This window comes from Burkholderia aenigmatica (assembly GCF_902499175.1).
GTDB lineage: Bacteria > Pseudomonadota > Gammaproteobacteria > Burkholderiales > Burkholderiaceae > Burkholderia > Burkholderia aenigmatica.
The window spans coordinates 1-57,671 of sequence record NZ_CABVQC010000047.1; the positions used below are offsets into that span (position 1 = coordinate 1).

Genomic DNA, 57,671 nt, shown 5'->3' on the forward strand with positions numbered 1-57,671 from the left:
ACCTCGCATCGGCCTGCTCTTCCTTGATCTCGGGAACCTACATCGTGCAGGACCGACCGAGGTATTTCAACGACCTGCTAGACACCACCCCACTATAGGTCGGATGAATGGGTCCGTCGAGGCGGCATGTTCCTATCGACGACCGTCGCCGAGACGGGACATCGCGTCGCGGACAGGCAGTCAAAGAAACGTTCCCGGTCACATGAGCACGCAACTCACCGCAGCACCTGCAACCGTCACTCCAATGATGCAGCAGTACCTGCGCCTTATCTGACAAGTCATAACTCACAAAGCTACGCTAAAACCTACGCCAAGACTTACGCCGATGCTTTTCGAAATTGATAGACTCCAGCGCGAAGCGGTCCAAGCTCAACCGCAATGAAAGTGATAAGCGCAATGCTTATCCAGTAAGGCTCTGACTCCTTGCTGTAGCAAATTTGTAGCACATAATAAAGCCCGCTCGCTGCGGGCTTTATTGCTTCTGAGCATCAGTCCCGGCTATTCGCAGTGCCCGATCAAGCGGTAGGATACGTCGTTCGAAGATCATTACGTCGCTACTCCTCTGCTAACCCGCTCAAATCTACAGGTTTGGGATTTACCTGCGCGCTCACAGCACGCTGTAATGTCCCCGGTTTTCTACGCAGCGCGTATGCCCGCATTACGGACAATGGCGCAAATTCAAGCCCCTCGATGCTGGTATGCCCCACGATTACTGGGCTATTGAAGTTTATATTCTTCTCATCATCAAGTGGCAACGCCCACTTCCCACCGTAGCATTCTCTAACGATCTCCCCAAGGTAGCGAGCAAACGTAACCACAAGTCCCGATACGTAGTCTTTCTCCTTTCCATCAGACAGGAGATCAAACAGTTTTTCCAAATTCGGCAAATCATCCAACCCGACCTTCAATTCTATTCCGCGCCTCTTCGCCTCATCAGACAACCAATCCAACTGTTCGTCCATTACCATCAAGAAATCGTCAAACTTCTCTTCGGCCGCGTTTCTATCAAATGTCATTTCGCATTCCTTTTACGGAATTTTTGGACCAATATGGGCATCCACACCAGCCTTCTCCAAAGCGTCAAGATAGGGCTTTGATGCACCTTGCTCCAAAATATGTTCGACCTGCCAACCTTGCTTGACCAGTTCACCGTCTTTTTGAATTGCCAGGATGTTTTCCTTCGTCAAGCTTACAGGACCTGTTTTGAGCTGTCCTGCATACATTTCGTCCGCCTTCAGGATATCAATCTGGCGATTTGTGAGAGGTGTCTTGAGCGTCCCCTCCGAAGCACCCATGGCATCACGATATGCAGCTTCACGTTCAGCGCCAAACTGGTAGTTGCGCATATTTGTATCGTACTGTTTGCTCCATGCCTCGTAATCTTTCTTTCCCCCTCTCGCTTTGTATCTCTCCCACCTTGCCGCTTTATGCTCGAGTGAACCGGGTTTTGGCTTGCCAGAAATCTTTAGTCCGTCTCCTGCCGGCCCCGCTTCGACTGGCTTAGCCACCTTCGATACGTCAGCGGCCCCTTCAGCCCCCTTGGCCGTCGCGGCCCCCGCCTCCCCGGTCTTTCCTACCGCACTCGATACGTCCGCCACTTCTCCAGCCTTGCCAGCTACATTTGTCGCTTCACCCATCTTACCGGCAACGTTCGCCGCCTCGCCAATCTTCCCCGCCACATTCCCCACTTCGCCGGCTTTGCCCGCCGCACCGACGCCACCAGCGAACAGACCTCCAATGTCGACCATGCCACGCCCAAGCGCCTCGCCGTAGTTGCCTTGACTCCACGCTTCCATGTACGGCTTGGTGATGCCATCGACAATCGCCCCCGGATGGTCGTAGATCGCTTGGGCGGTCTTTCCGGCTGAGTCCAGCGTCTGCGAGTACCCGTGATAGTCGTATAACCCTGTCAGATCAGACAGGCCCTCAGCAGCCTGCGACACTGGCGATAACTTGGCTGCCCCGACTCCTAACCCGACCAAGCCCTTACCCATATCCCACACCGCACCGCCGGCCCCCTTGAAGAACCCGCCGACCTGATGCATGACGCCCTTCTCGGGTGGCGGATTAGCATCTCCCGCGACGTTCCCGCTCGCATCCACCGAGCTTCCCGGCGCGGGAGCGGTTACATAGGTACCCGTACAGTTGCCGGAATTCATCGTGCACGGATCACCGTCACGAATAACCGGATGACCGCCCGCGCGAACCGTCGTGCTTCCTTTCGTCGGCTTGGTCTCGCCTCCCACCGTACCGGAACCCACTCCATCGGCCGAGCCCGCCTCGTCGCCTGTACAGGTCGGGACCACACTCTGATCGAGCACGTATGCCGGCTTTCCGTTGAATCGCACGCTCGGCACGATGCCCGATGACCCGCTCAGATCCGACACAACCTGATAGGGCACGGGCGGCGTCGAACTGCCCATCGGCGTCTTGCAGACATCAGGCGTGCTACTGACGGCCTTGAAGCTACCGTCCTGTCTCGATGCAATCCGATTGCCCTTGGAGAAGTGATCGGACGGTTGCGCCTTATCCTGCGGCTTATAGACGCCTGTTTCAAAGCGCCTTTGAACTGACTTCCCCGCCTCGTCAAATATATCCCGCAGGTCGGGACGGTCGCTCCACGGATTCGGTGTGTTCCATAGAGCATCCAGATTTTTCACCGCGTCACGGGCCTGCTCGACACTCTGGATGTTGAAGTGCTCGCGGAAAACATCGCCCGCGTCACCGGTAACAGTAATCTCCAACGGTTCAGCCATGTTGCGCTCCGGTCGATACGATCGAAGTTACCGGCGAACCTGCAGCAAGTCGTTCCAAGTCGGCATGATTCACAAACCTTGCCTCGAAGCGCTGCGCACGCATGGACTTCATCAGCGTCGCGCGCCACACCAACGTCACCATAGGCTTCGCAGCGTCCGACACATCGACAGACAACGTATCGAGCAGCAGCGGCGCGAACTTGAGCGACTGGTCGGTGTAGACCCATCCCATCGGTAGATGTCCTGGCAATACGATGCGCAGGATCGTATTGCCACGCTCGTCGACGGCCGATCCGGGCGTGCCGGCAGGAACAAGATTCGTCAGCGCGATCGTCTCGTTACCCTTCAGGTGCGGCAGCTGCATCTGCGGATGCGCGCCGTTCCAGTACCTGAACTGAAAATCGTCTGGTAAGCCCGGATGGCGCTCGGCGAGCCACTGGTCATCGTAGGTGCCAGCAAGCTCACGCCTCGATCGCCACGCTTTCCCGACGATACCAAGGCCAGCCGGATGCAGCGACGGATGCGCCTGCCCATTCGAAGCTGCTAGCCACGCTTGTATCGAGATGGGTTCACTGCTGGCTTCGACCTGCGGAGCAGCGACCTTCTGCTGCTTCGTCGCGGTAAGGAACCAACGCTCGGCAAACCCGAGACCGATCGGATTGTCTTCGCAGGCCGTATGCGCCACCGGAACGTTATCTTGATCGGGATGTGCAGCCTGCTGTTTGTCATCAAGCCGAGATGGCTTCGGCACACGTTTCGCGCCGGGGTCATGTGCGTTGACGCGACACTGACCACCCCATGCGTATTCGTAACGCATAGGCAGCGCTGTGATTGACTCGGGCGGCGTCAGCCACCAGTCGAGGGGACGCACGATGCCGAGCGAGGCGATCTTCACGAGTCGATTCATGCTTCGACCAAACATCGAACGCCGAGCAAAGTACCTTTGACCTGTCACGGACAGCCTGCGATCCAGTAGGACTTTCGTCGTCGGCACACCCGCGTCGTCGTCGGATCCCATGAGCGCCGACACAATTCGAACGCCCGCCGCGAAGCGCGGCAACGATCGCCCCTGCGGCGCGTAGGCCGTCCCGTTGATCAGTACATCGCAAAGCGGTTTATATGGCGCGAGATCGCTTTCCTCTGCCACGCTGGACTGATTCGGCTCGCCGTGGAAGCGATCTGATGTCGCGAGCGGCGTCTGCTCCTGTGCCAGCACCAGCGAGCCATTGCGCAGTTCGAAAGTCTGCCGCAATACAACGGTATGGAACGATGCGCCGTTCGGCGCAAACGATTCGAACGCTAGCGCAGGGAAAGGCGTGTGATTGGAGAATTCCATCGCTGCCCCTGTCAGTTGACGTCAACGTCCTTGCCGTTGATCTGCACTGGCCCGGAGCCCTCAATCAGCAACTGCGTTCCGCGCAACGTGATGTGCCCATTGCTCTCCATAACGAGAACTGCGCTCCCAGTCTTGAGCTCAATTCGGTCGCCGGCCGTGATCGTGTAGGTTTTCCCGACCATGGTGGTCTTGGAAAGACCGACTTCCTCGGCACTTGCCAAGCCGGCCGACGTATTGACAGCCCCAGCCACCGTCACCTGATAGCCACCACCCACTGTCAGCGCCTTTGCGAGCCCCACCGTCTCCGTCGACGTCAATGCGATCAAGAGGTTTTCCATCCCCTCGATCGTTTCGTTTCGGTTGCCGCCGACCGTCAGCGTTTCGTTATTACCTACGGTTTCCGTCCGATCCACGCCGATGTGAAGGGTCTCGTTGTTGTCGACCGTCTCGGTTCGATCGTGCTTCACATGCACCGTTTCGTCATGGTCGATGTTCTTCGTGCGATCGTTGCCGACCCAGTGTGACTCGTCGTGCTCGACCTCGAGACGCTGATCCTTCTCAGCATGCAGCCAGACCTCTTCCGCCCCCTTTTTGTCCTCGAAGCGAATCGCGTTGGCCGTGTTGACGTTACCGGTCTTGGTCGAGCGAGTGAGAATCCCGCTCTGCGTCGCATTCGCGGGCAGCCCCCATGGCGGCATGTTCCCCGAGTTGTACACGCTCGAGATAATCAGGGGCCTATCTGGATTTCCATCCAGAAAAATGACGACCACCTCATCCCCGATTCGCGGAATCTGAATCATCCCGAATCCGCGCCCGGCCCACGGCTGCCCGACACGCACCCAGCACGAGCTGCCCTGATTGCGCTTGCCGAGACGATCCCAATGAAACTGCACCTTCACACGACCGAGATTATCCGTGTAGATCTCTTCACCCTGCGGGCCCACGACGATCGCAGTTTGCGGTCCGATGATAGACGGCCGCTCAATCGTAAAGGCAGGACGATATGGAATCTTCTTGCGGATACAGGTGAAACTGCACTGGTAGCTCCCCGCGCCCTCGCCTGCCTGATAGTTGTTCGTGCCGCTGTGCGTCACCGACGTAATCAGAAACTGACGATCCTCCGGTTTTGCATCGCCGTGGTCGTAGTGATCGTCCAACTCGAAATACCGGCACGGCGACAATCGCCGACTGGTGCTCGTCCCGACGAAGACCTTGCTGTTGGCTGCAAGCGCCTGCGTCCTGAAGCGCGTCAACTCCTCTCCTCGGTCACTATCGGCAAAACCGTGTTCCCCTAGGTAGTCGTACACCTCGTACGACGGCACTTCGCCCTGATTTACCTCGGTACCTCCCGATACAAACCGGCGCGCATGCGGAACCTTGTAGTCGAATGTCTTCAGGCCGACGCTATTGGATTCCAGTTGCCGACTTGCCTGGAAGGACGTCACTACCGCCAGATTGTCGAGCGCCTCGTCCTTCGTATACTGCAGTACCGGGCTGCGGCCGTCGATCTGCTTCGCTGCGATCGAGTTATCCGTGATGATCAGCTTGTGACCATCCTTCGCATGCTCGAAGAAAAAGAACAGGCCATCTTCCTGCATCAGCCGTTCGACGAATTCGAGATCGGTTTCACGATACTGCGTGCAGTAACTGCGGTTCTTCGTACCTTTCGACAGTCGGAACTCGAACGACGCGATCTTCCCGTACTCTTGAAATACCTTCGAAAGAATGTCCTCGGTGTTTTCCTCTTGGAAAACGCGAATGTCGCGACGGCGAGACAGCATCCAGAGCCACGGCACGATGACCGCGCTATAGACCGTGAAACCGCCATCGTTGTCCAGGTGAGTGAAGCTGGCAACGTAACCGTGAAAGTACCGCTCCTCCGAACTCGCCAGCGCATCGGTCAGCTGTAACGTAATCGTCACAGATTGACCGATCATCTTTTTCAGTTCGATATTCGGATCTTGCGATGCGAGACGGACGTGAATCTCGAAATTTTGAGATAAGCCTTCAGCGCACTGAAAATCGACAAGCACCAGATCGGACCGCCCTTTCATTGGCGTCTGAATGGTGAAAAGCCGGTTGGCTTGAAGACCAAAAAAACTCGCAATATCTGACATTTGCATGGCAGCCTCGGAACCCCGTAGTGAACGGGCAGGATATTATTCGTCGGTGGATTTTAAACTGCTTGTCCCTGGCTGACTCAAGTTTTACGATTCTTGTGCCTTTGCTATTGGGGACGGAGTTGTATGGAAGGTGAATGGAAACACTGCTGCCCCACTACGAATACGAGGTCGGCCTGCTGTTGCGCGGTCTGACGGAGTTTGCCCAGCGTTACCCGAAGATCGGAGCGCGGCTCGGGATCGGGAATGGTCACGGTGATCTGCACGTCGACCGGATGATTCAGACGTTCGCGCTACTAGGAGCGCGGATCGACGCGAAGCTCGAGGACAGCTATCCTGAATTCACCGAAGCGTTGCTCGAAACACTGTATCCGCAGTACTTGCGCACGGTACCCGCTTGCGCGATCGCGCAATTCGACCCCAGCGCCCTGTTCAATCAACTGACGACGCCACTCACGGTCACGCGCGGCACATCGCTCGACGCCAATGCTGCTGCGTTCCGGTTTCGAACGGTCTATGACGTAATACTGTCGCCGCTACGCATTCATTCGGCACGATATGCACCTGCTACACTGGCCCCTTCAACGGTTCGCTTGCCAGCAGACATCACCGGCATCATCTCGATCACGTTCGCCAGCGCAACGCCGTCTGAAACCTTCGATTCCGCGATCCCGTCCGACTTCGTTCGCACACACCTGTCCGGCGATAGACCGCTGGTCGCGACGCTGACCGACTCTTTGCTGCAGCACGCCTGCGCTGCATTCGTTGAGGTCGACCAGAGCGGACGGTGGAGCGCATTGTCGAAAGTTCCAATCGAGATGGTGGGCTTCGACGAGAACGAACAGCTATTACCGAAGGAGCCCGTCAACACTTCCGCCGCGCTCCAATACTTGATCGAATCTTTCGCGTTCCCGGAGAAATTCGATTTCATCGACGTCGATCTGGAACGAATGCGACGCGCCGCACGCGCACCTGAAGCACGGCTGCTAACGCTGCATGTCGCGATTCGCGGCCTAGCCGAGAAATCAAGCGCAGGCCAAGCAATAAATGGCCTGGACGCTACCGCTTTCCAGCTGTTCTGCACCCCGGTCGTCAATCTGTTCAAGCGAGATGCAACGCCAATCCAGTTGACGAGCGCCGACATGGCGTACCCCGTGACGCCCGTCCCGCTACAGACAGGCGTTCCGCTCGACGTGTATTCGATCGACGCCGTCTATCTCGGTGATCGAACACAATCCGATCAGGACAAGATTGCAGTGACTCGTCAGACCACGCGCACCACAGTCCTGCCGTATCATGCGTTTAGTCACAGTCGGCCCGCCGATCCAGCGGTTGCCTACTGGACAGCATTTCGAGATCCTCACACGGCAGCCGGTGCATCTCGTTCGCCGCTCCTGCTATCACTGGTCAGTTTCGCGGGAAACGCCACCCATCCGAAGCGCCAACAAGTCGACGTAGAAGTCACGGCAACCAACGGCGATTTGCCCTCTCGCTTGCCGATCGGCGCGCCTGACAGCGACCTGCTGCATGATGGTGCCGCGCTGGCATGTCCGATCCGACTTCTCGCACGACCGACCTTGCCAAGCAAGCTGCCTCGCGGACATAACTCTTTGTGGCGGGTTCTGGCCGGCATGTCACTCCATCCGTTTGACCTGACTCAAATAGGATTGAAAACCTTCAAGGATTTTCTCCGACTGCACGCACCGCGTGCGAACGTCATCGCACAGCGCAGCATCGATGCAATCACCGGACTTGACTACCAACCCGCTATCAAATGGATGTCGCTAGCCAGCCAATTTCCGTCGTTCGTACGCGGAGTGGAAATCATCGTGTCTCTGGACGAAGATGCGCTACGCGATGTCACGCTGAGCCTGTTCGCAAGGGTGCTTGATCGATTCTTCGCACCCTACGCGCCGACAAACAGCTACGTCCAATTGATCCTCCGATCGGCAAAAAATGGGACGGAGTTGCTGCGCCGCTCCACTCAACCGGGGATACGCCCCGTACTCTAGCCAATCGGCAACGACGAGGCCTGTCGAGCTGCGTCAACCAATCCGTTTTTCGTTGATGATCAGTTCACGCCCGGCAATTCGCTGATCGGCCCCTGCTTTGGAATGGGTTCCTTGCCTTGATACGTCATTTGGCCAAACATGAGTCCACCGCCGAAGGAATCAGTCCACCCCTCCATTCGACCGCGCGTTCTGATAAAAATCGGAGCCGACATGATTACCTGTCGCATGAATACCGCCCCGGCCAAGGGAACCATGGCAAGCTTCATTAGATTCGGATTGATTCCGGCAAGCATAAACGTGCCGCTCCAACCAGCGAGGTACCCGAATGACAAATCGACATAGAGTACGCCGCCCTCAAAATTCTTGAGCTGCAATTCCTGGCCACGAAATGCTTCTGTCATGTATACCATGCCCGTGCTGTCAAAGCCTTTTGTCGCGCCGCTCCCACCTACACTACGCCCATGGATATTGAGTTTCGGCAGCTCAAGCTTACCTAGCTTGAGCCATTTGAGAATGGGAAATGACAATCCCGCCCCTACACTCGCGTATGTGAACTGCTCGGGTTGCCCCGATGGTGGATCAAACACCATGACGCCACCCGAAGCAAGAAGCAGGTCAAGGCCAACGCCACCGCCCGCCCCAGTGTCGTAAGCCCACTTGCTTTCTCTCAGTGTCTTTATCCACATGACTTATCCATATTTCGGTCGGAATGACTGGCCTGTCAACCCGCCATACAGTAACGCGACCGTAAACGCGGCTAATATAAGAGTCTCAAGCCACATGTTGGTAAACGTGTCAATTTCTGCTGTTTCCCGTGGCTTGGTCGGAACATAACGGACCGGAACAGAATCCCCGACTTCCACCGAGACAAAGCTCCCGGGAAACGATACGTGTTCGCCACCTTGTGTCACAAAGGAAATCTCCGGGTGACGCTCGCCGTGGTTTAGCCGAATGACCGTACCTTGCGTCGCGACCGAAGATTTGATGAAGGCCAACCGATCGCTGAGCGAAATCAGCGTACCGATGGCTACGCACAGACCGAGCAACAGCGCGAAGTAATTGAACTTGTGTACTTTACTGGCCACTGTTTTTCCTGATGTTGAAAGTTGCGTTCAAACTTCCTGACATGCTTCACGAGATCTTGCACAGTTCGCAACAGTCAAGAAGCGTTGCGCGCAAGCTTATCAAAACAGACAGGGAGTTCCATCCCCGTTTATGCAGGATGACCGCGACAATGCTTTCCATCCGACGCATGTATCTTGCGATTTGCCCAAAGTGACGTCAACTCTAAGCCTGTCCCAACCTGCCCTTGCTGCTTACCGGAAGATGGCGACGTTTACGAATCGTCTTCGGGTTCGTCGTCATCTCCAGATAGGCGCATAGTCGACACCAGTGCCCGTTTCGGATCGCATTCGGCGGTGCAGACCAGCGATGCCCGATACGGCACTCCCATTCGAGCTTCGTGCCGGCATTCACATACTCCGTCGAAATGCATCGACCATCCCGTTCAGCAGCAATCGTCCGCATCAGTTCGATACCCAACTTCAAAAACTCGCGACCGCAAATGCGACACCACCGTCCCGAGATAATGGACTCGGGCCTTGCTTGCCAGCGGTGACCACGAGCACACAGCCATTCCAGTTTCGTCACAGCGTTCTGGTAGGCCCGAGACAAGCATCGGCCGCCCCGCGCCTTCGCCAGCCGACGCATATCGGCAATGCCATAGACGTTGCCCTTGTTCTGGCATCTTGGGCACCACGATCCTCGAAAGATCTTTGCACCCTGCGTTTCCCATTCGTGACCGTGCTCGCAACGGAAGCGGTAATAGGCATCGTTCCCAACATATTCGGTAGCGAGACACACCCCCCGCGTTTCAATGCCTGGACCTGCATCACCTGCAAGCCATCAGCACGGCGATACGCCCCCGACTTCTGCTTGTTCGCACATTGTCGACACCATGCGCCTCGTAGCACCTCGAGACCAACGGTCTCCCATTCGTGCCCTTCCGCACACCGAAAGCGATAGCGATCTGCAAGCTTTGTGTAGGCCGTCGACAAGCATTCCCCCCCGCGATCCCGTGCGGCTGCGCGCAGGCGTTTCATCCCATCCGGATCGGACATCCGCTTTGAATGCTCCGCGCGAGCACAAAACACGCACCACGATCCTTTCTGCAAGTTGCTGGCGGTCTTCTCGAAGACGTGCCCTTGACGGCAGTAAACTGATAGCGCGCCTTACGGCCAGCATACTGCGCGGACAAACAACGCCCGCCTGCTTGCCGCGCTAGTTGATCAAGATGCCGCAGTGATTCCCGATCACGACAAGTCGGGCACGCAACGAGGCGGTAGTAGAGATGGAAATCAGATGGCAGGGCCCGCGAGCGCGGAACCGGATGTCGAACGGAATCGGTACTCGGTCATTGTCGCATGCCCCGATGACAATTCCGCCTATTCGTCGCCCGACAACCCGTTGCCCTCTTCGAAACGCGTCACCCCCTTCAGCGCGCGCAGCTTGTCGCAGATCGCCTGGTATTCGAGCTCCGACACCCGCGCGAGTGCGATGCGCACCTCGTCGTGCTCGCCCGTGTCGTCGGCGCGCTGCACGATGAACTGCTTCACGCGCGCGCTGTCCGCGCCGAGCGCCGCGTGCAGCGAATCGAAGTTCAGCGTGCCGCTCACGACCGTCAGCGCGAGCTGGCGCCGCTGGCGCACCGTGAAGTAGCGCCGCTCCAGCGGCTTGATGCCGGCCAGGATGATCAGGATGATGATCGTCGCCGAAATCGACGCGACGTAGAGCCCGCCGCCCACCGCGAGGCCGATCGCCGCGACCGACCACAGGCTCGCGGCGGTCGTCAGCCCGCGCACGATCTCCCCGCGCAGCAGGATCGACCCCGCGCCGAGGAAGCCGATGCCCGACACGACCTGCGCGGCGATCCGCGACGGATCGAGCACGATGTGCTCACTGCTGCCGAGTACGTCGGCGAAGCCGAACGCCGACACGATCATGATCAGCGTCGAGCCGACGCATACAAGCATGTGCGTGCGCAGGCCGGCCGCCCACGACAGGCGCTCGCGCTCGAAGCCGATGACGCTGCCCAGCGCCGCCGCGAGAACGAGCCGCATCACGAGTTCCAGGTTGCTCAGCATGCGATTTATCTCCTTTTTTGGTGCCGGCCGTGCGGAATGTTTTATCCTTGGCCCCGGCCGCGCCGATCTTCCGGGCCGCGCCGACACGTTTCGAACCCAGCGCTCAACCCCGTCATGTCCGTTTCCGACTCCGCTTCCGCCCAGGCCGCCCAGCTGCGCCACCATTTCGCGCACGTCGTCTTGCCGATCTGGCGAGGTTCAGGGTTCGACCAGACATTACAGTTGCCGTTCGAAGCCGTCGATCCGGCCACCCACGCGCCGCTGCCCGTGACCCGTTATCGCGCAATGGCCTGCGCGCGGCAACTGTTCGTGTTCGCGCAGGCCGGCGACACCGCGCACGCGGCCACGCTGTTCGACGCACTGGGCCGGCGCTTTCGCGACCCGCGCCACGGCGGCTGGGTCTACAGCGTCGACGCGCAGGGCGCGCCGCTCGACACGACCAAGGATCTCTACACGCATGCATTCATCGTGTTCGCGTGCGCCGCGTGGTATGCGGCGTCGGGCGACGCCGCCGCCCGCCAGGCGGCCGAGGAGACCGCCGCGCTGATCCAGGACCGCTTCGCGCCGCGCCCCGGCGACGCGCGGCTCGATGCGGCGCGCCACGCCGATTTCTCGTCATCCGGCAGCGGTGCGCTGCAGAATCCGCTGATGCACCTGACCGAAGCGTGGCTCGCGGCTGCCGATGCTTTCGGCGACGCGGCGTTCGACGACGCGCTCGCGCGCACCGCGCAGGCCATCGAGCACACGTTCGTCGACCCGGCGACCGGCTGCGTGGCCGAGCTGCCGCTCGGCTCCGCCGACAACCGTTTCGAGCCCGGCCATCAGTTCGAATGGTTCTACCTGGTCGATGCGGCCGGTGCGCGGTTCGCGCAGACCGAGCTCCCCGGCGCGCTGGCGCGCGCGTTTGCGTTCGCGGAGCAATACGGCGTCGATCCGCAGACGGGCGGCGTCTGCGCGGCACTCGACGCGCAAGGCGCGTGCGTCGACGGCACGCAGCGGATCTGGGCGCAAACCGAGTACCTGCGTGCGCTCGCGACGCACGGCGGCACGCCGGCCTCCGCGCCGCTCGCGCGGCAGATCGAGCACTTCGCCGCGCGCTTCCTGCATCCGCGCGGCTGGTTCGAGTGCAAGACGGCGGACGGGCAGGTGTCGCGCGCCGACATGCCGTCGACGACGCCCTACCACCTCGCGACCGCCTACGCGGCGCTGCCCACCGGCGCGTAGTCCGTCTCGGCGAACGACGGCGCCGCGCGCTCGCCGCGTGCGGCGCGTCCATCGCCGAGTTCGAACACCGACACCGCCTGCATCAGGTGCGCGGTCTGGTCGTTCAGCGACGCGGCCGCCGCCGCGACCTCCTCCACCAGCGCCGCGTTCTGCTGCGTGAGCTGATCCATCTGCGTGACGGCCTGGTTCACCTGCTCGATCCCGACACTCTGCTCGACCGACGCCGATGTGATCTCGGACATCGTCTGCACGACGCGCGTGATCGACGTCGACACCGTCCGCATCGCGTCGCCGGCGCGCTCGACGAGCTCCGCGCCGCCGTTGATCTGCGCGACCGAATCCTCGATCAGCGCTTTGATCTCCTTCGCCGATTGCGCGCTGCGCTGCGCGAGCGAGCGCACTTCGCCCGCGACGACCGCGAAGCCGCGCCCCTGTTCGCCGGCCCGCGCGGCCTCCACCGCCGCGTTCAGCGCCAGGATGTTGGTCTGGAACGCGATGCCGTCGATCACCGAGATGATCTCCGCGATCCGGCCCGAGCTCTGCGCGATGCCGCGCATCCGGTCGATCACGCTGTCGACCACGCCGCCGCCGTGGCTCGTCGCCTCGAGCGCCGCATCAGCCAGCGCGCTCGCCGCGCGTGCGCTGTCGGTGTTCTGCCGGACGGTCGCCGTCAGTTCCTCCATGCTCGCGGCCGTTTCCTCCAGCGACGCGGCTTGCGTACCGGTGCGCGCCGACAGGTCGGCGTTGCCGCCCGCGATTTCGCCCGCGCCGAGGTGGATCGCGTCGGACGCGTGGCGCACCGTGCGCACGGTGCCCGCGATGCTCGTCTGCATCGCGGCGAGGCCGCGCAGCATCCGGTCGATCTCGAACACGCCGCCCGCCCGCACGACTTCATCGAGCCGGCCCTGCGCGATCCGCTCGAAATGGCGGCCGGCTTCCTCCAGCGGCGCGACGACCGCGCGCCGCGCGGCCGCGTAGATCGCCGCACTCGCGACGAGCATCGCCACCAGCAGCACGATGCCGACCGACTTGAACCAGAGCATGCCGCCGTCGATCGTGTCGAGCGCCGTGCGGCTCGATGCGCCGCCATAGTCGGTGAAGCGGTGCAGCTCGGCGATATAGGCGTCCTGGATGCTCTGCGTCGGCTGGTCGAGGAAGGCCTGGATGTTGTCGGCATCGAGGAACTGTACGAGTTCGCCCAGCGCACCGCGCAGCGCGCGATAGCGCTCGGCGAGCGCCGCGACGCGCGCACGGTTGGTATCGTCGACCGGCTGCGCGGCCGTCAGCGCGGCGAACGCCTTGTCCGCCTCCGCGAGCGAAGCGCCGGCATGGCGGATGATGTCTTCCGGCTTCGGGCCGCCGCGCACCATCCGCGTGCCGGCGCGCGACAGGTTGATACGCGCGTCGAGCAGCTGCTGGGTCGCCTGGCTGGCCGCGTCGACCTGCGCGATCGCGACGTTCGACAGATCGTCGACCCCGCTGCGCGTCGACTTGAGCGCCCAAAAGCCGAGCGCCTCGATCGCGAACAGGAAGAGGCAGAACACGGTCAACACGCCGAGCAGACCCGACGCGAGCTTGATTTTTCCGAACATGGGGGAATTCCTGAAAGCGGACGATGAGGCAATGCCCCGGCATTAGCGGCATTTCTTCGTCGGACTTTAGGAACGGACAGTGACGAAGTGCGCGTTGCCCGCGCATTCCCGCCGAATGTCCCGCAAACGGGGAAATCTACGGCATTCGACGCAATAATCGCGTCGCATCGCACCAGAATTCGCACGAAACGCGGACGAATTTCCTTGCTTATCCGCTGCCCCCTTCCTAGAGTTCAGCGCAAGCGGGCACTCATTTCGAGGAAAGTCGATGACCGACATCACGGATCACGCGCGCGGCGCATTGCGTGCGCAACCGTTCAGCATGCTGCTGGGCACGGAGCTGATGCATATCGGCGACAACGAGGTGTCGCTGTGCCTGCCCGTGCGCGAAGAACTGCGGCAACAGCACGGTTTCGTGCACGGCGGCGTCATCAGCTACCTCGCGGACAACGCGCTGACGTTCGCCGGCGCGCTCGTGCTCGGCCCGCGCGTGATCACCGCCGAATACAAGATCAACTACCTGCGGCCGGCCGTGAACGGCACGCTCGTCGCCCGCGCGAAGCTCGTCTATGCGGGCCGGCACCAGGCGACCTGCCAGTGTCATGTGTTCGTCATCGACGGCGATCACGAGCGGCTCGTCGCGATCGCGCAGGGCACGATCAACCGCGTCGGCGACGGCAAGATGCCGGATGCGCCGGAGGAAACGGCGTGAGCGGCCGCGTTTGCGGGAATCGATGAGTTGCAGCGATTCGAAGCCGAAACGCGTACCGTGCTAGCGTTTCATCGCTGCGAGATAGACCGCATCGCGCTCGCGCCGACCCACCGCGACCACCAGCACGATGACCTCGGCATCACGCACTTCGTACACTAGGCGATAGCCCACACTGCGCAGCTTGATCTTGTAGCGGTCGGGGTGGCCATGCAGTTTGGCCGATGGAATGCGAGGATTCTCGAGCCTCTCGGCGAGTCTGGTCTTGAACTGATCGCGAACGGTGCGATCGAGCTTCTTCCACTCCTTCAACGCCGGTTCGAGAAAAGCGAGTTCAAAGGTCATTCAGCTTGACCTTGACGACCTTCTCCTTGGCGCGTGCATCGGCCAACGCATTGTCTTCGATGTCTTCCAGACGTTCGACCATCGCCTCCCAGGTTTTTGCCGGGATGCAGTAGAACGCGGGTTCGTTGTGATTCAGGATCGCGACCGGAAAGCCCTCGCCCGCCGCAACGGTTCCCATCGGATTCCGCTTCAGCTCCGAGACGCTCGCCGTTACGCTCGCCAAGATGGTGTGGGGCATGTCCGCTCCTTCTTCAATCGATCGCCAATTGTACATTAATTAGCACCAAAATTAGCACCAAAATTGATGCCAACCATGCGCGATGCATCGCCATTAATGAATGGGGAGCAAGTCCCTTCAACCACTCGCCTACTCTTTGTCACCCCCCGCCAGCGGCAAAAACCGCGGCGCCACGCGCGCCCGCACGTTGCCGTTCTCATCCGTCCGATAGATCCCGCGTGCCGCGTTGTGCGGATGCGTAGCCGCGTCAGCCACGCTCAGCACCGGCGCAAAGCACACATCGGTACCCTCCAGCAACGCGCGCCAGTGCGCGGACGGCTGCTGCGCGAATACCTCGGCGAAGCGCACCTTCAGCGCAGGCCAGCGCGCGCGGTCGTACTGCGACGCCGGATCGACGTCGGTCAACCCGAGCCGTTCGACCAGCAGCGCATAAAACGGCGGCTCCAGCGCGCCGATCGTCACGCATTCGCCATCCGCGCAGCGGTACACGTCGTAGAACGGCGCGTCGTGAAAGAGGCTCGGCTGTGCGCCGTCGAGCTGCCCGTTCGCGCGCGCCCACAGCGCGAGCGAACCGAGCATCGACACGATGTCGACGATCGCACCGTCGACCACGCGCCCCGGCCCGCCGCCACGCACGTCGAACAGCGCGCAGACGATCCCGAACGCGAGCCCGAGCGCGCCGCCCGCATCGCCGACGACGGTCGGCGGCACCCCCGGCCGGCCGTCGCGCGGTGCCGATAGCGACAACAGCCCCGTCAGCGCGACGTAATTCAGGTCGTGTCCGGCCGCAGCCGCGAGCGGACCACGCTGCCCCCAGCCGGTCATCCGCCCGTACACGAGCGTTGGATGGCGGCGTGCGCAATCGTCGGGCCCGAGGCCGAGCCGCTCCATCACGCCGGGCCGCAGGCCCTCGATCAGCGCATCGGCCTGTGCGATCAGGTCGAGCGCGGCGTCGCGGCCGGCCGGCGACTTCAGGTCGAGTTCGACGATCGTCTTGCCTTCGCGCAACAGGTCGCCGTCGCCTGACTTCAACGCGTCCGGCGCGCTCGTGCGGCCGGCCGGGCGCGCGATCAGCGTGATCCGCGCGCCCATCCCGGCGAGGATCCAGCCCGCAAGCGGGCCGGGGCCGAGCCCTTCGAATTCGATGATGTGGATGCCGGAAAGCGGCGTGTTCAATGGCATGGCGACCTCGCTGAAATGCAGCCGGGACAGGAGCAACGAAACCTCCCGATTCTATGCGAATGCCTGCGCGCGCCAACTTCAGCCGGCTAGGGCCTGTTCACGCTAATAACGGGCTTGTGCTGGCCCCACGAATGAATTTTCCCGAACAGGCCCTAGCCCGCCGAGGCATCCGGCCCCTGCCCGGCCAGCACCTCCCGCATCGCCTGTACGATCGCGTCGCGCTGCGCGTCGATCCGCTCGACCGGCCCGGCCACGCCCATGGCCAGCGGCAGGCCGTTCCAGCCGTCCGCGATCACCATCGAGATCATCGCGGCGCCCTGCGTGACCGTGTGCGCCGAATAGGAATACCCGAACCGGCGCGTCTGTTCGACCTTGTCGAGCACGACATCCTCGTCGATCGTCCGGCCCGACTTGCCGAGCCGGCGGATGCTGCGCGACACGAGCCGGCGGATCACGCTGTCCGGCTGGAGACTCAGCAGCGCCCAGCCGAGGCTCGACATGCAGATCTCGCGACGCGTGCCGATCGGCGCGTAGAACTGGATCGGAAGCGTATGCGCACCCTCGACCGCATCGATGTACTGCACGTACAGGTCGCTCTGCACCGCGATCACGACGGCCTCGCGCGTGCGGACCGCCAGCCGCTTTGCGACGGCATGCCAGTACCGCCGGCTGCCTGCCGTCGAATCGACGAGCGCTTCACCGAGATTGACGAGGCGCGCGGTGGGCGCATACGTATGGCTGGCATCGTCGTACGCGAGATAGCCGAGCGCCTTCATGCTGGTCAGCAACGCCGCCGCGCTCGACCCCGGATAGCCGCAGCGCGTCGAGATCTCCCGCACGCTCAGCGGCCGCTGCAATGCGCTGAACAGCTCCAGCACTTCAAACACGCGCGCCGCGCTCTTGACCACGTTTCCGCTCATCCCGCCGTCTCCTCACGCCACCGGGCGAGCCTTCCACGTATGTGGAACGGAATTTCCCGCCGCCAACCGTCGTGACGATACTAGGCTTCGGCCGGCGGCGTGAAGTCGCGCGGCACGGAATACTCGGAGACACCATGACAGCCTTTCTGATCCGTGAACGGCAGGGACCGATCCTGACCGTCACGATGAACCGTCCGGAAACACGCAACGCCATTTCGGACAACGATGCGATCGACGCACTGACCGAATGCTGCGACGACGCGAACCGCGACGAATCGATCCGCGTGCTGGTCCTGACCGGTGCCGGCACGACGTTCTCGTCGGGTGGCAACGTGAAGGCGATGCGCGCGTTCATGGAATCGGACCCGCACGACCTCGCCGCGATCCGGACAAGCTATCGCCGCGGCATCCAGCGCATTGCGCACGCGTTCCAGCACCTCGAAGTGCCGGCCATCGCGGCGATCAACGGCCCGGCCATCGGCGCCGGCACCGATCTCGCGTGCATGTGCGACATCCGCATCGCCGCCGAACGCGCCCGCTTCGCCGAAAGCTTCATCGCCCTCGGCCTCGTGCCCGGTGACGGCGGCGCGTGGTTCCTGCCGCAGATCGTCGGCACCGCCGTCGCTGCGGAAATGTCGTTCACGGGCGATGCGCTGGACGCACAGGCGGCGCTGCGCTGCGGGCTCGTATCGCGTGTCGTTCCCGATGGCGACCTCCTTGCGCACGCGCTTGAACTGGCCGGCCGCATCACCCGGCACTCGGGCACCGCGTTGCGCCTGACCAAGCGGCTGCTGCGCGAAGGCCGCCACGCGAGCCTCGACACGCTGCTCGACCTGTCGGCGTCGTACCAGGCGTTCGCGCACGCCACCCCCGAACACCGCGAAGCCGTGAACGCACTGTTCGCCGCGCGCGGTTGAATCCGCGCCGCATCGCATGCCGGCGTGCCGGCCCGCCGAATCCCACATCGAAGGAAACATCGTCATGACAAGCAGTACCGAAGGCGCACTCGCAGGCGTGCGCGTGGTCGACCTGAGCCGCGTCTACGCGGGGCCGTTCTGCGCGCAGACGCTCGCCGACCACGGCGCGGACGTCATCAAGATCGAACCGCCGCAAGGCGACGAAACGCGCGACTGGGGGCCCGCGATGCCGAGCGGCATCTCCAGCTACTACTGGGGGCTCAATCGCAACAAGCGCAATCTCGCGCTCGACCTGTCGCACCCTGACGGGCGCGACGTGCTGTTCCGCCTGCTCGACACGGCCGACGTGCTGATCGACAACTTCAAGCAGGGCACGCTCGAACGCTGGGGCATCGACTACGAAGGCTGTCTGCGCGAGCGCTTCCCGCGCCTCGTCCACTGCTCGATCTCCGGATACGGCACCGACGGCCCGCTGGCGCGGTTTCCGGGCTACGACGCCGTCGCGCAGGGTCTCGCCGGCTTCATGTCGATCAACGGCGAGCCGGGCGGCATGCCGCTCAAGGTGCCGTTCCCGGTCGTCGACTACGCGGCGGGCCTGAGTGCCGTGTCGAGCGTCCTGCTCGCGCTGGTCGAACGGACCCGCTCCGGTCTCGGCCAGCACGTCGACATCGACCTGTTCAGCACCGCGCTGTCGATGCTGCATCCGGTCAGCACGACCTGGATGGCGACCGGCGACGTGCCCGTCGCGACCGGCAACGTGTATGCCGCGATCGCGCCGTACGGCGTCTATCCGTGCAAGGACAAGCCGATCTCGACCGGCGCCGGCAACAACCGCACGTTCGCGCGGCTCGTCGAAACGCTCGGCGTGCCCGAGCTGGCGCGCGATCCACGGTTCACGACCAACGCGAAGCGCGTCGCGCATCGCGATGCGCTCGATACGCTGCTCGGCCAGCTGACCGCCGAATTGCATGCCGACGACATCGTCGAGCGGTTGCTGAACGCCGGCGTCGCGACGGGCCCGGTGAACACCGTCGCCGATGCGTTCGGCCATCCGCAAGCCGCGCACAACGCGATGTTCGTCAAGACCGACACGTACACCGGCGCGGGCGTCCCCGCCAAACTCTCCCGCACGCCCGGATCGATACGCCGGCCGCCCCAGCCGTTCGCCGCCGACACCGACGCCGTGCTCGACGCGCTCGGCATCGACGCGGCGCGCCGGGACGCGCTGCGGCAAGCGGGTGTGCTCCACGACACGCGTGCAGACGCCACCGGGAGCGCGTCATGACCCCATCCGGCTCGTTCTCTTCGCTGACGGGCGACAACGCCCCGTCGATCCTGCGCAACGACGACAGCGGCATCGCGTGGCTGACGATCCATCGTCCGCACGTCGCCAATGCACTGTCCGCCGAAGCGATCCGGCGGCTGTGCGACGAACTCGTCACGCTCGACGACGACCCGTCGATCCGCGTCATCGTGATCCGCGGCGCGGGCGAACGCGCGTACAGCGCGGGCGTCGATCTCGGCGATCCCGAGATGCGCGGCATGCAGCCGATGCGCGGGCTCGCACGCAACGTGCACGAGTTGATCCTCGAGCTGCGCAAGCCAACCATCGCGGCGATTAACGGCTACGCGATCGGCGGCGGCTTCGAGATCGCGCTCGCGTGCGACCTGCGGATCGCCGCCGATCACGCGACCTTCGCATTGCCCGAAGCACGCGTCAGCATGGGCGCGAACTTCGCGAGCGTGCTGCTGCCGCGCTTGCTGCCGCGCGCGATCGCGATGGAGCTGCTGTTCACGGGCCGCCGCTTCGACGTGGACGAGGCGCAGCGCGCCGGGTTGCTGAACCGCGTCGTCCCCGGCGCCGCACTCGACGACACCGTGCGCGAACTGGCGCAGACGATCGCCGGGAACGCGCCGCTGACGATCCGCCGCATCAAGGAAACCGCCACCCGCAGCCAGGGGCTGCCGGTGGCCGCCGCGCTGCGGCTGGACGTCGGCCCCGACGTCTATGCGAGCGAAGACCGGATCGAGGGCGCCCGCGCGTTCCTCGAGAAGCGCAAGCCGGTATTCAAGGGGCGCTGAGCCCGACGCGACACGGCGGCATCACGCGCGCAACCGCTCCCAGAACGCGGGCGCGCGAAAAAAACATGGAACGGAGACACCTTCATGCAACAGAAAGCATTCCTGGTCGGCGCGTGCGTGCTATGCGCCACATCGGCGCACGCGTCGTCGGTCACGCTGTACGGGATCGTCGACAGCTACATCGAATTCGATCGCATCGGCAGCCTGTCGAGCATGCGGCAAAGCGGCAGCGGATCGTCGACGAGCCGGTTCGGGCTGACGGGCGTCGAGGATCTCGGCGGCGGCACATCGACGAAGTTCGTGCTGGAAAGCGGCTTCTCCCCGGCCGACGGGTCGTTCCAGGGCGGCACGCTGTTTTACCGGCAGGCCTATGTCGCGCTGCAGAACACGCGCTACGGCGACCTCCGGCTCGGCCGGCAATACACGCCGTTGTTCTACATCGTCTATGACGGCGATCCGTTCGGGCTCAACGAACGGCTGTCGCCGCTCGCGCTGCTCGCGACGTCGACGGACACGATCACCCCCAACACGACGCCGCCGATTCCGCGCTTCAACCAGGCGGTGTCGTACCTGAGCCCCGACTGGAACGGCCTGCGCGTGATGGCCACGTACGGCTTCCCGACACCGAACGCGCTGTCCACGCAGGCCGGACGCAACTACGGCGCGGGGCTCCAGTACCGGATCGGCGGGCTCTACGTCGGCGCCGGCTTCCAGGGCGACACGTCGGCCGGCAACCTGTCGCCCGTCGTGTCCCCGTCGACGACCCGCCACTACGTGTTCGCGGCCAACTACGCATTCGCCCGCGTCAAGCTGTACGCCGCGTTTCTCTATGGCGTCAGCACGGCGCGCAACCTGCCTGCGTTCTCGACCGCGAGTGCCGGTGCGTCGATCAACGTCGGCGCGCTCGATCGCGTGCTCGTCTCGATCGTACGCCGCGACGTGAAAGGCTCGGCGAACGACGCGACCGCGCTCGGCATCGGGTACGACCACCCGCTGTCGAAGCGGACATCGCTCTACGCACGCTATCTCTACATGAAGAACGGCGGCGACGCCCGCAACACGGTCGTCGCCGGCCTGCAGCCGCAACCGGGCGGCACCGAGCAGGTGTTCGCGCTCGGCCTCGTTCACCGCTTCTGACGGAGTGCTCATGACCCCGACCCTTTCGACCCACCCGGCCACGGTTGACGATGGCGCGACGCCGGCGCTCTACCGCCGGATCTCGCGCCGGCTGCTGCCGTTCCTGATCCTCTGCTACACGCTGTCGTTCATCGACCGGATCAACATCGGCTTCGCGCACGCGCAGATGGCGGCCGAGCTGCACTTCTCCGACGCCGTCTACGGGCTCGGCGCGGGCATCTTCTTCATCGGCTACATGGCGTTCGAGATTCCGAGCAACGCGCTGCTTGCGCGGATCGGCGCGCGCAGGACGATCGCCCGGATCATGGTGCTGTGGGGGCTCGGCTCGGCCGCGACGATGTTCGTCACGACGCCCGCGCAGTTCTACGCGTGCCGCTTCCTGCTGGGTGTGTTCGAGGCCGGCTTCTTCCCCGGCATCCTGTTCTATCTCGGCGCATGGTATCCGCCGAAGCAGCGCGCGAAGGCGTTCGCGCTCTTCATGACCGCGCTGTACCTCGCGGGGATGATCGCCGGCCCCGCGTCGGGCGCGATCCTGTCGTACTTCGACGGCGCCGCGGGCCTGAGCGGATGGCAATGGCTGTTCCTCGTGGAAGGACTGCCGAGCAGCGTGCTCGGCTTCGTCGCGCTGCGGTTTCTCGACGACCGGCCGGACGACGCACGCTGGCTGTCGGACGCCGACAAGGCCGCGCTGCACGCCGCGCACACGCAGGCCGAAGCCGGCACGCCGGAGGCGAACATGGCCCGCCCGCTGCTCGCGCACCGCGATTTCTGGCTGCTGTGCACGACCAATTTCGCGATCGCGGCCGCCGGCTATGCGCTGGTGTTCTGGATGCCCGTGATTCTTCATCGCGGCGGCCTGCATGGCGCGATGCAGATCGGGCTGCTGTCCGCGCTGCCCTACCTGTGCGGCATCGTCGGCATGCTCGGGATGGGCTGGCGCACCGAACACCGGCGCGAATGGCGCGGGCACGGCGCCTTCGCGATGATCGCGTGCGCGGCGGCGCTCGCCGGGTTGGCGCGCGTCACCGGCACGACACACATGATGATCGCCCTCTGCGTCGCGGTCGCGACGCACGCCGCAACGTTACCGGCGTTCTGGGTGCTGCCGGGGCTCGCGCTGCCGAAGCGCTCGATGGCGGTCGCGATCGCGGCGATCACGATGTCCGGCGCGATCGGCGGGTTCGCGAGCCCGTTCCTGATGGGCGTGCTCAACACGGCCACCGGATCGATGCGCGGCGGACTCTATTTCAACGCCGCGCTGCTCGCAGCCGGCGCCATCGCGTTGCTGTTCACGCTGCGCGCCCGCGCATCGTCTCGTCCGGACGCGGGCTGACCGCGTCGGCCTTTCCTCCCTCACTCTCATCGACTCTCATGAATTTCGAACTCGAACTCGACCACCGGATGATCCGGGACCTCGTCGCACGCTTCGTGAAAGACGAACTGATTCCACTCGAAGCGGCCGTGATGGCGCGCGAGGCCGACGGCCAGCGCTTCGGGCTGCTCGACGACGAGCGCGCGCACCTCGACGAGCGCTCGCGGCAGCTCGGCCTGTGGGGGCTCGACGCGCCGCTCGATGCAGGCGGCGCCGACCTGCCGGCGGTCGCGATGGTCGGCGTGAACGAAGCGATCGGCACGACCGTGACCCCGTACATCCTGCCGCCGGACTCGCCGAACCTGCGGATGCTGTGCGAAGTGGCCGACGACGCGCAGCGCGCGCGCTATCTCGATCCGTACGCACGCGGCGTCACGCGTGCCGCGATGGCGATCTCCGAGCCGGGCGCCGGCTCGGATCCGGGCACGTTGTCCACAACGGCCGTGCGTGACGGCGACAGCTGGGTGCTGAACGGCCGCAAGATCTGGATCAGCCATGCGACCGAAGCCGACTGGACGATCGTGATGGCGCTCACCGATCGAAGCAAGGGCAAGCGCGGCGGCATGTCGGCGTTCATCGTCGACCGCGATACGCCGGGCTTCATCATCGAACGCCGGATCCCGATGATCGGCGGGCTGTCCACGTATGAAATCGTGCTGGAGCACTGCCGCATTCCCGCCGCGCAACTGCTGGGCCGGGAAGGCGCCGGTTTCGCGCCGATGCAGGCACGGCTCGCGAACCGGCGGCTGGAGATGGCCGCCTGGTGCATCGGCCGCGCCGAGCGCGCGGTCGCGATGCTGTGCGACCATGCGAAGCAGCGCACGACCTTCGGTGTGCCGCTCGCGGAACGCCAGGCTGTCCAGTGGTGGGTCGCCGACGCGCTCACGCAGATCCACGCGTGCCGCCTCATGACCTACGAAGCGGCCGCGCGCGTGGATGCCGGGCAGGACGCGCGCACGCAGATCTCGATGGTCAAGGTATTCGCGACCGAAATGGCATCGAGCGTCATCGATCATGCGATGCAGACGCTCGGCGCGATGGGCATGACGAAGGAAATGCCGTTACAGCAGATGGCCAGCGAAGCGCGGTTGATGCGCATCTTCGAGGGCCCGACCGAGGTACACCGTTGGGTCGTCGCGCGCAGCGTGCTGTGATCGCGCGGCCCACTGTCACGATGGAGCCATGCGTTGGATACCCTGCATCTCGTCGATCCTGAAATCCGCCCGCTGCTCGCTGCCTGGCCGACCGTCACGCTCAGCACCGACAACCTCGCGCAGTCGCGCGAACGCGTGCTGCCGCTGCCGCCGCCCGACCTCGCCGGCAGTACGCTCGAACGCCGCACAGTGCCCGGCCCCGCCGGTGCGCCGGACGTCCCGGTCCTCGTCTATCTGCCCGAGGCCGGCGCACGCCCGCTCCCGGCGATCGTCCACATGCACGGCGGCGGTTACGTGCGCGGCGCGGCAAAGGATCTCGAGGCAGTGCACCGGTCGCTCGTGACGCAGCTCGGCTGCGCGCTGATCTCGATCGACTACCGCCTCGCGCCGGAAACCGTGTTTCCCGGCGCGATCGAGGACTGCTACGCGGTGCTCGCGTGGGTCTTCCGCCACGCCGATGCACTCGGCATCGACGCAGCGCGGATCGGCGTGGCAGGCGAAAGCGCAGGTGGCGGGCTCGCCGCCGCGCTGGCGCTGCTGACACGCGACCGCGGCGAATACCCGCTCGCGTTCCAGCACCTGATCTATCCGATGCTCGACGATCGCACCTGCACGCGCACGCCGCATCCGCACGCCGGCGAGTTCGTCTGGCATGCGGCCAACAACCGGTTCGGCTGGAGCGCGTTGCTCGGTCATGCGCCGGGCCTCGACGGCGTGTCGCCGTACGCCGCCGCCGCACGCGCCACGCGGCTCGACGGCCTGCCGCCCGCGTTCCTGTCGGTCGGCTCGCTCGACCTGTTCCTCGACGAAAATCTCGACTACGCGCAGCGCCTGCTTCGCGCGGGCGTGCCGACCGAACTGCACGTGCTCCCCGGCGGCGTGCACGGTTTCGACATCGTGCCCGGCGCGCGCGTGTCCGAAACGGCGCGTCGCCTCAGCCACGATGCACTGCGCCGGTTCCTGCACGGATGACAAAAACGACGCGGGCGGCCGAAGCCGCCCGCATCCGTACCGCTCAACCGGCAACGCTCAGAACGCGTCGCCCGGCACGCGCACCCAGCCTTCCATCAGCACGCGTGCGCTGCGGCTCATGATCGCCTTGGTGACGGTCCACTCGCCGTTTTCGAGCTGCGCTTCCGCGCCGACGCGCAGCGTGCCCGACGGATGCCCGAAGCGCACCGCGTTGCGTGCGCCGCCGCCCGCCGCCAGGTTGACGAGCGTGCCGGGGATCGCCGCGGCCGTGCCGATCGCGACCGCCGCCGTGCCCATCATCGCGTGGTGCAGCTTGCCCATCGACATCGCGCGTACCAGCAGGTCGACGTCGCCCGCATTCACGCGCTTGCCGCTCGACGCGACGTAATCGGCCGGCTTCGCGACGAACGCGATCTTCGGCGTGTGCTGCCGCGTCGCGATTTCATCGAGCGTGTCGATCAGCCCCATGCGCAGCGCGCCGTGCGCACGAATCGTCTCGAACTTCTCGAGCGCCTTCGCATCGCCGTTGATCGCGTCCTGCAGCTCGGTACCCGTGTAGCCGATCGCTTCCGCTTCGACGAAGATCGTCGGGATCCCCGCGTTGATCATCGTCGCCTTCAGCGTACCGACGCCCGGCACCGCGAGATCGTCGACGAGGTTGCCGGTCGGGAACATCGACCCGCCCGCGCCTTCTTCCTCGGCGGCCGGATCCATGAATTCGAGCTGCACTTCGGCGGCCGGGAACGTGACGCCGTCCAGCTCGAAGTCGCCCGTTTCCTGCACCGCGCCGTTCGTCACCGGCACATGCGCGACGATCGTCTTGCCGATGTTCGCCTGCCAGATCCGCACGGTCGCGACGCCGTCGCGCGGCACGCGCGCCGGATCGACGAGCCCGCCGCTGATCGCGAACGGGCCGACCGCCGCCGACAGGTTGCCGCAGTTGCCGGTCCAGTCGACGAACGCCTTGTCGATCGACACCTGACCGAACAGGTAGTCGACGTCGTGGCCGGGCCGCGCGCTCTTCGACACGATCACCGTCTTGCTGGTGGACGACGTCGCGCCGCCCATCCCGTCGATCTGCTTGCCGTACGGATCGGGGCTGCCGATCACGCGCAGCAGCAGCGCGTCGCGCGCGGCGCCCGGCGCCTGCGCGGCGTCCGGCAGGTCCTGCAGCCGGAAGAACACGCCCTTGCTGGTGCCACCGCGGATATAGGTCGCGGGAATCCTGATTTGAGGAGTGTGAGCCATGTGTGCGTTATCCCTGTGTGACTCGATCAAGCCGCCTGCGACGATTCGAGGAAGTCCTGCGCGAAGCGCTGCAGCACGCCGCCCGCCTCGTAGATCGACACTTCCTCGGCCGTATCGAGCCGGCACGTCATCGGCACCTCGACGCGCTCGCCGTTCATGCGGTGAATGACGAGCGTCAGGTCGGCACGCGGCGTACGCTCGCCGATCACGTCGAAGGTCTCGGTGCCGTCGATGCCGAGCGTCGTCCGGTTGGTACCCGGCTTGAACTCGAGCGGCAGCACGCCCATCCCGATCAGGTTCGTGCGGTGGATCCGCTCGAAGCCTTCGGCGGCGATCGCCTCGACACCCGCGAGCCGCACGCCCTTCGCGGCCCAGTCGCGCGACGAGCCCTGGCCGTAGTCGGCGCCGGCCACGACGATCAGCGGCTGCTTGCGATTCATGTACGTCTCGATCGCTTCCCACATCCGCATGACCTTGCCTTCCGGCTCGACGCGCGCGAGCGAGCCCTTCTTCACCGCGCCGTCGACGATCGCCATCTCGTTGATCAGCGTCGGGTTCGCGAAGGTCGCGCGCTGCGCGGTCAGGTGGTCTCCCCGGTGCGTCGCGTACGAGTTGAAGTCTTCTTCCGGCAGGCCCATCTTCGCCAGGTATTCGCCGGCCGCGCTGTCCAGCAGAATCGCGTTCGACGGCGACAGGTGGTCGGTCGTGATGTTGTCGCCGAGCACCGCGAGCGGACGCATGCCCTGCAGCGTGCGCTCGCCGGCCAGCGCGCCTTCCCAGTACGGCGGACGGCGGATGTACGTGCTCTGCGCGCGCCAGTCGTACAGCGGCGCCGCGCGCTCGCCCGCATCGGCGCTACGCGCGAACATCGGCTCGTAGACCTTGCGGAACTGCTCGGGCTTCACGCTCGATGCGACGATCGCATCGATCTCCTCGTCGGTCGGCCAGATGTCCTTCAGCGTGACGGGCTGGCCGTTCTGGTCGTGGCCCAGCACGTCCTTCTCGATGTCGAAGCGGATCGTGCCGGCGATCGCATACGCGACGACCAGCGGCGGCGACGCGAGGAACGCCTGCTTCGCATACGGGTGGATGCGGCCGTCGAAGTTGCGGTTGCCGGACAGCACGGCCGTCGCGTACAGGTCGCGATCGACGATCTCCTGCTGGATCTTCGGGTCGAGCGCGCCCGACATCCCGTTGCAGGTCGTGCACGCGAACGCGACGATGCCGAAGCCGAGCTTCTCGAGTTCGGGCAGCAGGTTCGCTTCTTCCAGATACAGCTCGACCGCCTTCGAGCCGGGCGCGAGCGAGCTCTTCACCCACGGCTTGCGCGTGAGGCCGCGCGCATTCGCGTTACGCGCGAGCAAGGCCGCGGCAATCACGTTGCGCGGGTTGCTGGTGTTCGTACAGCTCGTGATCGCGGCGATGATTACCGCGCCGTCGGGCATCTCGCCCGCTTTCTCTTCCCACTGGCCGGCAATCCCGCGCGCGGCGAGGTCGGACGTCGGCAGCCGCTTGTGCGGGTTCGACGGGCCGGCCATGTTGCGCACGACGCTCGACAGGTCGAACGTCAGCGTGCGCTCGTACTGCGCGTTGGCGAGCGTATCGGCCCACAGGCCCGCCACCTTCGCGTAGGTCTCGACGAGCTTCACCTGCTCGTCGCTGCGGCCGGTGAGGCGCAGGTAGTCGGTCGTCTGGCCGTCGATGAAGAACATCGCGGCCGTTGCGCCGTATTCGGGCGCCATGTTCGAGATCGTCGCGCGATCGCCGAGCGTGAGGCTCGCCGCGCCCGGGCCACGGAATTCCAGATACGCGCCGACCACCTTTTCCTTGCGCAGGAACTCGGTCAGTGCGAGCACGACGTCGGTCGCGGTGATGCCGGGCTGACGCTTGCCGGTCAGCTCGACGCCGACGATGTCGGGCAGGCGCATCCACGATGCGCGGCCGAGCATCACGTTCTCCGCTTCGAGGCCGCCGACGCCGATCGCGATCACGCCGAGCGCGTCGACGTGCGGCGTGTGGCTGTCGGTGCCGACGCAGGTGTCCGGATACGCGACGCCGTCTTGCGCCTGGATCACCGGCGACATCTTCTCGAGGTTGATCTGGTGCATGATGCCGTTGCCCGGCGGGATCACGTCGACGTTCTCGAACGCCTTCTTCGTCCACTCGATGAAGTGGAAGCGATCCTCGTTGCGGCGATCCTCGATCGCGCGGTTCTTCGCGAACGCGTCCGGATCGAAGCCGCCGCATTCGACGGCGAGCGAGTGGTCGACGATCAGCTGCACGGGCACGACCGGGTTGACCTTCGCCGGGTCGCCGCCGCCGTCGGCGATCGCATCGCGCAGGCCGGCGAGATCGACGAGCGCGGTCTGCCCGAGGATGTCGTGACACACGACACGCGCCGGGAACCACGGGAAATCACGTTCGCGCTTGCGCTCGATGATCTGCTTCAGCGAATCGGCAAGGATCGCCGGATCGCAGCGGCGCACGAGGTTTTCGGCGAGCACGCGCGATGTGTACGGCAGCGTGTCGTAGGCGCCGGGCGCGATCGCTTCGACCGCGGCGCGCGCGTCGAAATAGTCCAGCGACGTGCCGGGCAGGGGTTTGCGGTTGGCGGTATTCATGGTGTGGGGAACTCGGGTATGGCGTCCGGCGCACGCCGGCCCCGTCACGCGGGAGGCCGGTGTGCACGGTGGGCGATCAGCGCTTCTCGATCGGCACGAACTGCAGGTCTTCCGGGCCCGTGTAGTTCGCGCTCGGGCGGATGATCTTGTTGTCGATGCGTTGCTCGATGATGTGCGCGCTCCAGCCCGACGTGCGCGAGATCACGAACAGCGGCGTGAACATCGCGGTCGGCACGCCCATCATGTGATACGACACCGCGCTGAACCAGTCGAGGTTCGGGAACATCTTCTTCGCTTCCCACATCACCGATTCGAGGCGCTCGGCGATGTTGTACAGCTTCAGGTCGCCCGCTTCCTTAGACAGCTTGTGCGCGACGCCCTTGATCACCTTGTTGCGCGGATCGGAGATCGTGTAGACCGGGTGGCCGAAGCCGATCACGACTTCCTTGTTCTCGACGCGGCGGCGGATGTCGGCTTCGGCGTCGTCCGGCGAGCTGTAGCGGCTCTGGATCTCATATGCGACTTCGTTCGCGCCGCCATGCTTCGGCCCGCGCAGCGCGCCGATCGCGCCGGTGATCGCCGAGTAGATGTCCGAGCCCGTGCCCGCGATCACGCGGCCGGTGAACGTCGACGCGTTGAATTCGTGCTCTGCGTACAGGATCAGCGACGTGTGCATCGCTTCGACCCACGACTTCGACGGCGTCTTGCCGTGCAGCAGGTGCAGGAAGTGGCCGCCGATCGAGTCGTCGTCGGTTTCCGTCTCGATGCGCTTGCCGTTGTGCGAGAAGTGATACCAGTACAGCAGCATCGAGCCGAGCGATGCCATCAGGCGGTCGGCGATGTCGCGCGCGCCCGGCAGGTTGTGGTCGTCCTTCTCCGGCAGCACGGTGCCGAGCACCGACACGCCCGTGCGCATCACGTCCATCGGGTGCGCGGACGCCGGGATCTGCTCGAGCACCGCCTTCAGCGCGTTCGGCAGGCCGCGCAGTGCGCGCAGCTTCGTCTTGTAGGCGGCCAGTTCGGTCAGGTTCGGCAGCGTGCCGTGAACGAGCAGGTGCGCGATTTCCTCGAATTCGCACGATTCGGCGACGTCGAGAATGTCGTAGCCGCGATAGTGCAGGTCGTTGCCGGTCTTGCCGACCGTGCACAGCGCCGTGTTGCCGGCCGTCACGCCCGACAGCGCCACCGACTTCTTCGGCTTGAATGCGCCTGCGGCGGCCGGTGCTGCTGCGTCTTTCGTCTCGCTCATGTTTCTGCTCTCCAATGTGTATCGGGGGTATCAGCTGTCGGCCGGACTTGGCGCTTCAGCGCTTAGTGCGGCCCCATGCTTCGCGGTCGGCCGGACTTGGCGCTTCAGCGCCTGGTCCCGGCCCCATGCAAAACGCTCCGGAATCGAATCCCGGCGCGCGGGCACGTTACTTCTTGCCCTGCGCGAACAGCTCGTCGAGCTTGCGCTCGTATTCGTGGTAACCGAGGAAGTCATACAGCTCGGCGCGCGTCTGCATCGTCGGCACGGCGGCCTTCTGCGTGCCGTCGCGGCGCAGCGTCTCGTAGAAGTTCAGCGCGGCCTTGTTCATCGCGCGATAGGCGCCGCAGCAGTACAGCGCGATGTCGACGTTCGCCTCGCGCAGCTCGTCGAGCGTGAACAGCGGCGTCGAGCCGAATTCGGTCAGGTTCGCGAGGATCGGCACCTTCACGGCTGACTTGAAGCGGCGGTAGTCATCGAGCGACTTCATCGCTTCCGGGAAGATCATGTCCGCGCCGGCTTCGACGTAAGCCACTGCGCGCTCGATCGCCGAGTCGATCCCTTCGGCGGCCGCGGCGTCGGTACGCGCCATGATCACGAACTGGTCGTCGGTACGCGCATCGACCGCGGCCTTGACGCGATCGACCATTTCTTCGACCGGCACGACTTCCTTGCCCGGACGGTGGCCGCAGCGCTTCTGGCCGACCTGGTCTTCCAGGTGCACGGCCGCGACGCCGGCCTTGATGAACGAGCGCACCGTGCGCGCGATGTTGAACGCGCCGCCCCAGCCGGTATCGATGTCGACCAGCAGCGGCAGGTCGGTTGCGTTGGTGATCCGGTTCGCGTCGATCAGCACGTCTTCCATCGTGCTGATGCCGAGGTCGGGGATCCCGAGCGAGTTCGCGGCGACGCCGCCACCCGAGAGATACACGGCCTTGAAGCCGACGGCCTGTGCCATCTTGGCTGCGTACGCGGTGATCGCGCCCACTACCTGCAGCGGCTGCTCCGCCGCGACTGCCGCGCGGAATTTCGCGCCGGCGCTCTGAAGATGCGTATTGCTCATGAACGGCCTCCTGAAGGAACGACCATTAACAGCAAGGACCGGGCCAGCTCGCACAACGTCGCTAACCCACTGATTCTTAAGCAACCGGCCCGGGCGCCGCACTGTCCGGTGATTTCAATTCAGCAATTTCAAGTTTCAAAAATGAAATCGCACGCGCATAATCGACCGTCATGGACCTCTCCTCGACCAAACCCGTCGGCCCGGCCGATCGCGCGGCGCGCCCGCGCATCTGGGCGATGGGCATCAGCCGCCTGCGCGACCTCTTTCGCGAGATCGCCGGCGAATTCGACGAACGCGCCGACGTGCGCATCGTCACGCGCGCCTATGAGGATGCGCTCAGCGCGATCGCCGAGGCCGGCACCGCGCGGCCCGACGTGATCGTCGCGGCCGGCTCGAACGGCGGCTTCCTGAAGACGCGTGCGCAGGTGCCGGTGGTGGTCGTGTCGCCGACCGGCTTCGACGTGATGCAGGCGCTCGCGCGCGCCCGGCGCGACGCGTCGCGGATCGCGCTCGTCAGCGCCGGGGAAACGCCGCCCGAAGTGCGCCGCTTCGTCGCCGCGTACGGCCTCGACGTGCAGTTTGCGTCATATCAGTCCGCGCAGGAAGCGGAAGCCTGCGTGCACGAGCTGCGCGACCGCGGCATCGAGACGATCGTCGGCCCCGGCCTCGTCACCGATCTCGCGGCCGGCGCCGGCATGGGCGCGGTGTTCCTGTATTCGCACGCATCGGTGCGCAAGGCCGTCGATACGGCGCTCGAAGTCGCATATGCGACGCATGCCGAGGCATTCCGCCGCCAGCGGCTCGACAACCTGCTCCAGCACCTGCGCGACGGCGTGGTCGCACTCGACGCGCGCGGCCGCGTGGAAGCGATCAACGAACGGCTCGCGTCGGCGCTCGGGGTCGAACCCGCGGCGGCCGTCGGCCGCGCGCTCGTCGACCTGCGGCCCGAGCTGCGCACGCTGCGCGGCGAGGACGGCGACGCGCTCGCCACCGTGCGCGGCGTGCGCTATGTCGTGCATCGCGGGCCGCTCGTCGATCGCGGCGTCACGTCGGGCAGCGTGCTGACGTTCCAGGAATCGCGCGCGGTCGAACGGCTCGACCGCGCGTTGCGTTCGCAGCCCACCACGCAGCAGTTCGCGGCGCGCTACGCGCTCGACGACGTGGTTGGCGCGTCGGCGCCGATGGCGCGCGTGCGCGATCTCGTGCGCCGCTACGCGAAATCCGACGCGACCGTGCTCGTGCTCGGCGAGAGCGGCACCGGCAAGGAGATGATCGCTCAGAGCCTGCACGCGCTGTCCGCGCGGCGCAGCTACCCGTTCGTCGCGGTCAACTGCGGCGCGTTCCCGGAAGCGCTGCTCGAGAGCGAGTTGTTCGGCTATGAGGAAGGCGCGTTCACGGGCGCGCGGCGCGGCGGCAAGACCGGCCTGTTCGAAGCCGCGCACCGCGGCACGCTGTTTCTCGACGAGATCGGCGAGATGCCGCCGTCGCTGCAGAGCCGGCTGCTGCGGGTGCTGCAGGAGCGCGAGGTGATCCGCCTCGGCTCGACCGAGCCGATCCGCATCGACGTGCGCGTGATCGCCGCGACGCACCGTCCACTGCTCGCGGCCGTCGAGGCCGGCACGTTCCGCGCGGATCTCTACTACCGGCTCAACATCCTGAACGTCGGCCTGCCGCCGCTGCGCGAGCGCGCAGCCGACATCCCGGCGCTCGCCGCCACGCTGCTCGTGCAGGCCGCACGACGCGAACCGCGCCTCGCCGAACGCCTGCGCGACGCCGCCGATGCCGCGCGCGTGCTCGGCACGACACAGGCTGCGCTTGCGCGCTACCGGTGGCCCGGCAACGTGCGCGAGCTGCAGAACGTGATCGAGCGGATCGCGGTGGAGCTGGCCGAGGAAGTCGACGAAAGCGACCCGGCCGCCGCGTGCGGCGCGCTCGATCCCGGCGCGCTACAGGCGATCGCGCCCGAGCTGTTCGCAGTGCCCCCCGACACGGCCGACGCCGACGATGCGCAGACACTGCAAGCGCGCCGCCGTCGCGCGGAAGCCGACGAGATCCGCGCGGTACTCGATGCATGCGGCGGCGACCGCGACCGCGCGTGCGCGATGCTCGGCATCAGCAAGACGACGCTGTGGCGGAAGTTGTCGGTGAAGTAGGTCGGGCGCTGCGCTGTGAACGAGCCGACCGTCAGCCGGCCTTGTGATAGTGGCGGTACGCCTTCGCGCGATTGCCACACGACGACATCGAACACCAGCGGCGGCTGCCGTTCTTGCTGTCGTCGATGAACAACCACTGGCAGGCGTCGTTCGCGCAACGCTTGACCTTCGCGAGCCGCGCACCGCCGAGCAGGTCGATCGCCGACCACAGTACCGGGCTCAGCAGCCCGGCCAGCGTCGCACGCCCCTCCCCGACCCGCCACGCATAGCCGCCATCGATGCGCGCCAGCGCGACGCGCGGCGCCGCTTCCGCCAGAAAACCGCCCAGCAGGGCAAGATCGTCGGCCTGCGGCTCGCGCTGCTCGGCCTGCGCATGAAAAAGACGGTACAGCGCCTCGCGCAATGCGAGCGCGCGCGCCAGCATCGCCGGCCCACCCTCCTCTTCGCCGCGCGCGCGGCACACTTCCGCCAGGCCGGCCGGCACGCCGGCCTGCTCGTGACACCACGCCAGCAGGTCGTCCATCGTGCCGAAGGTTTCCGTCGGCGGGTCGCTGCCACGCCAATACAGCGTGTTCGCGAAATCGATGCTCAGGGTTTCGGGCGGCGCCGGAATCAGGCAGTCCATCGTGACGGAAGGTTGCGTATCGCTCATGCCCGGATCGTATCTAACCAGCATGCCGGTTGACAAGCCCGCAGGCACTTTCTAACATAACCAGCATGGTGGTTAAAACAACGTTGCCGCACCGAAGTCCCCTCTCAGTCCAAGGAGCCAACAGATGATCGATCACCTTTCGTTCGGCGTTGCACACATCGGCCGCAGCCGGACGTTCTACGACAGCACGCTCGGCGCGCTCGGCTACAAACGGCTATACAGCGACGACGGCTCCATCGGGTACGGCACGACCGAGCCGGAGCTGTGGTTGCAGCACGCGGCTCGCCCCATCGCCGCCGATCCCGATTCGGGGCTGCACCTGTCGTTCAAGGCCGCGTCGCCGGTCGAAGTCGACGCGTTCTACCGTGCCGCGCTCGAGCACGGCGGCCACGACAACGGCGGGCCGGGCAAGCGCGAACACTATGGCCCTGGCTACTACGCGGCATTCGTCGTCGATCCCGACGGGTATCGGCTGGAAGCGCACTGCGAACTCGACAACGTCGTCTGATCCGGCCCGCGTACCAACGCCAAGGGCCCGATTCCGCGCAATGCGGAAGCGGGCCCTTGCCTTTGAATCATCGGTATCCGGCGGTCGTTCAACGGGATCGCCGGATGCGCGGTTACCGCGCGTCGCGCGTGTGCTGCAGTTGCTCGCCGAGTCCTTCGACACCGAGCCGCACCATCTGGCCGGCCTTGAGGAATACCGGCGACGGCTTGATGCCCATGCCGACGCCCGGCGGCGTGCCGGTCGTGATCACGTCGCCCGGCTGCAGCGTCATGCAGCGCGACAGATAGGCGATCAGCTGCGCGACGGTGAACACCATCGTGCGCGTGTTGCCGCTCTGATAGCGGTGGCCGTCGATTTCGAGCCACAGGTCGAGACGCTGCGGATCGGGCACCTCGTCGCGCGTGACGAGCCACGGGCCGATCGGGCCGAACGTGTCGAAACCCTTGCCCTTGTCCCACTGGCCGCCGCGCTCGATCTGCCATTCACGCTCGGACACGTCGTTGACGACGCAGTAGCCCGCGACGTAATCGAGCGCGCGCGCTTCGTCGACGTCCTTGCAGGCCGCGCCGATCACGACGCCCAGCTCGACTTCCCAGTCGGTCTTGACCGACCCTTTCGGGATGTCGATTCCGTCGTTAGGGCCGCAGATCGAGCTCGTCCACTTGCCGAACACGACCGGCTCCTTAGGCACCGGCATGCCGGCTTCGGCCGCGTGATCGGCATAGTTCAGGCCGATGCCGATGAACTTGCCGACATGCCCGACGCACGCGCCGATGCGCGGCTCGCCTGACACCAGCGGCAGCGTGGCCGGATCGATCGCGCGCAGCCGCGCGAGACCCGCGTCGGACAGCACATCGCCGGACAGGTCCGGCACATGTGCGGACAGGTCGCGAATCCGGCCGTCCGCGTCGAGAATACCGGGCTTTTCCTGGCCGGACGGGCCATAGCGAAGCAGTTTCATCGTGCTCAACCTCTGTTGTCGAATGGGACAGGATACCGGCTGACGCGGCCCTTCACGGCCACGCGCCGGACTGATTGTCGATCGTCGATTGCGCGCGTCGGCGCCGCATCCGGCATGCCGTTCGACGCGCGAGGGTCGCGCGGGCGCAGCGATCGTGGCGCCGCACGTAAGTACGGCGCACATCGAACGGGCAGCCGCCGGTCTGCGCATCGGCGACGACGGCCCGGCACCCGCGACATGGTCCGGCCCGTACCGGCCGGCTTCACGCGCGGCCGCACCGTCGCTGGCCCGCCAGCCTTTGTACCATCGGCCGCGCGCCGTGAAATGACCCGCGACGGATACCGACTATTGGTGCGCCCGCCGACGCTGCGGCGCAGCATCGGGGCCCGAGCGGCCCCTCGATTGCCTTTCAAACGCCTTGAACCCGTGCCACCTGTCATGAATACCGGGTATTCGGGGCTTCCCTGTCATCCTGAAAGGGAATCGATCCGTTCTTGTCCGGTAACGATCGGTAAAAAGACGCTGCATTGCACACTAAATGTTTGTTGTTAAGCTCAAACGGATGGCGTTCGTCGCCACACGCGGGCTCGACACAAGCGTGTTGCAGAATCGGTCAGCGTGCGTCGCCAATCGATCGAAAGTCACCCCCAACTCCACACCGACAATGCAAACAACCAACGACCTGATTCCCGGCTGCGACGCTCGGGAATCGATGGGCGCAATCGACCGCTATCGCGCACCCGCGCTCGATAAGGGTCTCGATATTCTCGAACTCCTGTCGGAGCAGAAAGAAGGCCTTACCCGCACCGAAATCACGAAGGAACTCGGCCGCAACGCGAGCGAGATCTACCGGATGCTCGAGCGCCTCGTCGCACGCCGCTACGTGATGCGCTCGACCGGCGGCGACCGCTACACGCTCAGCCTCAAGCTGTTCTCGCTCGCGCATCGGCATCCGCCGATGAGCCGGCTGATCGCCGAAGCCTTGCCGCCGATGCAGCGCTTCGCCGACGCCTCCGAACAATCGTGCCACCTGTCCGTCTACGATCGCGGCAACCTGCTCGTGATCGCGCAGGTCGACGGCCCCGGCTCGTGGGGCGTGTCGGTCCGGCTCGGCTCGCGCGTCGGGCTCGCCGATACGGCATCGGGGCGCGTGATGCTGTCGTTCCAGGGCGCCGAGCATCGCGCGCACATGCTCGCCGAGCACCGCAAGGTCAAAGGCGAAGCGCCGCTGAACGAGCAGGAACTCGCGTATGCGTGCCAGTCCATCCGGCAGACCGGCTACCTGCGCCAGGACAGCCGCCAGGCCTACGGCGTGACCGACCTGACCGCGCCGATCCTCGGGCCGTCCGGCCATGCGATCGCGGTGCTGACGTGCCCGTACATGCGCCGGATCGATGCGCACATGGCGCCGTCCGTCGACACGGTCGTCGAAGGGTTGCGCGACACGGCCGCCCTTCTGTCGATGTGCCGCGACGAGACCTGCTGACGCGCAGGCTCGGCGGAGCGCACCGGGTACGGCGCCATTGCGCCGGCCCCGGTCGCCCACAACATCTCTGCGGAGCGCGACGCACGGTGCCATATCGTGCGTCCACGGCGCTACGCTAAAATAGCGGCCCTCTCAAAAACTACGGCGGCCGGTTGTCGCGGCCGTCGTGTCCGATGGATGTCATGGCCAAACTTCTGAACGATCAAGAATTCCAGCGTTTCTCCGAACTTCAGCAGAAGCAGGCAAGCTTCACGATCACGCCCGAAGAGGCGGACGAGCTGCGCGATATCGTCGCGCGCGCACAGAAGAAGCGCGACGATCGTGCCACCGCAATGCAGGCGATCGAGAACTACATCGAGCAGTTCGACATCACGCCCGACGAACTCTTCTCGCCCGAGCAGATCGGCGACGCGGCCCGCACCTACGGGCTCATCACCGCGACCAAGAAGGAACGCACGCTGCCGCCGTCGATCACGTTCAATGGCAAGCCGTACCAGTGGACCAAGACGCTTCCGGACGACGTGCGCGGCGCGCTGTTCGAAGCGTTCACGTCCGGCGAATCGGTCAAGCGCTTCATCGCAATGCCCAAGGACACCGCGCGCTGTGCACTGACGATCGCCCGCCTCGAGCGCGAAACCGGCGCCGTCTATGCCGATCCGCACCTCGAGGAACTCGCGATTTCGCGCGATCAGGTGAACGACGCGGCGACGAAACTCGCTGCCTGAAGGTAGCCGCGGGCACGGTTCATGCGTGCCCGCCCCCTGCGTGACGCCGGCCTTGGCCGGCACTGCGCCTGTGGGAGCCGTGCATCCGGGCGCTCCCGAAAAGTCTCACCTTGGTATCCCGCAGGCACTCACCTGTGCCTCCCGAAAAACCTCACCAAGGCTCCTGGAAACCCTCACCCAAGCCTCCCGGATGTCCTCACCGACACTTCCCGCAGCCCCTCACCGATACGCCCCGGAAAGGCTCACCGACGCCTCCTGCAGAGTCTCACCGGCCACTCCCGTAGAGTCTCACCAGCCACTCCCGTAGAGGCTCACCGGCTACTCCCGGGAAGGCTCACCAAGCGCTCCCGTATCGGCTCACCTCGACCTTCCCGAAGAAGCTCACCAGCGGATCCCGAAAAGTCTCACCTATTGGGAAAATTCGAATTTTCGAGGCTGAAATGCGGCGGTCAATGCGTGTAGACACCTTGCAGAAAACAGTGGCGCGGGATGGATATCGCGGCAAGCGGCACGCGTCTCGCAACGCCATATGAGCGTCGGTATTACCGTTGCGAACAGGCGCCGACACGTTCGTGGTTGCTCCGCTCGCGAGACACGTTCAAATGCTCTGCATTCCTTATCGATAATATCCGCAACATGCCGGGAAGCCAGAGACGTCCACGACATGCAACGTCTCCGTGCGTCGGATCGCCGGCAGACGCTACGGCTGCAGCTTCATCCGGAAGCCCACGACGCCGGGCTCCTCCGTCGTCGACACAGCAAAACCGCACGACTTCGCAAGCGAGATCATCGCCGAGTTCTCGCGCAGCGCCTCGCCGATCATCCATGCGGTTCCGCGCGAGCGCGCATAGTCGATGATCCGGGCCATCATCAGCCGGCCAAGGCCCTTGCCCTTCTGATCGGGTCGTACCGCGATCGCGAACTCCGCCGTCTCGTTGTCGGGATCCGCAACCGCGCGTGCTACCGCAAGCGTGTGATCCCGCCCGGACACATCGGTGAACGACACGATAAAGGCCATCTCACGGTCGTAATCGATCTGCGTCATGCGCGCCACCTGCGAATGATCGAAGCTGCGCACCGCGCCGAAGAAACGCATCCGCAGATCGTCCGGCGTCATCGCGCCGAGCAGTTCATTGTGCGCAGCCTCGTCTTCGGGACGGATCGGGCGGATCGTCACAGTCTCGCCGCGCCACTCGAGCGTCTGTTCGAGGTGGCGCGGATACGGCATGATCGCGAGCCGGCTGCGCCCCGCGGCCAGCGTGACGCGCGGCGCAATCACGTGCGCGCGGTCGGACCGCACGCGCAGCGTGACCGACATCGCAACGACTTCGCGCACGTCGCAGACGACCTGCGACAGCGCCGTCAACGCGTCGAGCGTCGGCTCGATGGGTGTGCTGCGCGCATACGGCGAGCGCTCCATCACCGCACGAGCGAGCACGGTGTTCAGCGGCGGCAGGCCATAGACGACGAACGGCGCCGATACGCCGTCCGCAGGCGGCACGGCATAGCGAAACACCGGGCCGAAGTTCGAATCGTCGTACATGTCGACCGTGACATCGACGACTTTCGTGCCGGCCGGCTCGACGGCCGGCTCACCCTGCAGGCCGAAATGCGACAGCCAGCGCACCGCGGCTTCGCCAGTCAGCTCATGCTGGCCCGCTTCGACCATCCGGCGCGCCTCGGCCTGTGCGGATGCCACACACTCGGCCGGCTGTGGCAGCGTACCCTCGGGCGTTTGCATCAGCAGTTGCCGCCCGAGGCTGTAGTCGACGAGACGCGCATATGCGCGTGCGAGCCGCTGCGGCGTGGTGTGCACGGGAATGCCGTTCGCGTGAAGGGCATCGCGCGTCGCGGCATCGACCGCGCCGAAGAAACACGCGAGGATGCCGCGATGCGCATGCTGCCGCGCTTCGATCAGCGTGTGCGCAACCGCATCGGCCGGCGCACTGTGGGAGGTCGAATGGACGACGAACAGCGTGCCTGTTTGCGGGAACGGCGCGAGCGCCTTGATCGCCGCAGCAAAATGCTCGGGGCGCGCATCGTCGCCCAGTGTCAGCGGATTGCCGGGCGACGCGAGATGCGGCAGCGCAGCCGACACGGCCGACGTGGCCGCGGGTGACCAGTCGGCCAGCACGTCACGCACCTCGGCCACCGCATCGACCGCGAGTTTCGCGACGCCCGCATCGCTCGTCACCAGCGTGGCCGCGCCGCGCGCGGTGACGCGGCCGACGCCGAGCGTCTCGATCTCGTCGAGCAGATCGTCGAGCGCATCGACACGCACCATCCCCGCGCGCTGGAACGCCGCCGTATAGAGCGCGTCGCCGGGATCCGCGCGACCGGTGCGCAATGCGAGCACCGGCTTGTTGCGCGCGGCCGCGCGCGCGGCCGACATGAACTTGCGCGCGGCGCGCACGGTATCGAGTTCGAGCAGGATCGCGCGCGTGCCGGGATCGCTCGCGAGATAGTCGAGCACGTCGCCCGCATCGACGTCGGACTCGCCACCGAGCGCGACGACATGCGAAAAGCCGAGGCCCCGCGCGTCGGCCCAGCCGAGCACCGCGTTCGTCAGCGCATTCGATTGCGACACCCACGCGACGCCGCCCGATCGCACCGTATAGGCCGGAGCACCGAAATGCGCATGCCGCGCAGGCGACAGCACGCCGAGACTGCCCGGCCCGACGATACGAAGCACGAACGGCTTCGCCGCCTTCAGCGTGCGATCGAGCGCGGCGCGATCGGCGTCCGTGCGCGCCTCGCCGACGATCACCGCGACGCGCGTGCCGAGCTCGCCGAGCTTGCGCACGATGCCGGCCCAGGTCGCGGGCGGCGTACAGATCACCGCAACCGACGGCGGCGCGGGCAACCGGTCGACATCGGAAACGACCGCATGCCCGTGCAGGTCACGATACTTCGGATTGACGGGCCACACGGGCCCCTGGAATGCACCGTCGAGCACGCGCGACCACACCATCGCGCCGATACTGCCCACGCGCGACGACGCGCCGACGACCGCAACGGACTTGGGCTGGAACAACGCATCGAGATGGCGAACGGTCACATCGGCTCCCTGCGGTAACGATAGACGACTCGATCGGCGTGCGGCACGCACCGCGCCATACGCCGATCGACGCGAACCCCAAGCATAGGCGAAGCGCATGCGGCTGCCTATATGCCGAACGGCCGACTATTCGACACGCATCAACGCTCGCACCATGAGCCTGCAACACGAGCACGGCCCGCCATCGCCGCGCACCGGCCGAGCCCATTCGCTCGGCGCACCCGGTGCCGGCATGCGGTGCGACGCCGCGTCCGCTTCGTCAAAGGTGAGGATTTACAGGAGCTATGGTGAGTATCTTCGGGAATTGCACGGCGCCATCCACAAACATGCGAGCGGTGATCGGAATTCGCGGCACGCGTGCACCGCGAGAATGGCGCTGGCCGATGCGCATAGGCTGCGCAATTGCAGGTCTGTTTACGGGAATTCGCCGCGATATGCGGTCGAATCGCGGCGAATTCGCAAAACGGGATCCGTTAATTGCGCGGCGTCGCAGTTCAATACGCCAGCGGGAATCACGCCGGGAATGCACAAAAACAAAACGGTGCGACGGCCGTAAGGCCATTCGCACCGTCAGTCAGCACGCGAAAGGTGAGGTTTTTCGGGAGTCAGTCCTTGATCAGGAAACGCTCGCGATTCTTGCCGAGCCACGCCGGCGCCCGCCCGCGGCCACTCCAGGTTTCGCCCGTCTTCGGGTTCTGGTATTTCGGCGGCGACGTCCGCTTCGGCTTCGCTGTGGCAGCGGCTCCCCCTACCGGGCGAAACCCGAGCTCTTCCGGCGTAATGTCGTATTCCTCGATTTTCGCGCGGATATCGGCAATCGCATCGGCAATCGCCTTTTCGCGCTCCTTGTCGATCTTTTGCTGAAGCCGTTCGAGCTGCACGGTCAGTTGCCTGTAGGTCGCCATATGGATGGGACTCCGTGAGGGTTATTCGTGAAAAATAAATGACGCTCAGCCAACAGAAAAGCGCTTCGCCCGATCGTGGTCTCCTCAGCCGGTTATCTCGGGATCAATAACCGCTTTTCTTCTTGCACGCGAAGAGAAGATTTCGCGTTGTGTCATCACTCGATTGCTGAAGCACGTCGAAATCCCCGTTGCAGATCGCCCGGGCGTTGTCCGTGCAATTGCTCCAGTCGCGGCCGGTGCATTGCACCTGCGTAGTCGGACGCCCGTCCGAGGTGAACAGTGGCGCGGCGCCGCCGCACCCGCCGAGCCCTGCAACCAGAGCCAACACGACGGCCGCCCGAGGCCGCCGACAGACCGACGCAAGCATGTGTTTCATTGTTCTTCCCGTCAACCCTTTTTTGAATGTCGCGAGTATGCCATGCGCGGCCCTTCCACCGTCAGTCCGGCGTGCGGCCGGGTTGCCCGCGCGCCTTGTACGGCAAGCGCTTGCGCGGATCGTCGGTGATGCGAACGAATACCTGCTCGACGTCCGGAAGCACCTCGAGTTCGCGTTGCAACGCCTGCCGATCGAACGCCGTATCCGCACATCCTTCGACGTAAATGAAACGCCGCTGCACGGTGATCCACAGGCTCGTGCCATGCAGCCGATCGGAGCCGGCGAAGTGCGCCTTCACCGCGTCGGCGATCGGTGCGTCATACATATACGAGTTCGGCTTCGAGCAGCGGTGCGCGAGCCAGCAGGTGGTGCCGCGTTCCGCGCGGTAATGCGCATCGTCCGTCATCTCGGCCCGGGTCATCCACGGGCCGAGCGGCAACGGGCATTCGGCCACGTCCTGCGACAGCGCGATAAATGGATCGTTGTACCAGTTGCGCCGCGCCTCGGGCGCGTCGACGTCGCCCGACTGCGCGAGCACAGTGGTCGCCAGCATCATCGCCAGCCACCCTGCGATGCCGATCCGCTTCATCGTGATCTCCTGTTCGATGCGTCACGTCCGACCGCGCCGGCTTTGCCGATCGGCCTACCGGTCGATGCCCAGCGCCGCCAGCTTCTTGTACAGCGTCGCGCGGCCGATCCCGATGCGCGCCGCCGCTTCCACCACCTTCCCGTCGCAGGCCGCCAGCGCATCGGTCAGGAACTGGCGCTCCCACGCTGCCAACGCATCCGCATACGAAGCGGCCGGCGCAGCAGGCACCTCGCCCGCCCGCCGCTCGGCCGGCGATACGGCCGCCCGCTGCGCCGATGCTGCGCCGTCCGTCGATACGCGCACCGGCCCAAGGAACGGCGCGAGCGCACGCGCATCGATCACCGACCGGTCCGACAGCATCAGCGCGCGTTCGAGCGTATTGCGCAACTCGCGCACGTTGCCGGGCCACGGATACGCACAGAGCATCCGCAGCGCATCGTCGGTCAGCTCGCAATGGGCGGCGCGGCCGTGCTGCGCGGCCAGTTCCTCGAGCGTCGCGTAGACGAGCGCCGCGATGTCGGACGCGCGCTCGCGCAGCGGCGGCGCGTGGATCGTCAGCACGTTCAGCCGGTAATAGAGATCCGCGCGGAAACGCCCGGCCGCGACCAGCGCCGGCAGGTCGGCGCTCGTGGCAGCGATGATCCGGACGTCCGCACGCACGATCCGGTTCGAGCCGACCGGCTCGAATTCCTTGTCCTGCAGCACGCGCAGCAGCTTGCCCTGCAGCGGCAGCGGCATGTCGCCGATCTCGTCGAGAAACAGCGTGCCGCGATCGGCCAGCTCGAACTTGCCGACGCGCCCCTTGCGATCGGCGCCCGTGTACGCACCGGGCGCGGCGCCGAAGAATTCGGTTTCGAGCAGCGTGTCGGGAATCGCGGCGACGTTGACGGTCACGAGCGGCTGGAGTGCACGCGCCGACGCCGCATGGATCGCATGCGCGAGCAGTTCCTTGCCGGTGCCCGTCTCGCCGAGCAGCAGCACCGGCGAATCGACCTGCGCGGCGCGGCGCGCCTGGCGCTTGGTTTCGAGGCTCGCGGCGCTCGTGCCGACGAAGCTCGCGAACGTGTATTTCGCGCGACGCGCCTGCGCGAGCGAACGCTGCGTCGCGATCAGTTGCTGCTGAAGCTGTGCATAACGGGAAAAAATCGGCGTGAGCGTCTTCAACTGATCGAACAGCGCGAAGCCGATCGCGCCGACCGTTTCGCCGGCCTCGTTCTTCAGCGGCAGGCGCGTGACGACGAGCGGCTCGCGGCCTGTCTCCATGATGTCGAGCAGGATTGGCTGCCCGGTCGACACGACCTCGCGCATCAGGCTGTTCGGGATCACCGCCTCGCAGTCGAGGCCGACGGCCTGCTGCGGATCCGCGAAACCGAAACGCGCCGCGTACCGTTCGTTCATCCACACGACGCGCGCATCGCGATCGACGACCACCGTGCCCGCGCTCGAATCCTCGAAGGTCCGGAACAGCGACTCGGCGGCGCGCCGCAGCACGTCGCCGTAGTTGACGGGCAGGCGGGCCCAATCGTTCATCATCGTGTCTTCGTCTCCGTGTATTTTCGACCGGTTGTCTCCGGATCGAGACGGATTATCTCACTTCGGAGACACGCCCCAATGCGTTGTCCGGGAAAGCCCTGCCCGATTCCACGGGCTGGCCGGATGGCCATTTCGTCTCCGGATCGAGACGTTTTATGTAGAATCGTCAGACAACGACCGGCGCGGGCCCGCCGGTCTCCGGCGGACCCACGTCCGGCGGCGCAATCCGGCCGATGGCACGAAACCTGCACGAACCTGAGCCGGTCCGCGGCGCGTCGCGCGATCGAACAACAACCAAAGCCATTAGGAGACTCCCTTGTCTTTCGTGATCGTCCTCGCCGCGCTGGCGTTCCTGATGTTTGCCGCGTATCGCGGCTACAGCGTGATCCTGTTCGCGCCGATCGCCGCGCTCGGCGCGGTGCTCCTGACCGACCCCGCCGCCGTCGCCCCGGTCTTCTCCGGCATCTTCATGGAGAAGATGGTCGGCTTCGTCAAACTGTATTTCCCGGTGTTCATGCTCGGCGCGGTATTCGGCAAGGTGATCGAACTCTCCGGGTTCTCCGAGTCGATCGTCCATGCGGCCATCCGCTACATCGGCCGCTCGCGTGCGAATGCGGTGATCGTCGCGGTGTGCGCGCTACTCACCTATGGCGGCGTGTCGCTGTTCGTCGTGGTGTTCGCGGTCTATCCGTTCGCGGCCGAACTCTATCGCCAGAGCAACATTCCGAAACGATTGATGCCCGGCGCGATCGCGCTCGGCGCGTTCTCGTTCACGATGGATTCGCTGCCCGGCACGCCGCAGATCCAGAACATCATCCCGACCACGTTCTTCAAGACGACCGCGTGGGCCGCGCCCGCACTCGGCACGATCGGCTCGCTGTTCATCATCGTCGTCGGCCTCAGCTATCTGGAATGGCGCCGCCGCTCGGCGATGGCGAAGGGAGAAGGCTACGGCACGTCACTCGTCAACGAGCCGGAGCGCGTCGAGACGACGTCGCTGCCGAATCCGGCACTCGCGATCCTGCCGCTGATCCTCGTCGGCGTGTCGAACTTCGCGTTCACGAAGCTGATCCCGCAGTGGTATGGCGCCGCGTCGTACACGGTCGCGCCGGACGTGCTGCCGGGCGTGCATGCGCCCGTCACGGCATCGATCAAGACGGTCGTCGCGATCTGGTCGGTCGAGGCCGCGCTGCTGCTCGGCATCGTGCTGGTGGTGCTGACCGCGTTCAAGCGCGTCAGCGATCGCTTCGCGGCCGGCTCGAAGGCCGCCGTCGGCGGCGCGCTGCTCGCCGCGATGAACACCGCGTCGGAATACGGCTTCGGTGGCGTGATCGCCGCACTGCCGGGCTTCCTGGTCGTGGGCGATGCGCTGAAGAGCATTCCGAACCCGCTCGTCAACGCGGCCGTGTCGGTCAGCTCGCTCGCCGGCATCACGGGCTCGGCGTCGGGCGGCATGAGCATCGCGCTCGCCGCAATGTCGGACCTGTTCGTCAAGGGTGCGCAGGCCGCCAATATCCCGCTGGACGTGCTGCACCGGGTCGTCGCGATGGCGAGCGGCGGCATGGACACGCTGCCGCACAACGGCGCGGTGATCACGCTGCTCGCGGTCACGGGCCTCACGCACCGCGAGTCGTATCGCGACATCTTCGCGGTCACAGTCATCAAGACGCTCGCCGTGTTCTTCGTGATCGCCGTGTACTACACGACGGGGCTCGTGTAACACCCTCCGCGGAGGCCCGTCTCAGGGCCGCCGCCCGCCGGCCGCGTCGATGCGGCCGGTTCCTCCCCGCTCCTCCCCTTTTTGCCGGGCGCCGTTCAGGCACGCTCGACGGCTCGCTCATTGTTGTCTTCCGCAGAACACTACGTTGGGCGTAGCGGCATTTTTCGCGAGTCGGGCGAGGCCTACACTGGTTTCGACGGTCACCGTGTGCGATCGGCACCGTCGAAAACATGGAGGTATCCGCTCATGAACCCGCTGATCCGCACGATCGCCCTCGCGGCCGCATTCGCCGCTCCCGTCGCCGCGCAGGCGCAAGCCAACTCGCCGCTCACGCGCGCCGAAGTTCATTCAGAAGTGGTTGCACTGAAAAAGGCCGGCTTTCAGCCGAGCGACTGGTTCTACCCTGCCAGCATTCAAGCCGCCGAAGCGAAGATCGCCCGGCAACAGGGCGCGCCGCAGGCCACAGGCGCCGGATACGGTCATCGCGGCGCGTACGCCACGGGCCAATAGTCGAGTTTCGAACCCGTGAACCGCGCTCGCGTCAGCGCCGCGTTCCCGGCCCGCGCAGCGCGCACCGGTCAGCGCGGCTCGATGCTCGCTTTCGCGTAGGACTCGCGCTCCAGCTCCAGTATTTCCGCGCACAGTTGCAGGTGCGTGCCTAGCGGCGCGACGACGTGCCGCTTCAGTTCCGCCAGCACCTGCTCCGAGAATTCGCGCTTGACGTCAGTCGTCCGGCCGCTCAGCACCGCGAGCTTCGCATGGACGAACGCGCGCGGCGCCGGCGACGTGCCGACCGCGAAGGTATCGAACCGCAGCGCGCGGCTCTTGATGTCGAGCTCGTCGAAATGGCCGGACGCGGCCAGGACGGCATTGAGCGCACGCAAGGTCGCGCCGGCGTCGAACCCGTCGAGGTTCGCGGAATATTCGAGCGTCAGATGGGGCATGGTGTCGGTGGCCTCGTTGGTATCGGGAAAAGCGCCGGCCGGCATCCCGAAAGCGCACGCGGTGCCACCGGATGCTATGCCTTGACCGGCTGGATCAGGCGCGCGCAGGCGCTTGCCTGCGGATCGCCGGCGGGCAGTTTCCCACAGATGCCGTCGAACTGCTTCGCGATCGACCTGACCGATGCATCGTGTGCGCCGCTGCCGCGCCAGCGGTTCAGCTGCGTGACGACCTTGGTCAACGCGCGCAGGTTCGCGCCGTAGAACGCGTCCCGGGTCTTGTCGGCCTGCGCGAGCACGCTCGCGGCAATCCCTTCGATGCGCGCCGAATCATCCGGCGCCAGTTCGACCGCATTCGCAAAATAGGTCGCACCCCAGCGCAGCTTCGTCGCCGGCCCGCTCGCCGCGTCGTATGCCTTGCGGTACCAGTCGAGCGCCGCGGCCTTGTCGCCACGCGCTTTCGCATTCGCGGCCAGCCCGGACATGAAGTAGTACGGGGTGGACGAACGCGGCAGCTCGGCCTTCAGCAACGCTTCCGACTCGCCGTACAGGCCCGCGTCGGTCAGCGTGTCCGCGCCTTCGCTGACGAGCGCCTGCCGCTCGTAGGCATTCGCGGCCCCCTGCACCGATGCGGCGATCTGCTTGCGCGCGGTATCGGCCAGCGCCGGCGCAGTCAGCGGCGCGCCCTTGTGCGCATCGCCGCGCGCGAGCAGCACGCGGCCGTGCAGCGCCATCAGCCGGTCGATCGACGACAGCGTGGTGTCCGTCGACAGCCGCGCAAGCGCCGCGTCGTATGCGCCGCGCAATTTCGCGCGCTGCGCATCGCCGCCGCCGAGATACGCGACCACGCGCGCGGGCGCCGCGACCAGCACGTCCGAATCGGCCCGCGACCATGCGGGATCCTGCAGCACCGTGCGCAGCGAATCGGCAAGCGCTGCCTTGTCGAGCGCGCCGGCCTGCGCCGGATCGTTGGACGCGGCGACCACGGCCGCCTTCAGCGCGAAGCGCGCCGATTCGGCCTTCGCGCCGGCCGCGCGCGCGCGTTGCGCGAGCGACTGCAGCGTCTCGGCGACGCGATCGGCCGGCACCGGCAGCGCACCGTCGGTGTCCCACGAATAGTCGGCCAGCAGGCGCCATTCGTCCGGCGTCAGCGATGCACCGTTCTTCAGCGCGGTCGCGAGCGTCTGCCGCACCGGATGCGCAGCCGTCATCCCGAGCGACAGCGCCTGCATGTAGCGGTCGAGATCGGCTTCGCCCGGCAGCCGCGTCACTTCGGTGCCGTCGGGTCGGAACAGGATCATCGTCGGATAGCCGTGCACCTTGAAACGCTCGCCGAGCTTCTGCGCGCTTTCGGTATCGCCGTCGAGATACACGGGCACGAAGAACGACGAGCGGGTCTTGAAGGCCTGCTGGCTGAAGATCGTCGACTTCACCTGGTTGCATGACGGACACCACACCGCGCCCCAGTAGAGCAGCAGCGGCTTGCCGGTACGCTTCGCCAACGCGAAGGCGGCGTCGACGTCGCCGTGCTGCCATGCGATGCCGGGCGGCAGATGCGCGCCGTCGGGCGATGCGCTCGTCACCGCGGCGCCCGTGGGCGTGGCAGCGGCAAACGCCGCACCCGCGGCGGCGAACAGGCAGGCGGCAGTCAGATTCCGTAGAGCGGATTTCATCGAAGCGGGTCCGTTGAAAGAGGCGGTTGCGGGGAGGTGCGGCGCGCGAAGCGATGGCTGTGATGCGTGAGCCATGAAGCGATGACGATGAAGCCAGCCGACGTGCAACGCCGCTCAGGATCGTTGCGGAAAAGCGCACGCCGGCCGAGGCGACCGGCAAATCGTTCAACGATACGACGGGTGCAGCCGGCAGAAAACGAATGAATTCTCGAATGAATATGACGCGCGGCCTCGCGGCCGCGCCTGCTGGCGGATACGCGTCGGCCGAGCCTTTACTGCCGTGCCTTGATCCGTGCCATGTGATACACGGACACATGCACGCCGTCGCGCAACGCATAACCCGGCGATTCGCCCTCGATCCGGAAGCCGTGCTTCTCGTAGAGCGCGATCGCCGCGCGGTTGTCGGTGAACACGGTCAGCTCGAGACGCGTGACGTTCAGCCAGTTTTCCGCGAGATCGATCGCGGCCGCAAGCAACCGGCTGCCGACACCGCGCCCGTGATACGCCGCATCGACCATCATGCCGAGCCCCGCCGCATGACGCCGGCGCGGATTCGGCTCGAGGTCCAGGCCGAGATGGCCGACCACGACGCCGTCGATTTCGGCGACAAGGCTCATGCCGCGCTCGCGCACGCCATCGAGCCGCTTCTGCCACTTCTCGAGCGACGGAAACGGATGCTGCAACGTATTCGCATACACCGCGGGATGCGCGGCGATCTGCCGGATCGCGTCGACGTCGTGCGTCTCGCTGTGCCGGATCTTGATGTCGGTCATGGGTGGGCCGGTTCCAAAAAGTCGCGCTGAAGGCGCGGACTGCGCGTACGCGCAGCAATGTGACGAGCTTATCCGATTTCACGCATTTGAAACATGGTCGTCACGCCGTCGCACGTCATGTTGCATCCGCAACGAACTTCGCCACGCGATTCGAATGGAATCCGGAAAATTATGACCGGTCACGCATGCGGAAATCGGTAATTCCCGACCTTTTTCAACCGTGCGTCGCGTCTGAACAAATCGTTGCGCACACAACGTCACGCAAGCGACATGCGATGTCATGTCTTCATCACGTCGACGTCACGTCGTCTCCCTAGACTGGGCGCCGCCCAGCCCGGCATGCGCCGGGCCGGCGTGTGCCGACACCCTGGCCCGCGCATCACGAGCGCGCGTCGCGCAGGATCGCGGCAACGGCCAAAGCATCTGCGCGCATCACGCATCGCGCGCGATGCGCGCACCTCCGCCCCATGCGGCCGATGCACCCGAACGCACACGCAGCGCGAATCGTCCCAGGGGGGGCGACGCACGGGCGCCACCAGACGAAGTCACGAACGCTCCCATCATCACAGGACCCGAACGCCATGACGTCACGCCGCAAATTCCTCCAGCAGACCGCCACTTCCGGCCTCGCCGCCGCCGCGCTGTCCGCGTTTCCGCCGAGCATCCGCCGTGCGCTCGCGATTCCCGCGTTTCACGAAACGGGGACCATCAAGGACGTGAAGCACGTCGTGCTGCTGATGATGGAGAACCGCGCATTCGACAGCTACTTCGGCACGTTCAAGGGCGTGCGCGGTTACGGCGACCGCTTTGCGGTGCCGTCGCCGAACGGCCGCAACGTGTTCTACCAGACGTACACGAAGCCGACGCCCGCCACCACCGTCACGCCGTATCACCTCGACGCGAGCCAGGGCAACGCCCAGCGCGCGGGCGGCACGCCGCACACATGGGCCGATGCGCAGGCCGCGTGGGACCACGGCCGGATGAACCGCTGGCCCGACGCGAAGACGCCGCTGTCGATGGGCTATTACGACGCGGCGGAAGTACCGTTCCAGCGCGCGCTCGCCGATGCGTTCACGCTGTGCGACCACTATCACTGCGGGATGCACACGGGCACGATCGCGAACCGCCTGTTCTACTGGAGCGGCACCAACGGCCCGAACGGCATCAGCCCGGCCGACGGCAGCCGCGTGAAGATCGCCGCGCTGAACAACCAGTTCAACGGCGGCAACGACATCGGCCCGTCGAGCCAGGGCTGGACCTGGACCACCTATGCCGACCGGCTGCAGCAGGCCGGCGTGAACTGGAAGGTCTACCAGAGCCTGATCGACAACTTCGGCTGCAACGAGATGATGAGCTTCCGCCACTGGCGCGCGGCGATCGAGCAGATGCCGCCCGCACGCCGGCCGGCGTACGTCGCATCGACGGACATCACGCAGCCGGTGACGGCGGCCGGCGCGTTCTACGACCCGGCGATCGACGATCCGCTGAGCCCGCTCGCGAAAGGCTTCGGCAACACGATGCCGTACGGCTTCCTCGAGTCGTTCCGCGACGACATCCGCAACGGCACGCTGCCCGAGGTGTCGTGGATCATCCCGCCGTCCGTGTACAGCGAACACCCGGGGCCGTCGAGCCCGGCGCAGGGCGGCTGGTACGTGCAGGCCGTGCTCGATGCGCTGACGGCGAACCCGGAGGTGTGGAGCAAGACCGTGCTGCTGGTCAACTACGACGAGAACGACGGCTTCTTCGACCACATGCCGTCGCCGGCCGTGCCGTCGCGCAACGCCGACGGCACGCTCGCGGGCGGCCATACGCTGGCGGCCGCCGACGTCGCCGCCGAGTACCACGACTTCACGCCGGCCACGGCGAGCCAGCCGGCGACCGACGGCCGTCCGTACGGCCCGGGCCCGCGCGTGCCGATGTGGATCGTGTCGCCGTGGAGCCGCGGCGGCTGGGTCAACTCGCAGGTGTTCGACCATACGTCGACGCTGCTCTTCCTCGAAAAGCGCTTCGGCGTCGCGGAGCCGCAGATCAGCGCCTACCGCCGCGCGGTGTGCGGCGACCTGACGAGCGCGTTCAATTTCCGCTCGCCGAACAACGAACCGCTGCCGACACTCGCGGGCCATACGACCAAAAGCCAGGTCGATGCGCTGAGCGCCGCACAGCAGGCCGCGCCGAAGATCGTGCCGCCGGCCGCACCGTCGCTGCCCGCGCAGGCCACCGGCGTGCGCCCGTCGCGCGCGTTGCCTTACGAACTGCATGCGAGCGCGCAGACCGATGCCGGCAGCGGCACGGTCACGCTGACGTTCGCGAACACGGGCCGCGCCGCCGCCGTGTTTCACGTCTATGACAAGCTGAATCTCGACCGCCTGCCGCAGCGCTACGCCGTCGAGCCGGGCAAGACGCTCCGCGGCGACTGGGCCGCGCGCGCCGACAATGGCGGTAAATATGACTTGTGGGTGCTGGGCCCGAACGGCTATCACCGCCGCTTCACCGGCGACCTGAGCCGCCTGGCCGGTGCTCGCGCGCCCCATCCGGAAGTGCGCGTCGGCTATGCGGGCGCGAGCGGCAGCCTCCACCTGCGGCTGCGCAACCACGGCGGCGGAACGGTGCGTTTCACCGTGAAGTCGAACCAGGTCTACGGGCCGCTGTCCAGCCGCGGCGCACACGACGATCGCGGACATGGCCAGGGTAACGAGGACGGCAACAGCCAGGGTCACGGCCACGATCGCGGCACCGGTACCACGTGGACGGTCACGGTGCGCGCCGGCGACCAGGCCGAACTGCACTGGCAGCTCGACTCGACCGGCCACTGGTACGACTTCATCGTCACCGCGGACAGCGACGCGAGTTTCTCGCGCCGCGTCGCCGGCCGCGTCGAAACCGGCCGCCACTCGGTCAGCGACCCGGCGATGGGGCTCGCCGACCGCTTCTGATACCGCCGCGGCGACACGCGTGGCACCGCGTGTCGCTGCCCGTGCCGGCCCGGCCGCGAACGGCGGTCAGGCGCCGGCCGCGGCCGCGCGCGATCCGTCTGAAACGCCCGCCCCGCGCGGCTCAAACATCAGAAGGATCCGTGGTTCAGCCCTCATTTCCCCCCACGAAAATGCTCCGAATTGCGGCCCGTTCGCGTTAAACTGCGTCAAGCTGTATTCAACAAAGACATCTTCGCCACTACGGCATCCACGATACGAGGATAGGTTCGATGCGCACTACCGGCTCATCCGGGGCAATGACCCTGCTCACCGAACACGACCCGGCCGACGGCCGCGAACTGCGCTCGCTCCGGCTCGAAGCGACCGGCGACGGCAAGAGCGTGCTGCTGATCGAGATCGACGAACGCAAGCCCGGCATCCATCGCGAAGTCCGTTACGAGATCACGCCGGCCGAACTGATCGCGGCGATCCGCTCGCACGGCGCCGAGCTCCCCGGCGAAAACCACGGCGCCGCATCGCTCGCCCGCACCTCCTCCTGATTTCGACCGGTGAGCCGCGCGCCAGGCGCCGGCTCACCGACATCTCCCTGCCGCCGTCAGGCGCTTTGCGTTATTCCCTCCGCCGACTTGAAAAAGGCCGATAATCGGCCCATCTGCGTGCTTTCCGCACGCGTTTCCTTTTCGGCCAGCCGTCATGCTCCTCCGTGACCTCGTCGCCCAATACGGGCCGCTTCTCGTCTTCGCCAACGTGCTCGCGGCGGCCATCGGGCTGCCGGTGCCCGCGATGCCGACGCTCGTGCTGTTCGGCGCGATGTCCGCGATGCATCCGGCGATGATCGGCTCGCAACTGGTCACGGTGGTCATGCTGTCGGTGCTCGGCGCACTGATCGGCGACACCGTGTGGTACCTCGCCGGCCGGCGCTACGGCGGCACGACGCTGAAGACGATCTGCCGGCTGTCGCTGTCGCGTGACAGCTGCGTGAAAAAGACCGAACGCTTCTTCGGCCGCTACGGCGTGCGCGTACTTGCAGTCGCGCGCTTCATTCCGGGGCTGTCGCTCGTGTCGGTGCCGATGGCCGGCGCGTTCGGCACGCGCTATCGCACGTTCGTCGGCTACGATGCGCTCGGCGCCGCGCTGTGGACGATCGTCGGACTGGTGGTCGGGCTGATGTTCGCTCGCCAGATCGACTGGCTGTTCGCTGGTGCGGGCCAGCTCGGCCGCGTGGCGCTGCTGGTGGCCGTCGCGGTGCTGGCGGTGTACGCGGCGATCCGCTGGATGCGCCGCCGCGCGCTGATCCGCCAGCTCGCGAGCGCGCGGATCGGCGTCGACGAACTCGACTCGCTGCTGCGCGATACGTCCGCGCCGGTGGTCCTCGACGTGCGCTCGCCCGAACACCGCAAGCTCGACCCGTTCACGATTCCCGGCGCGCAGTTCGCGGACGAGCGCCAGATCGGCGACATCGTCGCACGCTATCCGCTCACGCAGAAGTTCGTCGTGTATTGCTCGTGCCCGAACGAGTTCACGGCCGCGCTGATGGCGAAGCGCCTGCTCGACGCCGGCTTCACCGATGCGCTCGCGCTGCGCGGCGGCCTCGACGCGTGGCGCGACACGGGCCGCCAGCTCACGTCGCTCGTGGAAGACATGCCCGCTGCGAACGACCCGGTCGCGGGGCTGCACAAGCCGGCCTGATCGTTTCGATCGCAGGCCGGCCGTGCGAGGCGGGGGCGCATGCACCCCCTTCGATCAGAACGCGTGCAGCGGCAGGTTCACGACCAGACGGTACTCGGTGTTCGTCGCGTCCGAGTAGTGCGACGAACCGGCGTGCCACATCGCGATGAACGTGACCTTCGTGTCCTTCAGCTTGCCGCTCTGGAACGTGTACGACGGGATGAAGCCGAACTCGTGGTGACGGCCCTGCACCGGCGCGCCGTTGCTCCAGTAGATGCTCGACTTGCTCGGGTCGTTCGCCGCACCCGCGCTGCCGTCCGCACCCCAGCCCGTCACGCCCCAGACCATCGCCTTGAAGCCCGGCAGGCCCGCTTCCTTGCCGTAGAACGTGTAACGCAGCTGCAGCGACTTTTCGTGCGGCGCGTTGTAGTCGACGTCCATCGAGTTGGTCAGGAAGATGCCGTTCGTTTCGTTCAGGTAGTCGAAGAACTGGTCGCCGAGCACCTGCTGGAAGCCGAGCAGCAGCTCGTGCGGGCCATGCTGCGCGGCCAGCGACAGGCTGTATGCGTTGTTGTTGATCTTGCCTTGCAGCGCATCGCCCGTGTCGTGCGTCGAGTAGACGTTACCGAAGCCCGTCCACTTGATCGTCTGCGGGCTGCCGATGCTGTGCTTCACCGACGCGTAGTACTGGTGCCACACGTCGTCGGCCTGGTTCGCGTACAGCGCGACTTCGCCATTCGGCGAGTAATCCCACGTGCCGCCGACATACGACAGGCGATTGATGCGCGTGCCGCCGTATTGCGTCGTCAGGTTGGTGAGCGTCGTGTGACCGCGTGCATCGGTCTTCGTGAAGCTGCCGGCCTCGAGCATCACGTTCTTGAATTCATTGCTGACGAGAGTCGCACCGAGGAACGTCGGCGGCAGCGCACGGTTATCGTGCTGCTCCATGAACGGGTTGTCGACGGCCTGCAGACCGTACTTGACCACCGTGTTCGAGATGCGCGCCTTTACGTCGTAGATGCCGGGATAAGCCCATGCGAGCTGGTTGCCGCCACCGCCACCCTTCGCGATGTGCACCATGCTGCCGGCGCCCTGGCCGCCGTCGAGTTTCAGCGCCGCATACAGCGACGCGTCGAAACCGATACCGATCAGGCCCGTCGTATAGCCCGACTCGAAGTTCGCCATCGCCCCCTGGACCCATGCGTGGCGATGCGGCCCGCCCTTGGCATCGAGCACGTCCGCGTAGTTGCGGAACAGGAAGTTGAGATGGCTGTCGGCAATGAAGCCCTTCGACTGCGACTGGGCCGACGGCTCGTCGGGCGGCGTGACGGCCTGGTTCGCTTCGGCGTTGACAATGGCGTTCGGGGTCGTTGCCTGTGCAACGGTCGTGCCCGGTGCGGCCTGTGCGACCGTCAGCGGTGCGGGGGCCGCGTCGTCGGCGTGCGCGACGCCCGTCAGCGAGACACCGGCGAGTGCCGGCAGCCCCCATGCAAGCAGCATTTTCGATGCCGTCCCGATCGTCTTCTGTTTTTTCATCGTAATTCTCGTCTTGTGTTGATATCGTCCACGCCGGTTGCGATCCGCTCCCGGCCCCCCGGCGTGCCCGGCTAAGGACGCGCCTGTACCCGCGGCGCGAAGATCGTTCGCGCCGCACCTACCCCTGTTGACCAGCCTTGGTTATGTTTTCTGCGTCACTTCAGCTCACGCCACACCCGCGCGGATGCACGCGACACGCGCGGCCGACCCCTGCCGAACTTCCGGCAGCGGCACGTCCTGCGCGCACGCATCGATCGCGACCGGGCAGCGCGTGCGGAACGCGCAGCCGGACGGCGGGTTGAGCGGCGAGGGCATCTCGCCCGCCAGCAGCATTGGACGGCGAGCACGCTCGCGCGCCGGCTCCGGCGTCGGCGCCGCATCGAGCAGCGCCTTCGTGTACGGGTGCTGCGGCACGCCGTACACGTCATGCCGCGTGCCGAACTCCATCACGCGGCCGAGATACATCACGAGCACGCGCTGGCTGATGGCCTTCACCACCGCCAGATCGTGTGCAACGAACAGATAGGACAACGACAGTTCGCGCTGCAGGTCGCGCAGCAGGTTCACGATCTGCGCCTGGATCGACACGTCGAGCGCCGATACGGGTTCGTCGCAGATCACGAGCTTCGGCTCGCCGATCAGCGCGCGTGCGATGCCGACGCGCTGGCATTGCCCACCGGAAAATTCATGGGGATAGCGCAGCAGGTGATGCGCGTTCAGGCCGACACGTTCGAGCATCGTGACCACGCGGCGGCGCACCTCGGTGCGGCCGAGGCCGCCCTGATGCGTGACGAGCGGCTCCGCAACGACCTGCTCGATGGTCATGCGCGGATCGAGCGACGCGAGCGGATCCTGGAAGATCATCTGCACTTCGCGCCGCATCGTGGTGCCGCGCAGGTGATCGGGCGACACGGCATCGCCACGCCATTTCACCGTGCCGGCCGTCATCGGCACGAGGCCGATCAGCGCACGCGCGAGCGTCGACTTCCCGCAGCCCGATTCGCCGACGAGCCCGACCGTCTCGCCGCGCTTCACGTCGAACGACACGCCGTCGACGGCACGCAGCGTCCCTTTCGGCGACCACGGATAGCCGCCGAGCGGCACGCGGAAATGCACTTTCAGACCATCGACGGACAGCAGCGTGTCGTCCGTCGCGCCGGCATGGCGGCGTTCATTGACGCTCATCGCAGACCTCCCGTCAGATCGGCCACGGGACGGTGGCACGCGCGCACCGCGCCCACGGCGCCATAGGTTTCCAGCGCGGGGCGCGCCGCGCCGCAGCGTTCTTCCGCATACGTGCAGCGCTTCGCGAACGCGCAGCCGGCCGGCGCGGTGCCGGGCATCGGCGGATTGCCGGGAATCGCGACGAGCGGCGCATCGTCCGCGTCGGTCAAGCGCGGCAGCGCGTTGAGCAGGCCGATCGTGTACGGATGCGACGGCGCCGCGAAGATCGACTCGGCCGGCGCGTATTCGACGGTGCGGCCCGCATACATGACCATCACGTCGTCGGCGAGGCCCGCGACCACGCCCATGTCGTGCGTGATCAGCACGATCGCCGTGCCGCGCTCGCGGTTCAGCTCGCGCAGCAGGTCGATGATCTGTGCCTGCACGGTCACGTCGAGCGCGGTGGTCGGCTCGTCGGCGATCAGGATTTCCGGCTCGGACAGCAGCGCCATCGCGATCATCACGCGCTGGCGCATGCCGCCCGAGAACTCGTGCGGATACATGCGGATGCGGCGCGCCGCGTCGGGAATGCGCACCGATTCGAGCGCCTCGATCGCGCGCTTGGTCGCTTCCTTGCGCGACAGCTTGCGGTGCAGCTGCAGCGTCTCGGTCATCTGCCGCTCGATCGTCAGGAACGGATTGAGCGACGTCATCGGATCCTGGAAGATCATCGCGATCCGGTCGCCGCGCACCTTGTTCAGCGCACGCCCATCCATCTCGAGCAGGTTGTCGCCGCGATAGCGCGCGGCGCCGGTCGTCGCGCCGTTGCCGGCCAGCAGGCCGAGCAGCGCCATCACGGTCTGGCTCTTGCCCGAGCCCGATTCGCCGACGATGCCGAGCGTCTTGCCGGCTTCGAGCGAGAACGACA

General features: G+C 65.7%; 48 protein-coding genes (1 of these 48 running past the window's edge). 19 read left to right on the plus strand and 29 right to left on the minus strand.

The window, feature by feature from the left end; translation table 11 throughout:
- Positions 1-554: 554 nt before the first annotated feature.
- The 4 genes from BDO18943_RS28160 to BDO18943_RS28175 are packed head-to-tail and all read right to left on the minus strand — an operon-like array spanning position 555 to position 6,215.
- The gene (locus BDO18943_RS28160) at positions 555-1,016 is read right to left on the minus strand and encodes a hypothetical protein (RefSeq protein ID WP_175024856.1); all 462 of its coding nucleotides are present in this window, start codon (positions 1,014-1,016) and stop codon (positions 555-557) included.
- A 12-nt stretch (positions 1,017-1,028) separates the two neighbouring features.
- Positions 1,029-2,756, minus strand: coding sequence for a DUF4150 domain-containing protein (locus tag BDO18943_RS28165; RefSeq protein ID WP_235996210.1), 1,728 nt, complete (start codon positions 2,754-2,756; stop codon positions 1,029-1,031).
- On the minus strand, positions 2,749-4,092 hold the full coding sequence (locus BDO18943_RS28170; RefSeq protein WP_175024857.1) for a DUF2169 family type VI secretion system accessory protein: 1,344 nt from the start codon (positions 4,090-4,092) through the stop codon (positions 2,749-2,751). Before BDO18943_RS28170 ends, BDO18943_RS28165 begins: the two co-directional genes overlap by 8 nt.
- Positions 4,093-4,103: 11 nt before the next feature.
- Positions 4,104-6,215, minus strand: a complete 2,112-nt coding sequence (locus BDO18943_RS28175; RefSeq protein WP_175024858.1) for a type VI secretion system Vgr family protein — start codon at positions 6,213-6,215, stop codon at positions 4,104-4,106.
- A gap of 134 nt (positions 6,216-6,349) precedes the next feature.
- Between BDO18943_RS28175 and tssF the strand changes: the two genes are divergently transcribed.
- On the plus strand, positions 6,350-8,224 hold the full coding sequence (gene tssF, locus BDO18943_RS28180) for a type VI secretion system baseplate subunit TssF (RefSeq protein WP_175024859.1): 1,875 nt from the start codon (positions 6,350-6,352) through the stop codon (positions 8,222-8,224).
- 59 nt (positions 8,225-8,283) lie between these two features.
- On the opposite strand, the gene BDO18943_RS28185 is transcribed toward tssF, so the two are convergent.
- The 3 genes from BDO18943_RS28185 to BDO18943_RS28195 all read right to left on the minus strand — a co-directional run bounded on the left by BDO18943_RS28185 (position 8,284) and on the right by BDO18943_RS28195 (position 11,367).
- Positions 8,284-8,910 (minus strand): hypothetical protein, encoded by a 627-nt coding sequence (locus tag BDO18943_RS28185; RefSeq protein ID WP_175024860.1) that lies wholly within the window; start codon positions 8,908-8,910, stop codon positions 8,284-8,286.
- A gap of 3 nt (positions 8,911-8,913) precedes the next feature.
- The gene (locus tag BDO18943_RS28190) at positions 8,914-9,309 is read right to left on the minus strand and encodes a DUF3592 domain-containing protein (protein WP_175024861.1); all 396 of its coding nucleotides are present in this window, start codon (positions 9,307-9,309) and stop codon (positions 8,914-8,916) included.
- 1,359 nt (positions 9,310-10,668) lie between these two features.
- The gene (locus BDO18943_RS28195; RefSeq protein ID WP_175024862.1) at positions 10,669-11,367 is read right to left on the minus strand and encodes an MgtC/SapB family protein; all 699 of its coding nucleotides are present in this window, start codon (positions 11,365-11,367) and stop codon (positions 10,669-10,671) included.
- A 114-nt stretch (positions 11,368-11,481) separates the two neighbouring features.
- Between BDO18943_RS28195 and BDO18943_RS28200 the strand changes: the two genes are divergently transcribed.
- Positions 11,482-12,591 (plus strand): AGE family epimerase/isomerase, encoded by a 1,110-nt coding sequence (locus tag BDO18943_RS28200; protein ID WP_175024863.1) that lies wholly within the window; start codon positions 11,482-11,484, stop codon positions 12,589-12,591.
- Here the strand turns inward: BDO18943_RS28200 and BDO18943_RS28205 are convergent.
- Positions 12,564-14,183 (minus strand): methyl-accepting chemotaxis protein, encoded by a 1,620-nt coding sequence (locus BDO18943_RS28205; protein WP_175024864.1) that lies wholly within the window; start codon positions 14,181-14,183, stop codon positions 12,564-12,566. The genes BDO18943_RS28200 and BDO18943_RS28205 overlap by 28 nt on opposite strands.
- Positions 14,184-14,451: 268 nt before the next feature.
- On the opposite strand from BDO18943_RS28205, the gene BDO18943_RS28210 reads away from it, so the two are divergent.
- Complete coding sequence (locus BDO18943_RS28210; protein WP_011353771.1) at positions 14,452-14,895, plus strand: PaaI family thioesterase; 444 nt, start codon at positions 14,452-14,454, stop codon at positions 14,893-14,895.
- Positions 14,896-14,955: 60 nt separating this feature from the next.
- Here BDO18943_RS28210 and BDO18943_RS28215 read toward each other — a convergent pair whose 3' ends face one another.
- The 4 genes from BDO18943_RS28215 to BDO18943_RS28230 form a co-directional block, all read right to left on the minus strand.
- Complete coding sequence (locus BDO18943_RS28215) at positions 14,956-15,237, minus strand: type II toxin-antitoxin system RelE family toxin (RefSeq protein ID WP_175024865.1); 282 nt, start codon at positions 15,235-15,237, stop codon at positions 14,956-14,958.
- The gene (locus tag BDO18943_RS28220) at positions 15,227-15,475 is read right to left on the minus strand and encodes a type II toxin-antitoxin system Phd/YefM family antitoxin (protein ID WP_175019247.1); all 249 of its coding nucleotides are present in this window, start codon (positions 15,473-15,475) and stop codon (positions 15,227-15,229) included. The genes BDO18943_RS28215 and BDO18943_RS28220 overlap by 11 nt, the downstream gene beginning before the upstream one ends.
- Positions 15,476-15,604: 129 nt before the next feature.
- A complete protein-coding gene (locus tag BDO18943_RS28225) occupies positions 15,605-16,657 on the minus strand; it encodes a CaiB/BaiF CoA transferase family protein (RefSeq protein WP_175024866.1) in 1,053 nt (350 codons plus the stop codon).
- Positions 16,658-16,809: 152 nt separating this feature from the next.
- On the minus strand, positions 16,810-17,577 hold the full coding sequence (locus BDO18943_RS28230) for an IclR family transcriptional regulator (protein WP_175024867.1): 768 nt from the start codon (positions 17,575-17,577) through the stop codon (positions 16,810-16,812).
- A 134-nt stretch (positions 17,578-17,711) separates the two neighbouring features.
- On the opposite strand from BDO18943_RS28230, the gene BDO18943_RS28235 reads away from it, so the two are divergent.
- From BDO18943_RS28235 to BDO18943_RS28265, 7 genes are all read left to right on the plus strand, one after another.
- A complete protein-coding gene (locus BDO18943_RS28235) occupies positions 17,712-18,494 on the plus strand; it encodes a crotonase/enoyl-CoA hydratase family protein (protein WP_175024868.1) in 783 nt (260 codons plus the stop codon).
- 64 nt (positions 18,495-18,558) lie between these two features.
- A complete protein-coding gene (locus BDO18943_RS28240) occupies positions 18,559-19,779 on the plus strand; it encodes a CaiB/BaiF CoA transferase family protein (protein ID WP_175024869.1) in 1,221 nt (406 codons plus the stop codon).
- Positions 19,776-20,576, plus strand: a complete 801-nt coding sequence (locus tag BDO18943_RS28245; RefSeq protein WP_175024870.1) for an enoyl-CoA hydratase/isomerase family protein — start codon at positions 19,776-19,778, stop codon at positions 20,574-20,576. The genes BDO18943_RS28240 and BDO18943_RS28245 overlap by 4 nt, the downstream gene beginning before the upstream one ends.
- Positions 20,577-20,660: 84 nt before the next feature.
- Positions 20,661-21,713, plus strand: a complete 1,053-nt coding sequence (locus BDO18943_RS28250; RefSeq protein WP_175024871.1) for a porin — start codon at positions 20,661-20,663, stop codon at positions 21,711-21,713.
- Positions 21,714-21,723: 10 nt separating this feature from the next.
- Positions 21,724-23,046: an MFS transporter gene (locus BDO18943_RS28255; protein WP_175024872.1), complete on the plus strand. Its 1,323-nt coding sequence runs from the start codon at positions 21,724-21,726 to the stop codon at positions 23,044-23,046.
- 38 nt (positions 23,047-23,084) lie between these two features.
- Entirely contained in the window at positions 23,085-24,239 is a 1,155-nt protein-coding gene (locus BDO18943_RS28260) for an acyl-CoA dehydrogenase family protein (protein ID WP_175024873.1), read from the plus strand.
- A gap of 33 nt (positions 24,240-24,272) precedes the next feature.
- Complete coding sequence (locus tag BDO18943_RS28265) at positions 24,273-25,211, plus strand: alpha/beta hydrolase (protein WP_175024874.1); 939 nt, start codon at positions 24,273-24,275, stop codon at positions 25,209-25,211.
- 57 nt (positions 25,212-25,268) lie between these two features.
- Here the strand turns inward: BDO18943_RS28265 and prpF are convergent, their stop codons facing one another.
- The 4 genes from prpF to prpB form a co-directional block, all read right to left on the minus strand.
- Positions 25,269-26,459, minus strand: coding sequence for a 2-methylaconitate cis-trans isomerase PrpF (gene prpF / locus BDO18943_RS28270; protein WP_089451639.1), 1,191 nt, complete (start codon positions 26,457-26,459; stop codon positions 25,269-25,271).
- Positions 26,460-26,485: 26 nt separating this feature from the next.
- A complete protein-coding gene (gene acnD / locus BDO18943_RS28275; protein WP_175024875.1) occupies positions 26,486-29,080 on the minus strand; it encodes a Fe/S-dependent 2-methylisocitrate dehydratase AcnD in 2,595 nt (864 codons plus the stop codon).
- Positions 29,081-29,156: 76 nt separating this feature from the next.
- Entirely contained in the window at positions 29,157-30,329 is a 1,173-nt protein-coding gene (gene prpC / locus BDO18943_RS28280; protein WP_175024876.1) for a bifunctional 2-methylcitrate synthase/citrate synthase, read from the minus strand.
- A gap of 166 nt (positions 30,330-30,495) precedes the next feature.
- Positions 30,496-31,389: a methylisocitrate lyase gene (gene prpB / locus BDO18943_RS28285; RefSeq protein ID WP_175024877.1), complete on the minus strand. Its 894-nt coding sequence runs from the start codon at positions 31,387-31,389 to the stop codon at positions 30,496-30,498.
- A 170-nt stretch (positions 31,390-31,559) separates the two neighbouring features.
- Between prpB and prpR the strand changes: the two genes are divergently transcribed.
- Positions 31,560-33,542 carry a propionate catabolism operon regulatory protein PrpR gene (gene prpR / locus BDO18943_RS28290; protein ID WP_175024878.1) on the plus strand — a complete coding sequence of 661 codons (1,983 nt, stop codon included), beginning with the start codon at positions 31,560-31,562 and terminating at the stop codon, positions 33,540-33,542.
- A gap of 31 nt (positions 33,543-33,573) precedes the next feature.
- On the opposite strand, the gene BDO18943_RS28295 is transcribed toward prpR, so the two are convergent.
- Positions 33,574-34,194, minus strand: coding sequence for a CGNR zinc finger domain-containing protein (locus BDO18943_RS28295; RefSeq protein ID WP_407649888.1), 621 nt, complete (start codon positions 34,192-34,194; stop codon positions 33,574-33,576).
- 124 nt (positions 34,195-34,318) lie between these two features.
- Between BDO18943_RS28295 and BDO18943_RS28300 the strand changes: the two genes are divergently transcribed.
- On the plus strand, positions 34,319-34,702 hold the full coding sequence (locus tag BDO18943_RS28300; RefSeq protein WP_175024879.1) for a VOC family protein: 384 nt from the start codon (positions 34,319-34,321) through the stop codon (positions 34,700-34,702).
- Between the two features lie 112 nt (positions 34,703-34,814).
- Here the strand turns inward: BDO18943_RS28300 and BDO18943_RS28305 are convergent, their stop codons facing one another.
- Positions 34,815-35,663 carry an ureidoglycolate lyase gene (locus BDO18943_RS28305; protein ID WP_175024880.1) on the minus strand — a complete coding sequence of 283 codons (849 nt, stop codon included), beginning with the start codon at positions 35,661-35,663 and terminating at the stop codon, positions 34,815-34,817.
- A 664-nt stretch (positions 35,664-36,327) separates the two neighbouring features.
- On the opposite strand from BDO18943_RS28305, the gene BDO18943_RS28310 reads away from it, so the two are divergent.
- Positions 36,328-37,149, plus strand: a complete 822-nt coding sequence (locus tag BDO18943_RS28310) for an IclR family transcriptional regulator (RefSeq protein WP_043181176.1) — start codon at positions 36,328-36,330, stop codon at positions 37,147-37,149.
- A gap of 173 nt (positions 37,150-37,322) precedes the next feature.
- A complete protein-coding gene (locus BDO18943_RS28315; RefSeq protein ID WP_043181178.1) occupies positions 37,323-37,874 on the plus strand; it encodes a hypothetical protein in 552 nt (183 codons plus the stop codon).
- A 700-nt stretch (positions 37,875-38,574) separates the two neighbouring features.
- Here the strand turns inward: BDO18943_RS28315 and BDO18943_RS28320 are convergent.
- From BDO18943_RS28320 to BDO18943_RS28340, 5 genes are all read right to left on the minus strand, one after another.
- A complete protein-coding gene (locus BDO18943_RS28320; protein WP_175024881.1) occupies positions 38,575-40,932 on the minus strand; it encodes a GNAT family N-acetyltransferase in 2,358 nt (785 codons plus the stop codon).
- A gap of 605 nt (positions 40,933-41,537) precedes the next feature.
- Positions 41,538-41,837 (minus strand): H-NS histone family protein, encoded by a 300-nt coding sequence (locus tag BDO18943_RS28325; protein WP_043181183.1) that lies wholly within the window; start codon positions 41,835-41,837, stop codon positions 41,538-41,540.
- A gap of 103 nt (positions 41,838-41,940) precedes the next feature.
- The gene (locus tag BDO18943_RS28330; RefSeq protein ID WP_175024882.1) at positions 41,941-42,213 is read right to left on the minus strand and encodes a hypothetical protein; all 273 of its coding nucleotides are present in this window, start codon (positions 42,211-42,213) and stop codon (positions 41,941-41,943) included.
- A 61-nt stretch (positions 42,214-42,274) separates the two neighbouring features.
- Positions 42,275-42,802 carry a BON domain-containing protein gene (locus BDO18943_RS28335; RefSeq protein ID WP_175024883.1) on the minus strand — a complete coding sequence of 176 codons (528 nt, stop codon included), beginning with the start codon at positions 42,800-42,802 and terminating at the stop codon, positions 42,275-42,277.
- 54 nt (positions 42,803-42,856) lie between these two features.
- Positions 42,857-44,335, minus strand: a complete 1,479-nt coding sequence (locus tag BDO18943_RS28340; RefSeq protein ID WP_175024884.1) for a sigma-54 interaction domain-containing protein — start codon at positions 44,333-44,335, stop codon at positions 42,857-42,859.
- Positions 44,336-44,651: 316 nt separating this feature from the next.
- Here BDO18943_RS28340 and BDO18943_RS28345 point away from each other — a divergent pair, with 316 nt between their 5' ends.
- On the plus strand, positions 44,652-46,055 hold the full coding sequence (locus tag BDO18943_RS28345; RefSeq protein ID WP_175024885.1) for a GntP family permease: 1,404 nt from the start codon (positions 44,652-44,654) through the stop codon (positions 46,053-46,055).
- Between the two features lie 246 nt (positions 46,056-46,301).
- Complete coding sequence (locus tag BDO18943_RS28350) at positions 46,302-46,565, plus strand: DUF4148 domain-containing protein (protein ID WP_175024886.1); 264 nt, start codon at positions 46,302-46,304, stop codon at positions 46,563-46,565.
- A 68-nt stretch (positions 46,566-46,633) separates the two neighbouring features.
- Here BDO18943_RS28350 and BDO18943_RS28355 read toward each other — a convergent pair whose 3' ends face one another.
- From BDO18943_RS28355 to BDO18943_RS28365, 3 genes are all read right to left on the minus strand, one after another.
- Positions 46,634-46,999 carry a 5-carboxymethyl-2-hydroxymuconate Delta-isomerase gene (locus tag BDO18943_RS28355; RefSeq protein ID WP_175024887.1) on the minus strand — a complete coding sequence of 122 codons (366 nt, stop codon included), beginning with the start codon at positions 46,997-46,999 and terminating at the stop codon, positions 46,634-46,636.
- 74 nt (positions 47,000-47,073) lie between these two features.
- Positions 47,074-48,669, minus strand: a complete 1,596-nt coding sequence (locus BDO18943_RS28360) for a thioredoxin family protein (RefSeq protein WP_175024888.1) — start codon at positions 48,667-48,669, stop codon at positions 47,074-47,076.
- A 272-nt stretch (positions 48,670-48,941) separates the two neighbouring features.
- Positions 48,942-49,442 carry a GNAT family N-acetyltransferase gene (locus BDO18943_RS28365; RefSeq protein WP_175024889.1) on the minus strand — a complete coding sequence of 167 codons (501 nt, stop codon included), beginning with the start codon at positions 49,440-49,442 and terminating at the stop codon, positions 48,942-48,944.
- Positions 49,443-50,023: 581 nt separating this feature from the next.
- On the opposite strand from BDO18943_RS28365, the gene BDO18943_RS28370 reads away from it, so the two are divergent.
- The 3 genes from BDO18943_RS28370 to BDO18943_RS28380 all read left to right on the plus strand — a co-directional run bounded on the left by BDO18943_RS28370 (position 50,024) and on the right by BDO18943_RS28380 (position 54,064).
- Positions 50,024-52,375 (plus strand): phosphocholine-specific phospholipase C, encoded by a 2,352-nt coding sequence (locus BDO18943_RS28370; RefSeq protein WP_175024890.1) that lies wholly within the window; start codon positions 50,024-50,026, stop codon positions 52,373-52,375.
- 269 nt (positions 52,376-52,644) lie between these two features.
- Positions 52,645-52,914: a hypothetical protein gene (locus BDO18943_RS28375; protein ID WP_011353737.1), complete on the plus strand. Its 270-nt coding sequence runs from the start codon at positions 52,645-52,647 to the stop codon at positions 52,912-52,914.
- Between the two features lie 154 nt (positions 52,915-53,068).
- Positions 53,069-54,064, plus strand: a complete 996-nt coding sequence (locus tag BDO18943_RS28380; RefSeq protein ID WP_175024891.1) for a DedA family protein/thiosulfate sulfurtransferase GlpE — start codon at positions 53,069-53,071, stop codon at positions 54,062-54,064.
- A 54-nt stretch (positions 54,065-54,118) separates the two neighbouring features.
- Here BDO18943_RS28380 and BDO18943_RS28385 read toward each other — a convergent pair whose 3' ends face one another.
- The 3 genes from BDO18943_RS28385 to BDO18943_RS28395 all read right to left on the minus strand — a co-directional run.
- Positions 54,119-55,579 (minus strand): OprD family porin, encoded by a 1,461-nt coding sequence (locus tag BDO18943_RS28385; RefSeq protein ID WP_043181196.1) that lies wholly within the window; start codon positions 55,577-55,579, stop codon positions 54,119-54,121.
- A 165-nt stretch (positions 55,580-55,744) separates the two neighbouring features.
- A complete protein-coding gene (locus BDO18943_RS28390; RefSeq protein ID WP_175024892.1) occupies positions 55,745-56,764 on the minus strand; it encodes an ABC transporter ATP-binding protein in 1,020 nt (339 codons plus the stop codon).
- On the minus strand, positions 56,761-57,671 hold the 3' portion of the coding sequence (locus BDO18943_RS28395; RefSeq protein WP_043181200.1) for an ABC transporter ATP-binding protein. 82 nt of this gene lie beyond the right edge of the window; only the last 911 of its 993 coding nucleotides appear in the window; its start codon lies beyond the right edge, outside the window; it ends in the stop codon at positions 56,761-56,763. Before BDO18943_RS28395 ends, BDO18943_RS28390 begins: the two co-directional genes overlap by 4 nt.

What these genes read in the sequence shown, in the direction of transcription:
- BDO18943_RS28330 (WP_175024882.1), bottom strand. Translation starts at nt 42,213, where the DNA reads ATGAAACACATGCTTGCGTCGGTCTGTCGGCGGCCTCGGGCGGCCGTC.
- prpB (WP_175024877.1), bottom strand. Translation starts at nt 31,389, where the DNA reads ATGAGCAATACGCATCTTCAGAGCGCCGGCGCGAAATTCCGCGCGGCA.
- BDO18943_RS28325 (WP_043181183.1), bottom strand. Translation starts at nt 41,837, where the DNA reads ATGGCGACCTACAGGCAACTGACCGTGCAGCTCGAACGGCTTCAGCAA.
- BDO18943_RS28340 (WP_175024884.1), bottom strand. Translation starts at nt 44,335, where the DNA reads ATGATGAACGATTGGGCCCGCCTGCCCGTCAACTACGGCGACGTGCTG.
- BDO18943_RS28205 (WP_175024864.1), bottom strand. Translation starts at nt 14,183, where the DNA reads ATGTTCGGAAAAATCAAGCTCGCGTCGGGTCTGCTCGGCGTGTTGACC.
- BDO18943_RS28380 (WP_175024891.1), top strand. Translation starts at nt 53,069, where the DNA reads ATGCTCCTCCGTGACCTCGTCGCCCAATACGGGCCGCTTCTCGTCTTC.
- BDO18943_RS28225 (WP_175024866.1), bottom strand. Translation starts at nt 16,657, where the DNA reads ATGCCATTGAACACGCCGCTTTCCGGCATCCACATCATCGAATTCGAA.
- BDO18943_RS28305 (WP_175024880.1), bottom strand. Translation starts at nt 35,663, where the DNA reads ATGAAACTGCTTCGCTATGGCCCGTCCGGCCAGGAAAAGCCCGGTATT.
- BDO18943_RS28250 (WP_175024871.1), top strand. Translation starts at nt 20,661, where the DNA reads ATGCAACAGAAAGCATTCCTGGTCGGCGCGTGCGTGCTATGCGCCACA.
- BDO18943_RS28220 (WP_175019247.1), bottom strand. Translation starts at nt 15,475, where the DNA reads ATGCCCCACACCATCTTGGCGAGCGTAACGGCGAGCGTCTCGGAGCTG.
- BDO18943_RS28350 (WP_175024886.1), top strand. Translation starts at nt 46,302, where the DNA reads ATGAACCCGCTGATCCGCACGATCGCCCTCGCGGCCGCATTCGCCGCT.
- BDO18943_RS28230 (WP_175024867.1), bottom strand. Translation starts at nt 17,577, where the DNA reads ATGAGCGGAAACGTGGTCAAGAGCGCGGCGCGCGTGTTTGAAGTGCTG.
- BDO18943_RS28360 (WP_175024888.1), bottom strand. Translation starts at nt 48,669, where the DNA reads ATGAAATCCGCTCTACGGAATCTGACTGCCGCCTGCCTGTTCGCCGCC.
- BDO18943_RS28385 (WP_043181196.1), bottom strand. Translation starts at nt 55,579, where the DNA reads ATGAAAAAACAGAAGACGATCGGGACGGCATCGAAAATGCTGCTTGCA.
- BDO18943_RS28370 (WP_175024890.1), top strand. Translation starts at nt 50,024, where the DNA reads ATGACGTCACGCCGCAAATTCCTCCAGCAGACCGCCACTTCCGGCCTC.
- BDO18943_RS28235 (WP_175024868.1), top strand. Translation starts at nt 17,712, where the DNA reads ATGACAGCCTTTCTGATCCGTGAACGGCAGGGACCGATCCTGACCGTC.
- prpR (WP_175024878.1), top strand. Translation starts at nt 31,560, where the DNA reads ATGGACCTCTCCTCGACCAAACCCGTCGGCCCGGCCGATCGCGCGGCG.
- BDO18943_RS28215 (WP_175024865.1), bottom strand. Translation starts at nt 15,237, where the DNA reads ATGACCTTTGAACTCGCTTTTCTCGAACCGGCGTTGAAGGAGTGGAAG.
- BDO18943_RS28310 (WP_043181176.1), top strand. Translation starts at nt 36,328, where the DNA reads ATGCAAACAACCAACGACCTGATTCCCGGCTGCGACGCTCGGGAATCG.
- BDO18943_RS28200 (WP_175024863.1), top strand. Translation starts at nt 11,482, where the DNA reads ATGTCCGTTTCCGACTCCGCTTCCGCCCAGGCCGCCCAGCTGCGCCAC.
- BDO18943_RS28375 (WP_011353737.1), top strand. Translation starts at nt 52,645, where the DNA reads ATGCGCACTACCGGCTCATCCGGGGCAATGACCCTGCTCACCGAACAC.
- BDO18943_RS28240 (WP_175024869.1), top strand. Translation starts at nt 18,559, where the DNA reads ATGACAAGCAGTACCGAAGGCGCACTCGCAGGCGTGCGCGTGGTCGAC.
- prpF (WP_089451639.1), bottom strand. Translation starts at nt 26,459, where the DNA reads ATGGCTCACACTCCTCAAATCAGGATTCCCGCGACCTATATCCGCGGT.
- BDO18943_RS28315 (WP_043181178.1), top strand. Translation starts at nt 37,323, where the DNA reads ATGGATGTCATGGCCAAACTTCTGAACGATCAAGAATTCCAGCGTTTC.
- BDO18943_RS28295 (WP_407649888.1), bottom strand. Translation starts at nt 34,194, where the DNA reads ATGAGCGATACGCAACCTTCCGTCACGATGGACTGCCTGATTCCGGCG.
- BDO18943_RS28300 (WP_175024879.1), top strand. Translation starts at nt 34,319, where the DNA reads ATGATCGATCACCTTTCGTTCGGCGTTGCACACATCGGCCGCAGCCGG.
- BDO18943_RS28255 (WP_175024872.1), top strand. Translation starts at nt 21,724, where the DNA reads ATGACCCCGACCCTTTCGACCCACCCGGCCACGGTTGACGATGGCGCG.
- BDO18943_RS28245 (WP_175024870.1), top strand. Translation starts at nt 19,776, where the DNA reads ATGACCCCATCCGGCTCGTTCTCTTCGCTGACGGGCGACAACGCCCCG.
- BDO18943_RS28260 (WP_175024873.1), top strand. Translation starts at nt 23,085, where the DNA reads ATGAATTTCGAACTCGAACTCGACCACCGGATGATCCGGGACCTCGTC.
- BDO18943_RS28175 (WP_175024858.1), bottom strand. Translation starts at nt 6,215, where the DNA reads ATGCAAATGTCAGATATTGCGAGTTTTTTTGGTCTTCAAGCCAACCGG.
- tssF (WP_175024859.1), top strand. Translation starts at nt 6,350, where the DNA reads ATGGAAACACTGCTGCCCCACTACGAATACGAGGTCGGCCTGCTGTTG.
- BDO18943_RS28390 (WP_175024892.1), bottom strand. Translation starts at nt 56,764, where the DNA reads ATGAGCGTCAATGAACGCCGCCATGCCGGCGCGACGGACGACACGCTG.
- BDO18943_RS28365 (WP_175024889.1), bottom strand. Translation starts at nt 49,442, where the DNA reads ATGACCGACATCAAGATCCGGCACAGCGAGACGCACGACGTCGACGCG.
- acnD (WP_175024875.1), bottom strand. Translation starts at nt 29,080, where the DNA reads ATGAATACCGCCAACCGCAAACCCCTGCCCGGCACGTCGCTGGACTAT.
- BDO18943_RS28210 (WP_011353771.1), top strand. Translation starts at nt 14,452, where the DNA reads ATGACCGACATCACGGATCACGCGCGCGGCGCATTGCGTGCGCAACCG.
- BDO18943_RS28355 (WP_175024887.1), bottom strand. Translation starts at nt 46,999, where the DNA reads ATGCCCCATCTGACGCTCGAATATTCCGCGAACCTCGACGGGTTCGAC.
- BDO18943_RS28185 (WP_175024860.1), bottom strand. Translation starts at nt 8,910, where the DNA reads ATGTGGATAAAGACACTGAGAGAAAGCAAGTGGGCTTACGACACTGGG.
- prpC (WP_175024876.1), bottom strand. Translation starts at nt 30,329, where the DNA reads ATGAGCGAGACGAAAGACGCAGCAGCACCGGCCGCCGCAGGCGCATTC.
- BDO18943_RS28195 (WP_175024862.1), bottom strand. Translation starts at nt 11,367, where the DNA reads ATGCTGAGCAACCTGGAACTCGTGATGCGGCTCGTTCTCGCGGCGGCG.
- BDO18943_RS28165 (WP_235996210.1), bottom strand. Translation starts at nt 2,756, where the DNA reads ATGGCTGAACCGTTGGAGATTACTGTTACCGGTGACGCGGGCGATGTT.
- BDO18943_RS28170 (WP_175024857.1), bottom strand. Translation starts at nt 4,092, where the DNA reads ATGGAATTCTCCAATCACACGCCTTTCCCTGCGCTAGCGTTCGAATCG.
- BDO18943_RS28335 (WP_175024883.1), bottom strand. Translation starts at nt 42,802, where the DNA reads ATGAAGCGGATCGGCATCGCAGGGTGGCTGGCGATGATGCTGGCGACC.
- BDO18943_RS28160 (WP_175024856.1), bottom strand. Translation starts at nt 1,016, where the DNA reads ATGACATTTGATAGAAACGCGGCCGAAGAGAAGTTTGACGATTTCTTG.